38 protein-coding genes and 1 pseudogene (2 of these 39 running past the window's edge) are annotated in these 57,671 nt (G+C 53.4%); 7 read left to right on the forward strand and 32 right to left on the reverse strand.

Features of this window, described 5'->3' with window-relative positions; translation table 11 throughout:
• From J4772_RS23735 to J4772_RS23750, 4 genes are all read right to left on the reverse strand, one after another.
• A protein-coding gene (locus J4772_RS23735) for an S-layer homology domain-containing protein (protein WP_209071671.1) crosses the window boundary here: on the reverse strand, positions 1-879 show its 5' end (the start). It extends 8,661 nt beyond the left edge of the window; the window shows 879 of its 9,540 coding nt (coding positions 1-879); it begins with the start codon at positions 877-879; its stop codon lies off the left edge, out of view.
• Positions 880-1,230: 351 nt separating this feature from the next.
• On the reverse strand, positions 1,231-3,645 hold the full coding sequence (locus J4772_RS23740; RefSeq protein ID WP_209071672.1) for a glycoside hydrolase family 3 N-terminal domain-containing protein: 2,415 nt from the start codon (positions 3,643-3,645) through the stop codon (positions 1,231-1,233).
• Between the two features lie 38 nt (positions 3,646-3,683).
• A complete protein-coding gene (locus tag J4772_RS23745) occupies positions 3,684-5,219 on the reverse strand; it encodes an extracellular solute-binding protein (RefSeq protein ID WP_247740828.1) in 1,536 nt (511 codons plus the stop codon).
• 166 nt (positions 5,220-5,385) lie between these two features.
• Complete coding sequence (locus tag J4772_RS23750) at positions 5,386-7,689, reverse strand: AraC family transcriptional regulator (RefSeq protein WP_247741217.1); 2,304 nt, start codon at positions 7,687-7,689, stop codon at positions 5,386-5,388.
• A 300-nt stretch (positions 7,690-7,989) separates the two neighbouring features.
• Between J4772_RS23750 and J4772_RS23755 the strand changes: the two genes are divergently transcribed.
• Both J4772_RS23755 and J4772_RS23760 read left to right on the forward strand, forming a co-directional pair.
• Positions 7,990-8,850 (forward strand): ABC transporter permease, encoded by an 861-nt coding sequence (locus tag J4772_RS23755; protein WP_371822913.1) that lies wholly within the window; start codon positions 7,990-7,992, stop codon positions 8,848-8,850.
• A 20-nt stretch (positions 8,851-8,870) separates the two neighbouring features.
• Entirely contained in the window at positions 8,871-9,746 is an 876-nt protein-coding gene (locus J4772_RS23760) for a carbohydrate ABC transporter permease (RefSeq protein WP_116062986.1), read from the forward strand.
• Between the two features lie 121 nt (positions 9,747-9,867).
• Here the strand turns inward: J4772_RS23760 and J4772_RS23765 are convergent, their stop codons facing one another.
• Positions 9,868-10,698 (reverse strand): helix-turn-helix transcriptional regulator, encoded by an 831-nt coding sequence (locus J4772_RS23765; RefSeq protein ID WP_209071675.1) that lies wholly within the window; start codon positions 10,696-10,698, stop codon positions 9,868-9,870.
• A gap of 120 nt (positions 10,699-10,818) precedes the next feature.
• Here J4772_RS23765 and J4772_RS23770 point away from each other — a divergent pair, with 120 nt between their 5' ends.
• Positions 10,819-11,949 carry a Gfo/Idh/MocA family protein gene (locus tag J4772_RS23770; RefSeq protein ID WP_209071676.1) on the forward strand — a complete coding sequence of 377 codons (1,131 nt, stop codon included), beginning with the start codon at positions 10,819-10,821 and terminating at the stop codon, positions 11,947-11,949.
• Between the two features lie 90 nt (positions 11,950-12,039).
• Here the strand turns inward: J4772_RS23770 and hisD are convergent, their stop codons facing one another.
• The 15 genes from hisD to J4772_RS23845 form a co-directional block, all read right to left on the reverse strand.
• On the reverse strand, positions 12,040-13,317 hold the full coding sequence (gene hisD, locus J4772_RS23775; RefSeq protein WP_209071677.1) for a histidinol dehydrogenase: 1,278 nt from the start codon (positions 13,315-13,317) through the stop codon (positions 12,040-12,042).
• 130 nt (positions 13,318-13,447) lie between these two features.
• Positions 13,448-15,118: a hypothetical protein gene (locus J4772_RS23780; RefSeq protein ID WP_209071678.1), complete on the reverse strand. Its 1,671-nt coding sequence runs from the start codon at positions 15,116-15,118 to the stop codon at positions 13,448-13,450.
• Between the two features lie 34 nt (positions 15,119-15,152).
• Entirely contained in the window at positions 15,153-15,971 is an 819-nt protein-coding gene (locus J4772_RS23785) for a carbohydrate ABC transporter permease (protein WP_116062981.1), read from the reverse strand.
• Positions 15,972-15,980: 9 nt separating this feature from the next.
• Complete coding sequence (locus tag J4772_RS23790) at positions 15,981-16,877, reverse strand: carbohydrate ABC transporter permease (RefSeq protein WP_116062980.1); 897 nt, start codon at positions 16,875-16,877, stop codon at positions 15,981-15,983.
• 78 nt (positions 16,878-16,955) lie between these two features.
• Complete coding sequence (locus tag J4772_RS23795; protein WP_209071679.1) at positions 16,956-18,509, reverse strand: ABC transporter substrate-binding protein; 1,554 nt, start codon at positions 18,507-18,509, stop codon at positions 16,956-16,958.
• A 111-nt stretch (positions 18,510-18,620) separates the two neighbouring features.
• A complete protein-coding gene (locus J4772_RS23800) occupies positions 18,621-19,556 on the reverse strand; it encodes a helix-turn-helix transcriptional regulator (RefSeq protein WP_209071680.1) in 936 nt (311 codons plus the stop codon).
• A 109-nt stretch (positions 19,557-19,665) separates the two neighbouring features.
• Complete coding sequence (locus J4772_RS23805) at positions 19,666-23,691, reverse strand: discoidin domain-containing protein (RefSeq protein WP_209071681.1); 4,026 nt, start codon at positions 23,689-23,691, stop codon at positions 19,666-19,668.
• Between the two features lie 146 nt (positions 23,692-23,837).
• Entirely contained in the window at positions 23,838-24,812 is a 975-nt protein-coding gene (locus J4772_RS23810) for an AraC family transcriptional regulator (RefSeq protein ID WP_209071682.1), read from the reverse strand.
• A 285-nt stretch (positions 24,813-25,097) separates the two neighbouring features.
• A complete protein-coding gene (locus J4772_RS23815; RefSeq protein WP_116062975.1) occupies positions 25,098-26,915 on the reverse strand; it encodes a cache domain-containing sensor histidine kinase in 1,818 nt (605 codons plus the stop codon).
• Entirely contained in the window at positions 26,912-28,516 is a 1,605-nt protein-coding gene (locus J4772_RS23820; protein WP_209071683.1) for a response regulator transcription factor, read from the reverse strand. The genes J4772_RS23815 and J4772_RS23820 overlap by 4 nt, the downstream gene beginning before the upstream one ends.
• A 339-nt stretch (positions 28,517-28,855) precedes the next feature.
• Positions 28,856-30,427, reverse strand: a complete 1,572-nt coding sequence (locus tag J4772_RS23825) for an extracellular solute-binding protein (protein ID WP_209071684.1) — start codon at positions 30,425-30,427, stop codon at positions 28,856-28,858.
• A 52-nt stretch (positions 30,428-30,479) separates the two neighbouring features.
• Positions 30,480-31,379: a carbohydrate ABC transporter permease gene (locus J4772_RS23830; protein ID WP_116062972.1), complete on the reverse strand. Its 900-nt coding sequence runs from the start codon at positions 31,377-31,379 to the stop codon at positions 30,480-30,482.
• Between the two features lie 55 nt (positions 31,380-31,434).
• Positions 31,435-32,361: an ABC transporter permease gene (locus J4772_RS23835; RefSeq protein ID WP_116062971.1), complete on the reverse strand. Its 927-nt coding sequence runs from the start codon at positions 32,359-32,361 to the stop codon at positions 31,435-31,437.
• Positions 32,362-32,442: 81 nt separating this feature from the next.
• Positions 32,443-32,973 carry a hypothetical protein gene (locus J4772_RS23840; protein WP_209071685.1) on the reverse strand — a complete coding sequence of 177 codons (531 nt, stop codon included), beginning with the start codon at positions 32,971-32,973 and terminating at the stop codon, positions 32,443-32,445.
• A gap of 80 nt (positions 32,974-33,053) precedes the next feature.
• A complete protein-coding gene (locus J4772_RS23845; protein ID WP_209071686.1) occupies positions 33,054-37,247 on the reverse strand; it encodes a GDSL-type esterase/lipase family protein in 4,194 nt (1,397 codons plus the stop codon).
• 259 nt (positions 37,248-37,506) lie between these two features.
• Here J4772_RS23845 and J4772_RS23850 point away from each other — a divergent pair, with 259 nt between their 5' ends.
• Complete coding sequence (locus tag J4772_RS23850; RefSeq protein WP_209071687.1) at positions 37,507-38,400, forward strand: helix-turn-helix transcriptional regulator; 894 nt, start codon at positions 37,507-37,509, stop codon at positions 38,398-38,400.
• 105 nt (positions 38,401-38,505) lie between these two features.
• A complete protein-coding gene (locus J4772_RS23855) occupies positions 38,506-39,339 on the forward strand; it encodes a phytanoyl-CoA dioxygenase family protein (protein WP_209071688.1) in 834 nt (277 codons plus the stop codon).
• A 111-nt stretch (positions 39,340-39,450) separates the two neighbouring features.
• Here the strand turns inward: J4772_RS23855 and J4772_RS23860 are convergent, their stop codons facing one another.
• The 4 genes from J4772_RS23860 to J4772_RS23875 all read right to left on the reverse strand — a co-directional run bounded on the left by J4772_RS23860 (position 39,451) and on the right by J4772_RS23875 (position 45,185).
• Positions 39,451-41,181 (reverse strand): type 2 periplasmic-binding domain-containing protein, encoded by a 1,731-nt coding sequence (locus J4772_RS23860; protein WP_209071689.1) that lies wholly within the window; start codon positions 41,179-41,181, stop codon positions 39,451-39,453.
• An 82-nt stretch (positions 41,182-41,263) separates the two neighbouring features.
• On the reverse strand, positions 41,264-42,133 hold the full coding sequence (locus J4772_RS23865) for a carbohydrate ABC transporter permease (protein ID WP_116062966.1): 870 nt from the start codon (positions 42,131-42,133) through the stop codon (positions 41,264-41,266).
• Between the two features lie 12 nt (positions 42,134-42,145).
• Complete coding sequence (locus tag J4772_RS23870) at positions 42,146-43,075, reverse strand: ABC transporter permease (RefSeq protein WP_247740830.1); 930 nt, start codon at positions 43,073-43,075, stop codon at positions 42,146-42,148.
• Between the two features lie 52 nt (positions 43,076-43,127).
• On the reverse strand, positions 43,128-45,185 hold the full coding sequence (locus tag J4772_RS23875) for an alpha-glucuronidase family glycosyl hydrolase (RefSeq protein ID WP_209077391.1): 2,058 nt from the start codon (positions 45,183-45,185) through the stop codon (positions 43,128-43,130).
• Between the two features lie 398 nt (positions 45,186-45,583).
• Here J4772_RS23875 and J4772_RS23880 point away from each other — a divergent pair, with 398 nt between their 5' ends.
• Positions 45,584-46,324, forward strand: coding sequence for an AraC family transcriptional regulator (locus J4772_RS23880; RefSeq protein ID WP_247741218.1), 741 nt, complete (start codon positions 45,584-45,586; stop codon positions 46,322-46,324).
• Positions 46,325-46,516: 192 nt separating this feature from the next.
• On the opposite strand, the gene J4772_RS37415 is transcribed toward J4772_RS23880, so the two are convergent.
• On the reverse strand, positions 46,517-48,022 hold the full coding sequence (locus J4772_RS37415; protein WP_305827748.1) for a methyl-accepting chemotaxis protein: 1,506 nt from the start codon (positions 48,020-48,022) through the stop codon (positions 46,517-46,519).
• A 509-nt stretch (positions 48,023-48,531) separates the two neighbouring features.
• Positions 48,532-48,828, reverse strand: coding sequence for a hypothetical protein (locus tag J4772_RS23890; RefSeq protein ID WP_209077397.1), 297 nt, complete (start codon positions 48,826-48,828; stop codon positions 48,532-48,534).
• A 679-nt stretch (positions 48,829-49,507) separates the two neighbouring features.
• On the opposite strand from J4772_RS23890, the pseudogene J4772_RS37615 reads away from it, so the two are divergent.
• A pseudogene (locus J4772_RS37615) lies at positions 49,508-49,603 on the forward strand (hypothetical protein); the annotation flags it as partial.
• Positions 49,604-49,873: 270 nt separating this feature from the next.
• Here J4772_RS37615 and J4772_RS23900 read toward each other — a convergent pair.
• The 6 genes in view from J4772_RS23900 to J4772_RS23925 are tightly spaced (at most 55 nt apart) and all read right to left on the reverse strand, a layout consistent with a single transcriptional unit that may run on beyond the window.
• Positions 49,874-51,151 carry an alpha/beta hydrolase family protein gene (locus J4772_RS23900; RefSeq protein ID WP_209071690.1) on the reverse strand — a complete coding sequence of 426 codons (1,278 nt, stop codon included), beginning with the start codon at positions 51,149-51,151 and terminating at the stop codon, positions 49,874-49,876.
• A gap of 12 nt (positions 51,152-51,163) precedes the next feature.
• The gene (locus J4772_RS23905) at positions 51,164-53,512 is read right to left on the reverse strand and encodes an alpha-L-rhamnosidase-related protein (protein ID WP_209071691.1); all 2,349 of its coding nucleotides are present in this window, start codon (positions 53,510-53,512) and stop codon (positions 51,164-51,166) included.
• Between the two features lie 33 nt (positions 53,513-53,545).
• Positions 53,546-54,502 (reverse strand): zinc-dependent alcohol dehydrogenase, encoded by a 957-nt coding sequence (locus tag J4772_RS23910; RefSeq protein WP_209071692.1) that lies wholly within the window; start codon positions 54,500-54,502, stop codon positions 53,546-53,548.
• A gap of 55 nt (positions 54,503-54,557) precedes the next feature.
• Complete coding sequence (locus J4772_RS23915) at positions 54,558-55,565, reverse strand: zinc-binding dehydrogenase (RefSeq protein ID WP_209071693.1); 1,008 nt, start codon at positions 55,563-55,565, stop codon at positions 54,558-54,560.
• Between the two features lie 21 nt (positions 55,566-55,586).
• Positions 55,587-57,272, reverse strand: coding sequence for an ABC transporter substrate-binding protein (locus tag J4772_RS23920; protein ID WP_247740833.1), 1,686 nt, complete (start codon positions 57,270-57,272; stop codon positions 55,587-55,589).
• A gap of 41 nt (positions 57,273-57,313) precedes the next feature.
• A protein-coding gene (locus J4772_RS23925; RefSeq protein ID WP_116062954.1) for a carbohydrate ABC transporter permease crosses the window boundary here: on the reverse strand, positions 57,314-57,671 show its 3' portion. The gene runs 548 nt beyond the window's last position; only the last 358 of its 906 coding nucleotides appear in the window; its start codon lies beyond the right edge, outside the window; the stop codon is at positions 57,314-57,316.

Here is a 57,671-nt window from a genome sequence, read left to right on the forward strand (position 1 = left end):
AGGTCGCGCAGGGTTTCCAACCATTCTCCGGCAAGAAAAGTTCCAGATCGCCGAGTCGTTAACGGTACGAGTTGCAAATGTGACTTCCTTCGTCGTCTCCCCCGGACTAAACGTCACCGTCCCCGTTGGGTTGGTCGAGCCCGGAACGGAGCCTTGCGTGCCTGCAATCTGCTCGTAGTCGAAGGACACTGCGACATTTTGCGCCTTGTTGAGCTGGAAGGTGATTTTCGGGTCTTTATCCACGATTACATACTTCGTTATGGTGACATAGACCGTATCTTCATAATTCGCCGCCGGGTTCGCCGGGTTGGCAAACGGCATCATCCGCTGTGAGCTCGTTGTCGGCTCGCTGAGCGAATTGCCGTTCTCGTCGATAAAAATCAGCCCGCCGTCTTCCTCAATCTGCGCCAGAAAAGAATCGAGGCTGTCCAGATGCTCGGGAGATATGCCCGCTCCGCCCTCTTCTCCCGCAGGCAGCAGGCTCGACAGCCGCTCCTCGATAGCGATCATTTCCTTAAGCGCCGCAAGCGTTATCGGCTCGCCATCGACTTCGGCGGTTTGCGTCAAGTCGACGCTCACATCCGCCAATAGCTGTTTCATTTCCTCTAATGTATAGACTTGGCCATTTAATAGAATAGAGTAATTCAGCAGTTGGCCGTTCGTATCCGCCAGGCCCAGCTTCTGAAGCGTCTCCAGCATCGCGGGCGCTTGATCCGCTCCGTACTCCTCGGTTAACAGACGAAGCAGCTCCGCATTGTAGTCGGCGTCGCGTCCTTCCCCTTGCGTCGTCGCGAATGCCGCTGTTGTAAAGCTTGTCGCCACCATCGCGAACACTAACAAACAAGCGACGAATCTTTGAAATGGAATGAATAGCTTCATTTCCTTCTTCCTCTCCATGCGCAATCAGCCGATCTTCCATGAAGATTCGGCATCTGCTTCATTCTATCGCCCGGCTAATCGAGCGCACAGAGAAGGAAGTCATGTTTTTTGTCATATGACAAACTGGAATTAAATCCTAAATGTTAACGAGCGAGCGGCAGGCCGACGTCAGTTGAACCAGCTACGAAAGCTTGTTCATTCTTGAGACTTTTCAGGCTAAAGCGGGCTTCCCGCTTTAAATCGACGATTTCCTCCTTATATTCCGAATTAGCGCGGATTAACCGCTTTAAAAATTTCCCCAGACATCAACAACCAAAAGAGACCGGCTCGCGCCGGCCCCCCTCATCTCTATTAATCCGCCACACGAAGCATCAGACTACAGCTCGGCTCGGAATCGCCGCCGATCATCGCTTTGATTCGGCCGGCTTCTACGACGTTGGCCATGTCGACGTTCCAGACGCCAAGCTCCTTGGCCGTCAGGCTAAAGCTCAGCGTTCGCTTCTCGCCCGGCTCAAGCCAGATCTTCCGGAAGCCCTTCAGCTCCTTCACGCGCCGTGTCACAGTCGCTTCCATATCCTTGATGTACAGCTGCGCAACCTCCGCTCCGGCCATCGTTCCCGTGTTTTCCACATCGATCTCGATTTCGAAGCTCTCTCCGGCATCCAGCTGCTGAAGCGTCCGTTCCGATGCAACGGCTCTCATATTGGAATAAGCAAATTCCGCATAGCTTAGCCCGTACCCGAACGGATACAAGACAGGCCGCGGACAATCCGCGTATCTCGGTTCGTAGCCCTGGTCCTTGCGGTTGTAGTACGCCGGCAGAGACATGGACGAATACGGAATCGTAACGGCCAGCTTTCCGCTTGGGTTCACGGCGCCGAACAAAATTTCGCCAAGCGCCCTGCCGCCCTCCGGTCCGGGATACCAGCCCGACAGGATGGCCTGGCAATCCGGGGCCACGTCTGCAATGGCGTGCGGTCTGCCTTGAATCAGCACAAGCGCGATCGGCGTTCCGGTTGCGGCAATTGTGCGGATCAGCTCCGACTGCACGCCTCCCAGTCGCAAATCGGCCAGATCGACGCCTTCGCCGCAGTCCATGTCGGACGGCTGTCCATCCTCCACGATCGCCGCGCCGTTAATATCGAACTTCAGCTCGAAATTACGCGCGCTGCTGCCGCCCATCACCAAGACGGCAACCTCGGACTGCCGCGCCAGTTCCACCGCTTCGGCGAAGCCGTCGCGCGAATCGCCGCGAACGGAGCAGCCCTTGGCATAGACCACCTTCGCATCTCCCGCCAACTCCCGGATTCCTTCCAACACCGTCGTGCCGGAGTTCGGACGCTGAATGGCGGTATAGTCGCCTAGCTGATGATACAGGGCATCCGCATTCGGGCCGATCACGGCGATTTGCCGCAGTCCGGCGTCAAGGGGCAGCAGTTGGTTTTCGTTTTTCAGCAGCACAACGCTTTCTCTGGCCAACTGCAAATTCACTTGACGCGCCGTCTCGTTGCCCACGATCTCCGCAGCCGATTCTTCCGCCGTGTACGGATTCTCGAACAAGCCCAACTGGAATTTCAGCTGCAGCACGCGCCTGACAGCCCGGTCGATGAAGGACACTTGTACTTTCCCTTGCAGCACGGCCTGCTCCAACGTGCTGAACGCCTTGTCCCACAGACTGATATCGACGCCCGCAGTTAAGGCCAAAGCTGCCGCGGACTCATAGTCGCCCGTCAAAGCTAGCAAACGATCGACCGCCGTACCGTCGGCCATGACAATCCCGTCAAAGCCCCATTCCTCGCGCAAAATGCCAGACAGCAGCTTGCGGTTCGCATGACAAGGAATGCCGTCAATTTCGTTGTAGGCCGCCATACAGCCGAGCGCTCCGGCCTCCACGCCGGCTTCCATGCCCGGCAAATGAATCTCGCGCAGCTCGCGCTCGCCGATTGAAGCCGGAAAAGCGTTCATCCCGCCTTCGCCCGCACCTTGCCCGCAAAAATGCTTCAGCACCGCCGCCACCTTGTTCGGCGCAAGCTGAGTTTGCCCCTGCTTCCCCGCCTGCTCCGAGTGCCCGGTCTGCTGCCGCACATCCGGTTGTTCCCCAACCTGCGGTTGCCCCTCTTGCTTCTGCCCAACCGTCTCCACTTCAGACCGCCGATAGCCCTGCAGCCCATGAACGGCCGCTTTCGTAAACTGCGTCGTCAAGTGCGGGTCCTCGCTGAAGCATTCCTCGGAACGGCCCCAACGCGGATCTCGCAGCAGATCAAGCGTGGACACCAAGCCCAGATGAGCGCCTCTCGCCCGAATTTCAGCGGCAACCTGTGCATAGGCTTGCTCGGCGAGCTGCGGATTCCAGGTTGCCCCGATGCCGATATTGGTCGGCGTCAGCGTTCCGTCCAAAGCTTGATGCCCATGGGGACATTCCTCCGAGAGCATTACCGGGATGCCTAACCTCGTATGCTCGATGAGATAGCGCTGAATCTGATTGGCGACCTTCGCACTGTCCGCCGCCGTAATTCCGTTCTCGTACGTCACCTTGGACCACGGGTCGGCGCGAAAGAGGCCGTAAAGCGCCCCCATCCCGCCGCCCGCGGCGACTTCCTCCATGAACGCTTCGGTCAGCTCGAAGCCGTTCTCCGTTTTGCGATAGGCATTCCAGCCGTACATCCGCTGATTCAGCTGGCCGACCTTCTCCTTGAGCGTCATTCTGCCCAGCAAATCCTCTATCCGCGCTTCAATGGGGGCCGTTTGATCCCGATAAAGTTCCATCGCTTTGCTCCTTAAACCTTTGAATTAGCCGATTCCGTTTACTGCTTAGCCTGCAAAAAAGCCTGTAACTGCTCGTTATACTTCTCCACCACTTTATCCAGTCCGGCAGCCTTCATTTTCTTCAGAGCGGCAGGGAAAGCCGTCTCGTAATCCAGCAGACCCAACTTAATCGGCAAAATGCTGGTATTAAACTCCGCCAGCGTATTCGTATATTCCACGCTTACCTCGGTCGCATCGAAGTTAAACCCAAGCGTAACGCTGTTGACCGCGTCCGTGCTCTGACTCGCCCGATATTTCAGAATCGTCGGATGCGTATTGGCCGCCCAGCGGATCATCTCCACATGTCCGAGCATCCAAGAGGCGACCTGATAAGCCGGAGCGCCGTTGCTGTCGAGCTTCAAATCCTCTTTTAGCCCGTCGCCGATATTTTTCCAATACTCACCCTCAGGTCCGTACAATACAAGATCAAAGTTATCCTGGCTGCTGAACACCCAATTCAGAAATTGCACGGCCGCTTCCGGATGCGGCGATGTTGCGCTAACACCGTTGGAATTGCGCACGCCGTACGATCTGAATTTGATCGACTCGTTCAAGAAATAGCCTTCCAGCTTCGCTCCCGGAACCTTCTCGCCCACCTTGTCCGTTACGCCGTCGCCTTCGCGGAACAGAAAACGTCCCATCTGCTCCTCATTGTTCACAACCTCGGTCGGCGCCGTCAGAACGTCCGGATTGACCAGCCCCTTCTGGTAAGCTTCGCGGAAGAAGGCAACGTCTTTCTTAAACTCCTCGCTTTCGATCCAGGAAGAAACCTGGCCCTGCTGATCGATTCGAATCAGATTTTGAAATACGGTAAAAGGATATGTCTCGTACGTAGGATGCAAGTAATAAGCCGGCTCGGTATTCAGCGTCCGAATGAACACATTTTTGTTCGCATCCGGCCAGCTGCTCTTCAGCGTCTCCGCCAGCTTCAACAAATCATCGGCCGATTTCGGCGCCTGCAGCCCGTTTTTCTCCAATAAATCCTGACGAACCGTAACCATGCCGTCCGCATAAGCGCTGTCCAGCCAGTAGTTCGGCACAGAATAGATTTTACCCGAAATTTTGACCGTATCCCATACCCAATCCGGCAAGCTCTTCTTGAGTTCAGGACCGTACTCGTCCAAATATTCGTCGATCGGAATGATGCCGCCGTTGCTGGCCAGAACGTTCGGGCCTTTGTTGTCATGCATAATGTGGATAAGCTCGAACTCTTCGCCTGTCGACATCATCAGGTTCGTCTTCTGATCCCACACATCCCAAGGAATGTAGATCGCCTCATACTGAAGATTCAGCCCGTCTTCCTCCAGCTTCTTGTTGATCGCCGCTTCGCCCGCCTTCTGATCCTGCGGCACCGTTCCCGGCATCACATATCGGACCAGCTTCTTCTCGCCGTTGTTCTCTTGGGCGACTTCCTTGCTTTCCGTGCTTCCCGTATTCCCGCCGGCGGCATTGCCGCCCTCCGACGAGCTGCAAGCGGATGTTACAGCGGATAACGCGACCAGCAAGCCAACCATCGGTAACCAGACTCTTTTCATTCGGATACGCTCCCTTTTTTGTAATGATGGTCCTTCCGATGAAACCGTCCCCATCATAATCAAGGCGGCAAGCGCAGGTAAACTTCAAAAATTGCGAATCCCTTTAATTCGGCTGCAACCGCCGCTAGATTTAATTCGATTTCATTCACTTTATGAGAATGGCCCGCTATTCTCCGGGTTCCGCCTCCTGATTGCGGTGGAGGATGGCATCGTTGCGATACTGCACGGGCGACATGCCGTACTTCTTCCGGAACAGCGTAAAAAAGTAAGTCGTATTATGAACGCCGACCTTCTCGCTGATCGCCTGGACCGATTCCGTCGATTCCAGCAGCATTCGCTTCGCCAGCTCCAGCCGAACGTCCTTCAAATAATCGTTAACCGATTGCTGATACTGCGCTTTGAACAGCTTGCCCAAGTAGCCTGGCGTTAGACCGACATAATCGGCCAAAAAGTCGACGGAAATGTCCGGCTTCCAATAATTTTGCTCGATATACGCTTTGATCGTGCTCATCTGCTCCGTGCTGCGGTTTTTGGCCTTGGCTTCCATCTGTTCGCAGATGCAGCGGCACAAGGCCGCCAAATCCGCCGCAAACGCCTCCAGCGTTTCATAGGAAACGGCGTGAAACGCCATACGCGCGAACAATTCCCGCTGCTCGCCGACGGCCGAGCCCATCAGATTATATGGCTTGTTTAACTCCGTCAGCAGCTGCTGCAGCATATAGAGCGCATGATGATAGTCGGCTCCGTGCAGCGAGGCGATGAACTGATCTATGATGCGGACTGCCGCTTGCGCCTGATTCATTCGGATCGCTTCGATCAGCTTCTTCTCCAGCCCCTCCGGATATTCCGTCTCGGACGCTGCGGAATCGTCTGCGGGCTCGTCCTTGTAGAGCAGTCCCGGTCCTTGGAAAAAGCGCTTATACGTCATTTCCCTCGCCTTAAGATAAATATTTCTGATCTGCTCCGGCTCTTGATGAGTGCGGCCGACTCCGACCGTCAGCGATACTTTAAAATAGCTCTGCACCGTTCGCTGGATTTCCAACAGCCGCAGCGTCAATTCGGGCGGCTCGCCGGCATCCTTTAACTGCAGCAAAATCCCGATCTCATGCTCGTTAATTATGACGACCTCGCACTCGCTGCACGCCTCGTCTCCGGCCAGCCATTCCTGGGCAATGTTGCAAATCCCGAAGCGGATCAGCGACTGCATATGCTCGGAATGCTCCTGCTTAAACTGCTGCAGACGATCGATCACCAGCACGACAACGTTAAAATACGGACCCGCCGGCGGCTCGGAAAACCGGTCGGTCAGATCGGTCTGACTGCCGGTCAAATACTTGAACAGACCGCTTTTGCGGGCGACGGCCACGGCCGGCTCCATTTCGGTCACCTTACGGGCGATGCTGGAGTATGTCTCGTCGATCATATAAAACTCGTTAATCCGCTTGCTGGCCTCCGCCGCCGATCTGCCGCCCGCAGCGGCTCCGGTGATTTTCTGATACAGTCGCTGAATCGGGTTGTACATCTGGTTGGTCAGCCATATGGACAGGAAGATGCCGATCCCGAAAATAATAAAAGCCACCGTTAAGGTAAGCACTTTAACGTTATTCAAATTAAAAAAAAGATCCTTTACCGGACTCACGCTGACAAAATACCAATGAAGCTCCTCCGATTTGACGAAGCTGACCAGGCTCTTCTGCCCGTCGACCGCAGCGCTGAAGCTGCCGGAATCGGCATTGTCTCGAAGGATTCGCTGCACATAATCCTGTTCGCTGAAGTTTTCCAGAAAATACGCCTCATTAGAATGGCTGAGAACGACGCCTTCCGTATTCATCGCGATCAAATACCTGGAGCTTTTATTTTGCAGCCCGCCGATCAACTGCCGCATGTAGTCCGCGTTGACGTTAATGACAATCGCGCCCTTCTTCGGCAAATACGAATTAAAGCCCGGCTGCAGCACGAACGTCAGCAATCGTTTCTCCCCGCCAAGACCGGGACTGCTTAAGGTGCGCGGGAAAAAAATCCCGTACTTTTTGTCCGCGGTATCGAGCTGCTCTAGCAGCTCCCGCTCATACTCAGCCGTAATGCCCTTCGAATTGATATAACGATCCGTATAGCCGTTGTATAAGCCAATGAATTCGATAAACGGGTACGTCGCTTCAATGTTTTTTAGCGCATTTACCGTATAAAACTCTTCAATATAATCGACTTTCTTCGAATAGATCGAGGTCACCATCGACCGATTGCTGAGCAGATGATTTCCGATCTCGTAAACCTGCTCTTCGATAATGTTGGCGGCATAGCTTGTCTGGCTGAGCATCGACTCCGAAATTTTCCCGACATCTCGCGACGAACTGTGGGCAAATAGCGTAAACAGCGTCGCACAGATCAAGGCTACCAGGACAGAGGCCAGAAAAATAAAGCTTAAGAGCATGCTGCGATACGCCTGGTACTGTAGCAGCTTTGATTTCATCTTCAATGTCATCATCACCCGCCTACAGAATGCTTGGTTCACCCGCTTAGCCCCTTCATTATATATAAATTGTCTCCTATTTCATCCTCTTTCAATAAAATTGTAGGGATTTCAGAAATTCAAAGCCCGTTTCTCTCGGAAAGTAGCGGCTTTGCATGGAATCAAAGTTTACTCCCCCCCGCCCGTTCCTTACAGTGTAAACAAACACCCCGACAGGAGATGATCCATTTGAGAATAGGGCGCAGCTTGTTGGCCGTTGTCCGGGAACTCGGCCGCAACCGTTCGGCTTACCTCCTTGCGATGCCCGCGGCTTTGTACACCTTTATTTTTGGCTACCTAACGCTCCCTTATATGCTGATTGCCTTTCAGAAATTTAATTACAAGCTGGGGATATGGCGTTCGCAGTGGGTAGGGTGGGAAAACTTTCATTTCTTCTTTGCTTCCGACCGAGCTTGGCAGGTTACCTTTAACACGGTGCGGCTTAACGTATTGTTTATCGTTTTCAGTACGCTGTGCGCTCTGGCGCTGGCCATTCTGTTTAACGAGCTGAAGAACAAATGGTTTTCGAAAATGACGCAATCGACGATTCTTTTTCCAAACTTCCTGTCCTGGGTCATTATCGGCTATGTCATCTACAGCTTGTTTGCCACCAACTTCGGATTAGTGAACAAAGCGCTCGTCGTACTCGGGATGGAGCCGGTGAATTGGTACTCTTCTCCGCAATATTGGGTGGCGATTCTGGTCGGAGCGAACATATGGAAGGATGTCGGGATCTCGCTCGTCATTTACTTGGCGGCCATAACGGGTATCGACGGAACGCTATACGAAGCTGCGCAAATAGACGGCGCCAACCGCTGGCAGCAAATCCGGCGCATTACGCTCCCTCTGCTCATGCCTACGGTATCGATTCTGTCCCTGCTGGCGCTGGGGAAAGTCATGTACGGAAGCTTCGATATGATCTATGCCATCATTAAAGACAACGGGCTGCTGTATCCGACCGTCGACGTTATCGATACTTATGTGTTCAGAGCTCTGCGCACGATCGGCAATCCGTCTCAAGCGATGGCTGTCGGCGTCTATCAATCCGTAGTCGGCTTCATTCTCGTCTTTGGCGTCAACTGGATCGTCCGTAAGAAAAACCCCGACAATTCCTTATTTTAAATAGGAAGGAATACATCCGCATGCCAAAAAAAACCTGGTTTGATTATGTGAACGTAATCGTCATTTCAGGCGTTGCCATCCTGTGCACGCTGCCGCTGCTGCTTGTGCTCATCGTGTCCTTCTCGGATGAAAGCTCCATTAGCGCCAACGGCTACAGCTTCTTTCCGGAGAAGTTGTCTACCGCAGCCTATAAGCTGCTATTCTCCGGAAATTCGCCGCTGCTCCAGAGCTACACCGTATCAATTGCCGTAACTGTCATCGGTACGCTGCTAGCCGTTCTGATGACTTCACTGGCAGGCTATACGCTGGCCGCCAAGCATGTCAAATATCGCAATCATCTGGCAATGTTCTTCTTTATTACGATGGTGTTCAATACGGGGCTTGTGCCGTGGTATATGATGAGTACGGGGCTAGGCTTGAAAAATACGCTGTGGGCGCTTATTATTCCATCGCTCGTCTTCTCGCCCTTTAATCTGTTTCTGGTGCGCAACTATATGAAGCAAATTCCGGACGGGCTGATCGAGGCGGCCAAAATCGACGGGGCGGGCGACCTGTTCATCGCTTTCCGCATCTTCCTGCCGTTAAGCATGCCGGTGCTGGCGACCATCACCTTGTTTTACGGCATCGGCTACTGGAACAACTGGTTTAACGCCATCATGCTGGTCGACAAAACCGAGCTGTATCCTTTGCAGTATTTGCTCTTCAAGCTGAACTCCGAGATCAGCATGATCCAGCAAATGCAGGCTACCGTATCCGGCATGGGAGCGGCCCAACTGCCCAGCGAATCGGTCAAAATGGCGACGGCCATTATGACGATCGGTCCGATCGTACTGTTCTATCCTTTCCTTCAGCGCTATTTTATTCGGGGGCTGTTGATTGGGTCGATTAAGGAGTAGAAAGGAAAGCATCAGCAACCTGCAAGCTTGGCCAGCACTCTTGCAGCCGCCCAACAATTGCGTTTGGGCGCTCTAGGCTTGGTCAGCACGCTTGCAGCCTGCGTAACATCACAGTTGGAATCTATTCATTTGTTTGATCCGCGATTTGCAAACGGTATTGGCTCGGAGAAACATTGAATTTCTTCTTAAACGTCTTGCTCAAATGAAATTCATCGTAAAATCCGAAATTCAGCGCGACTTCATGCAGCTTAATATCGGGATGGTTCAATAAGAACAGGCGCACCGCTTCCATCTTCTGATCGAGCTGATAGACGTATATGCTTTTGCCGTATTGCGCCTTGAAATGCTTCATTATTGTGCGTTCATTCAAATAAAATTCCTCCGACAGCTGCTTGGCCGTAAAAAAACGCTGCGGATACTGATGAATAAACTCAACAATCCGTTCGGCTATATTCGGTTTATTCGTTGCGACAGCGGCATGCTCGTATAACTCCAACAGCAGCAAGTTAAAGAGGACGGACAGCTTCTCGTTCTTATACCGGTTATCGGATAGATGTGTATACACGATTTGCTGAAAAGTCTCTTTGACTTTCGAGCTGCCCTGACAATGGATCACCGTATCCAACTCGACATGCTTAGCGGCTCCCTCTGCTCCTTCACTCATGGCCGTATGATCCTGCTCATCATAATTTACATGCAAATACATTGTCTTAGTATTGGGGCTGCAAGGCGTTAATCCGTAATGATGCTCCCCGGCGCGAAGCAGAATGACGTCGTTCGGATACAGCTTATAGCACTGATCGTTCTGATAAATCTCCCAATATCCCTCTTCGATATAGACAAAGTCATGCTCCTTCATCACCCTGTTCGGGTGCAGGGCTTCATTTACGTAAACATTGCGATTGGCGCTGCCAATGATTCTGTTCTCATTGATCCGATATATTTGCTTCAATCGCTGCCCCTCCATAAATATCTCTTTAGTACATTTTATACATGCTTCAACTCGATTTATCAATGTGTTTTTCCGCTCAAACGCTCTACTATTGAGATAAATTCGCTGGGAGGGACAACAATGAAAAAGATTAACGTGGCACTGGTAGGATTAGGGTTCGGAGGGGCTTTCGGCGAGATCTATCAGCATCATCCCAACGTAGGAACGATCGGCATCTATGACGCAAGCAGCGAGCTGACGAGAAAAACGGCTAGCTACTATGGCATCGCCAAAACCTATGACAGCTTCGACGAAATTCTCCGCGACGATTCGATAGACGCCGTTCACCTTGTCACGCCGATTCCTCAGCACGAGGAACAAACCGTACAGGTGTTGGAAAGCGGCAAGCACTGCGCTTGTACGGTACCTATGGCGATCTCCCTTGACGGCATTCGCCGCATCACGGAAGCAACGCGCAAATCGGGCAAAAATTATATGATGATGGAGACCACCCTCTACACCTATCAGTTCTTTTACGCCCAACAGATGATAACGAGCGGCGAACTTGGCAGAATTCAATTCCTGCGCGGCACCCATTATCAGGATATGGCCAACTGGCCGGACTATTGGCTCGGCCTTCCGCCGATGTATTACGGCACTCACGCCATCGGGCCGATGGTCGCCCTCTCCGGCTCGAGAATTAAACGGGTCAGCTGCGTAGGCTCGGGAACGATGGAAGAACAATTAACGAAGCGGTACGGCAACCCGTTTCCTGTTCAAAGCGCCCATTTCGAGTTCGAAAACGGGTTAAAGGGCGAAGCAACTCGTTCTCTGTTTGAAACTGCGCGGGAATATCAGGAGGGCATGTTCGTATACGGAAGCAGCAAGAGCTTCGAATGGGGCTTCAAGGACAGCGACAAACCTTACGTTACAACGGCGCTTCCGGCGGTCGACGGCAGACGCGGACGCAACATGACCGTCGAAATCGCGGAAATGCCTAACTATCATCAATCGCTTCCGCCGGAGATTCAACGTTTTACGGTCGGCGGCAACTACGATCCGCTTAACCCTCACGAGTCTCTTCAGAAAGGCGCGGGCGCAGGCCATCACGGCTCGCACCCTCATCTTGTGCACGAATTCGTCTCCAGCATTATAGAAAACCGCAAGCCGTGGATCGACGAGGTGCTTGGAGGCAACATTACGGCCGCCGGCATTTGCGCTCATGAATCGGCCATGAACAATGGCGAGTCGGTCATCGTTCCTTTATTTTAGAACCTCGCCCGCCTTGGGGCTGTCCCTACTTTAGGACAGCCCCAAGTTCATGCGAGCCTCCGATTGCATAATCTGATAGTCGGCGGACAACTAGGAACGACCATATCGGCGGACACGCAGAAGCGCCTGCTCCCTATGCCCCATAAAGCGTTCGATCTCGCACAACCTGGCCGCGTACTCGCCGACCAGTGCGCTTGCCTCCGATGTACACGATTGATAAGTACACGTTTTGAGGAACTTGCCCACCCACAGCCCTCCGGTATACCTTGCCGCTCCTCTGGTCGGCAGCGTATGATTGGTGCCAATCACTTTGTCCCCGTAAGCCACATTCGTTTCCGGCCCCAAGAACAATGCGCCGTAGTTCGTCAGTCGCTCCAGAAAATATCGGGGATTCTCGGTCAGCACCTCCACATGCTCGTAGGCCAGCTTATCAGCTTCGATTACAGCCTCTTCCAGACTTTCTACCACGATGATCATCCCGTTATCGTTCCAGGCCGCGCTTGCGATGTCCGCAGTCGGCAAAGTCTTAAGTTGTCTCTCGATCTCAAGTATCGTTTCATGCGCCAACTTCTCCGAAGTTGTAATCAGTACCCCGGGCGAAGTCGGCCCGTGCTCGGATTGGCCGAGAATGTCGCAGGCTACCATTTCCGCGTCCGCCGTGTGATCGGCAATGATCATGACCTCCGTCGGACCCGCGAACAGATCGATGCCGACTTGGCCGTACAGCTGCCGCTTGGCCTCGGCTACGTAGGCGTTCCCCGGACCGACAACCATATCCACCGGCTCGATCGTTTCCGTGCCCTGCGCCATAGCCGCCATCGCTTGAACTCCGCCGACAATATAAATCTCATCCGCCCCCGCAAAATCCATTGCGCAAACCGTGGCTTCCGGAATTTCGCCATTTATCGGCGGCGTACAGCCAATGACCCGATTTACGCCGGCTACTTTGGCGGTAAGAATACTCATATGCGCCGACGCCACCATCGGATATCGTCCGCCCGGAATGTAACAACCTACGCTATTAACCGGAATATTGCGATGTCCCAGAACGACTCCGGGCAACGTCTCTATCTCCAGATCGCGAATCGTAGCTCGTTGCTTTTCCGCAAAATTGCGTACTTGTTCCTGGGCGAAGCGAATGTCCGTCTTGGTTTGCTCGGGTACTCTGGCGATAATTTCGTCAATTTGCCGTCGGCTCAGTCTGAACTGCTCCGGAGACCAATTGTCGTATTGCCGGGATAGCTCGCGTACCGCTTGATCTCCGTTCTTCTTCACCTGTTTCAGAATGCCTCGTACCGTTTCGTAAACCTTAAGCTCCTGCTCTTCCGCTTCCGTTTGGCTTTTCCCCATCTTAAGAACCTTTGCCACTGAAATGATCCCCTTCTTTCTGAGCTGTATCAACCCGCGCTTCCCGATGCGACCCTTCTGTGTCCGCCGACCACCGCTAACCGAATTTTTTGGCCCGTCTCGATACATCCATTCCATGCCATAAAGCTAATCAGCGAGAGGTTAAACTGTGCGGTCCCTTCACCCAGTCATTCCGATCGGGCGTAAGAAAGTAACGATCAAGAAATTCGTCCAAATCTTCCTCGAGCACCCCGAGAACGGTTTGAATCGGTTCTGTCGATCGTTGGTTTTGTTGATCCTCTTTCAATAACGCCGTCAGTTCGGCAAGAAGCCGCTCCGGCACATCCCGATGGTCTTCGCGATAAGAGCGGATGATGCGAACCAGATTCGTTTCCCGCAAATGATACGCATAGGACATAGCCCGCCTCTGGAAACCGTCCAACTCGTCCAAGTTTTTCTCGAATATGTCTCGAAGCGACGCAGAAACCCGTTCAAGAGCATTCCGTCCTGTTTGAATGGCCGCTGCCGCCCGCTCCGCGCTCAATTCGCATCGAAGCTGAATATCCTCGATCATCCAAGGGTCCGGCTCAAGATCGTCGGTTTTCATGAAGATTGCCCGGCGCGTGGAATCCCATGAGGGAGTGTGGCATTGCTGCCCCCGGATGAACGCGGCAGTCATGGAATGCGACACGTCGCAAAGACCGATCTTGCGGGCAAACCAGGAGACATCCCACGGAAACAGCTCGAACGATTCCGAGCTCAACCGCCAGAATGCCTTCATTTCTTCGGCTGCCGTCCCATAAGGTTCGGCGAGCTCCCCCAGCGCTTCGTCGTCCCCAATGCCGGGATTCCGAAAGAACAGCTCCGTAACCCGTAAATTCGGGTCGGGCTTGGTCATATCTATACCGAAGTATTCCTTGACACCCGCAGCGCCGGGAATACCGGCTATCGCCCTGAGCTGGCGCAAGGTGACGAGCGGGTAAGCGATATGTTCGTAAGGCTCGACTTCCTCCGTTGCGGAAGTAAAGAAACCTTCAACCACAAACGGGATATTCCGTTTGACCGCAAGATTGGCGGCATTTTTCAAGAAACGATCTACCGGAAGCGTAGCGGTAACTTCGGCAATATTCGAATGCAGCGCCAGACTGACGCAATCCGCGTCAAGCTTCTCGATCGCTTTCAACACCTGACCCGCGGACAATTCCCATGGCTCCCACCAAAGACGTCCGCCGGTCAGCCGCTTCCACGTTCGGGCGAGCAGATTAACGAAAGGGACGACGCGCTCGTCCAGAGGAATTCCCCGGCACGACTCGCAGGTTCCAAACTCGTTGCACAGCCAGGCATCCTGATCGTAGGTATAGAGCAACAGATCGTCAACCCCGGGAAACTCCTCGTTAAACCGTTCGAGCAGTGCTACGTATCGGTCGGGCGTTACTCCGTCCAGCAAGCAATTATCGAGGGGCAGATCTCGATAACCATCCTTTCCGTTGTAAGGAGCGCCGAAATGGAAAATGGAGCGCAGGCCCGCCTGCTTGCACAACCGTATACGCTCTTTGAGATCGTTTCTTCGCCGCTCCCATGCGCCCGAAGAGGAATCGCCGCCTATCGGGATCTCCTGCTCGTATTTAAGCGAAGCTTCGCCGGATAACGCTACGACGTCCTCCAAATTTAACGGTTCGTCGTGAGGACGCCCGCCCCAGGCGATATTCAGCTGCAGGGCGTTAAATCCGATTTGTTTCATGGATCTTACCGTCTCCTCCGTCCATGAGACAAACTTGACGGGACTTCCGATCAATCCGATTTTGTATTTCAAATTGGCCATTGAGCAGCGTTCTCCTCTCTTCTCTGTAGCGGGTTCAAGATTTAAGCGCTCCCGACGTAATGCCTTGCACGAAATATTTCATACCGAACATAATGACCAGAATCATCGGCAAGCTGCCGATGATATAGGCGGCGAAGGATAATCCGAGATCCGGCCTGCCGTTGGTCGTCATATTAACCGCCTGGATCGTAAAAGTAAGATGAGGCTCTTTCAATATAATCAGCGGCCATAGGTAATCGCTGTAAACACTAATAAAGGTAATGATCCCCAAGGTCGCAATAACTGGCATACTTAAGGGAAGCGCGATGCGCAAGTACAAATAAGCTTCTCCGGCGCCGTCCATTCGCGCAGCTTCGAACAGCTCTTCCGGAATTCCTTGAAAGAAGGTCCGGCAAAGAATGATTCCGACCAATTGCGTTCCCGATATATAGGGTAAAATCAAGCCCCAGAAAGAGTCCGTCAAATTCAACTGGGAAATAATTGCGTATAGCGGAACGATATTCAACATGGACGGAATGAGCATTACGCTGATAATAAGCATAAAGAGGATTTCTTTGCCCGGGAAACGGTTGCGGGCGAAAGAGTAACCGGCCATCGAACTAATGAGGACTGCCCCGGCTACCGTAACGCAGCAAACGAACAGAGAGTTGCCGATGCTCCCGGACACGGCGCTCCAAGCCGTAGAATAGTTCTCCCATTTGAGCCCTTCCGGAATTCCCCAGAAGTCGACCACAATATCGAGATGATCCTTGAACGAAAGGAACAATAGCATGGCAAACGGAACAAGGGTAAGGAGCAGTAGAACCGACAGGCTGAGAACGACACCGACTTCTGCAACTCTGTAATTTCTCATAGCCCGGATTCACTCTCTTTCAGACTTGAAAATTTTTGAGACCAACAGCGTCAGGAGGAGAATGCTCACAAACAGAAAAATGCCGACCGCGCTGCCGTATCCGTAATTGGAGTTTTTGAAGGCCGAGTTGTACATGATGAGCGACGGCACCGTGGTCGATACTCCCGGTCCTCCTCCGGTCAGCACGATAATTCGCACAAAGTCCTGCAAGCTGCCGATGATCGTCAGCAGAAGCACGACTTTGAACTGCGGCGCGAGCAGCGGCAGATGAATTTTAAGAAAAATATTCCGGAACTTGGCGCCGTCCATTCTGGCCGATTCGATAATTTCCTTGTTGAAGCCCGCGATCGCGGCGAGAAAGATAAGAAACGGCAAACCCGTGATATAAGGAAATCCCATGAGGATAACTGCCCATATCGCGGTATCGCTCTCTCCGAGCCAAGGCCTTGCCAGAGAATTCAGACCTGCAAAAGACAAGAAATGATTCAGCAATCCGTTGGAAGGGTTGTAAACGGACAGCCAAATCAGAACGAAAACAATTCCGGGGATAAGCATCGGAATCACAAAGCCCGTACGAAACAAGTATTGAAGCTTCGTTCCTCGCAAGGACAAAATCAACTCCGCCGCCAATAAGGGGAATACGATGCTTTTGACAATATCCGTGACGGTAAATAGAAGTTGATTGGATAGCGCGATTCGAAACGTATTGTCGTTAAACATGCGAATATAGTTGTCCAAACCGATCCATTTCGCTTGAGCCAAGTTCCAGTCCGTAAAGGAATGATAGATGGAAGTCAGCATCGGATAATAGAGAAAGATCAAGACGAACAGGAGCGAAGGAACGATAAAAATATAAGCTTTTAACCAATATCGGATTCTGTCGGGACGAAGAGGCTTGTCGCTCATAATCTCACTCCATGTAAGCAAGCCGTCGAGGGAGAACCGCGCTCTCCCTCGGCCTGTATGATGAATTCCGTGTGCAGCTTATGGATTGGTCTTCGGATCCAGATCGTATTGTTGAGCCTTGATATAGATATCCATATCCCGGTTCAAAATGTTGTCCTGCTCGGCCAAAAATTCATCCAGCGACAGTTTGCCTTCATAGTATTTCAATTGCGCGGATTGCTTGGCTTGATTCGTGTCCGAGGAAGGAACCGCATTGGCGATCGCGTATCCCATGCTGCCATCGACTTTGAAACCTGTAAGATAGGCGTTGACTTCGTCGGGCAGCTTCACCCCAAGCACTAGGCTCGGACCTTGAACGAACTGTCCTGCCGCAAGCGTCGTCTCGAACACTTTCTGAGCGACTTCCGGCGAATAAAGGTACATCATGAAATCCTTCGTACGGCTCTCTTGCTCCGGGTCCTTCTTATCCGCGATTCCGAGCAGATGGCCCGGCACGAGAATGCCTCGCGGTTTTCCCGGAAATAGCGGGTCGGCCTCGGCGAACTCGGGGAATTTGAACGTTCCCCATGCGAAGGCTTTATCGCCCAGCTTCTTCATATCGTCGAGCAGCGTTCCCACCTGCCAACTGCCGTTCCAATAAATCGCCGCTTTCTGCGCAATGAACAGTTGGTAGACGTCCGGATCCTGCATCGTTGCGTAGCCGGGCTGGTAATACGCGGACAATTCCTTCATGACCGTCCAGATTTTGCGTTGGGCAGCTCCTTGCATATCGTATTGCTTGTTTTTGAGAGCAAGCAATTGCTTTTCCGGATCGTAACTTGCGCCGAAATCGAAGTTTCCGTTGTCAGGAGAGTAGGCAATACTCGTATTCAATTTATGGATCTTCTCGTCGTAGCGGGCATCCCCCGGCTGAATTAACAACTCCGGGTAAAGACTTTTGGCGCTCCAGTCGAGAAACGCCTGCGTGATCGTCGATTCGAAGCCGAAAGGCATCGTAATCGGAATATATCCGGCATCTTGCAGCTGCTTGCATGCAGCGAGCAATTCCTCCCACGTTTGCGGCTCGGAAATTCCCAGCTTCGCGAAAATATCCTTGTTGTAGTAGAATCCTGTGCCCACCAGATCGAATGGAAGATAGGCAACGTCCCCGTCCCGGCTATACGTGTTCTGGTGGTATTCGGGATCGATTCCCTCGAATACGGTTTTGTCGCCGTTGTAGGGATTCGGTTGGTTCACGTAATCGTTCAGCTTCAGCAGCCAGCCTTTGTCGATCGCATCTGCCGAGCTCGTTTCCCCGATCAAATTAATGTGAACGATATCGGGAGCATCCTTCCCTCCCGCCGCCATCTTGGCTTTGAAGTTCGCTTGATACGTATCGTTATCCTTAATGACATCGATGACGACTTCGGTTTCCGGATTCAGCTTCGTGTACTCTTGGGCTGCCTCCTTCAATCCATCCGTGTAATATCCGGCGATCGTGGAGAATGTGACCGTACGCTTTTCTTTGCTTTCGGCGGAGCTTTGCGGTTCATTCGATTGCGACGCATTCGTGCCGGAATTCGAACCTGAACAGCCTGCCGCCATCACCAGGACGAGCGAGAGTAGAATGGACCCGATCAGCTTCTTTCTCATTTCTGTATTGCCCCCTATATTCGTATTGAGTTAACCTACTACAATCGTAATTTTGAATCGCTTTCATTTATATACAGAAAATCATCGTTTTCTTTAACAGAATCACTTTCCTTATACTTCGGTATGTTTGAACTCGCCTGGCGTAAGACCTTCTATTTTTTTGAACACCCTGCTGAAATACGACACGCTTTCGAATCCGGCCATATCGGAAATTTCGGAGACGGTTTTAATGCCCTCCCGAATTAATTTTTTCGCATATTGAATACGAACTCTGGCGACATATTCTCCGGGCGTAAAACCCGTGCATTTCTTGAAATTGGAGATAAAATAATTCAAGCTCAGGTTGGCTTTCGCGGCAAGTCCCTCCACTGTCAGCTTGGAGGCAAACGAGCTATGAATATGTTCAATAATGACCGCGATATGGGGGTCGGCAATTCCGGTACCTTTCCGTTCTTCCTCTACCGTCACTTCTCTGTACAGGTGCATGATCATCGATTGAAAATAAGACCGCGAAGCCAGCAGCCATCCGGTTTTCTCGGCCCACACCTCCTCCAAGATCGACTTCATCAGACTTTTGATCGTGTAGTAATTGCGGGGCTTCATCAGGATCGGCAGCTCGGGAAGCGCCTCTTTGAACGATGCCGCGCCTTTGAAAACGGAGATTTCGTCTCCGGGCGACAGAGGCATGATCGGGATCGACTGCTCCGGCACCAGCAGTTGATAATGAATCCAAATATATCTAAGCGGCACGCCGGTCGCGGAGATATGATGGGGCGTATGCGCAGGAATATGAATCACCCTATTTTCTTCCGCGAGATAAGAGTCGCCGCCGATATGATACGTTACGCTGCCCTTGAGGACCATCACGATAAGATGAAAGGGAAGCGAACGCACATAGTGATTGCGGGAAAAGTCGTATTGCACGTTAAGTACCTTCCCTTGGTGAACGGCCTCCGGGTACTCCCACTCCTCCTCCCGATCCTCGTAACCGACGTGATAGATGATAGGCAACATTAAACTATGATGTTGAACATGCAGCTTCTCCAACTTCGTTCATCTCCCGCCCTAACAAAAGCGGCGGTGCAGACGATCATCTGCACCACCATTTTGTTTTCGTTCTTCACGGATTGTCGCCGACTTTCGGTTTATGGCCGAATCACGACGGGGAACCGGAAATCTTCTTGTCCTCCGCCCAAAGCTCGCTCAGTTGAAACACGTAATTGTTATTGTCGTCTTGGCCGAGCTGTGTTGCGTAAATACGCACATGCTTAGCCGTCACGGGCGAGCTGAACGCGAACGTCTCCAAGCTGCCGCCCGGGTTCGAATAACCGGTATAGACTTGACCCGGAACGTCCGTCCAGGTTGCGCCGTCCATGCTCGTTTGAATTTTGAAATCCACCGGAAATCCGCTGCCGCCCGGCCGCGGCTTCAACCGCACTCGCTCGATCGTATGGGCTTTGCCCAGATCAAGCTGAATCCACTCGGTCGCATTCACGGTATGCGCAGTACTGGACCATACCGTTGCTATATCGTCGTCGATCGCTTGACTGGCTTCCCATCCGCTGCTGTACGTGGAAGACGCCGAGATTCCGGCGCGATCGGCCACGTCGAAGTCGCCGTCCAGCGCCTTCAGTTCGATCCAATCGATGCTGGTCGTCCCCGTCGCGTTCGTCGCCGGGTCGAACCGTAAAGCCGTAATCGTGCCGCTCCATTCGGGATGGCCGGTCAGATCGACCTCGTACGTCGTATAATTCGGATCATTGGCAACGATCGTAAAATCGACGCGCTTGCTCTCGTCCATGCCGGATAGTGCGGTCGCCCAATACAGTTGCGCGGTCGTACTGGCCGTACCGTTCTTCATGCGCACGACGAACCGCTTCTTTTTGGCCGCATCGACGTTGATCGATTGGGTCATGCTCGGATCGTTGCCGCTAATCTCCGCGTTAAACGTACCTCCGGCCACCTCCCGGTCAAGGAGGTGCGTGAATCCCCCCCATTCCTGTTCGTCGCCGTCATAGTTAAAGCTCCAGTACTCATCCCAGTTGAACGTCTTGCGAAGCAGCAGCCACGGAACTTGTCCGGTGCTATCCCATATCCAATGAGCATCCGATCCGCCCGGGAAGTTGACGACGGGTCCGCGTGTCGACGAACTATACGCCCCTTGGCTGGTCGCTTGCGTCCAATTGCCGTCCGCCAAGGCCAGACCTTCGTAACGATCCTCTCGTTCACTCCTGATTTTCCAGCTTGCGTCGGATACAATCTTGCGTCCGTCCGGCAACGTGAAGTCGGCAAGGAATCCGCCGGTCGATCCGGGAGCGTTCACCGCTTTGACGGTAATGACGTTCTTGCCCTTCAGAAGAGGCCATTTATACCGGACGGAATCGTCGTCACCGTTGTGCCCCCCGATACCGCGTCCATTAATACTTACCGGGTAATAATCCCCCGAAGCCCAGCCCACCATCGTGTCATACTCGATGGTATCGAGATTAACGCCCAATCCCGCTTCGCGAGTCAACGTCACGCTGCCTCCGGGACTGAGGCTAACGGTGATGTCGAACAACCCGCTTACCGCCGTTCCGTTAACTTCCCAGTCCGTATACGGGCTTACGTTCTCTAACGCCTGAAGACGCACCGACGAATTGGAAACCGTAAGCTTCAGGTTTATATCCCAATAACGGAAATTCGTTACGCCGGCTTGCGTTAATCCGGTCGACGGCATATTGGGCTTAATCTGCAAGCCGTCCTTGTCCATCTTGATACCCATGAATCCGCGAAGAAGCGCAACGGGGACTAGGGCGCTTTCCGGGAATTCTCCCCAAGTGCCCACGCTGCCGGCATAAGTGTGCTGCACCGTTTCGCCGTTATACAGCGTTTTGCCGCCACTGAGATGATCCAGCGCATAACGGTCGATGATATCGGAGAAACGGCCGTAGGCGTTGTTGGCGCCCAAATATTGCGCACGGCTGGCGATTTCGTAGAACGTGGTGTACATCGCCGCGCCGCCGTCCTGAATTTGGTCGCCGTAGGCTCCGTAATTATCCCACGCCGATACCCACCACCCGCCTTGCGCTTTGCTCGGATTGGACGTAACGGTCGCGCGGGGAGCGAATACGAACTTAGTGAACACGTCCGCCTCTCCGGAGGAGGTCGTCACCGTCTCCGCCCAATTGAAGAAGGTCGTTGCTTTGGCGCTGTCTCCCAACCCGTAATAGAACGCGGCTATGTTCAGATAGATTGGGCCGTAATCATGTTCGACTCCGTTCACGTCGATCGTCTGAATGTAGTGGTTCGTCCTCCAGAAGGTGGTGTCGTACGCCGCCTTCAAGTCGTTCGCATAGCCGTTCAGCTCTGCAGCCCTTGCGGTATTTCCGACCAGTTGTTCCAGTTCGGCCATAGCCGTCAAGGCCGCATAGCCATGCATGTTGCTGTAAGCGTCGATATGTCCGTGCGGCAGGATATCCCAATAATCGCTCCCGTTCTCCGTTACGCTAATGCCTTCATGATCGGACTGGGTAATGATGAAAAGTTTTTTCGTAGGGTTGTAATAGTCCAACATGTAAGTCAGAGCCGCGCGCATCCGGTCGATCTGGGTGGATAGCAGCTCCCGATCCCCTGTCGCGACATAGTAACGGTAACCGCCTAGAATAAAGTTGGCGGGCGTATCGATATGATGCAGCGTGTCGCTGCCGTCGCCCGGAAACGGCCACCCCTTGGAGTTGTCCCAAGTCCAGGGATAACCGTCCGGGTCTTGCCGCTGGACGAGCATCGAGTACTTCTCGCCCGTTCGCCATGCTTCGTCTTGCAGCCAACCGCGAATCGTGCCCATCCACTCCCGCCAGGTAGGGCCGCTGCCGATATGCCGCTCGTAATTGCGTTCGTAGAACATCTCGGTGAGCGCGCTCGTCATTGTGGCGTCCGTGCCTTCGAACACAGGAAAGCCTTCGGGAAGCCAATCGCTGCTTGGCTCGACCGTGAAGTTCAACTCGCGAACCAAGGTTTCGCCCGTATTCAGCACGTACGGTTTGAAATACGGAGAGCCTGTCCCTTCCGCCGCAAAAAACGGGAAAGTCATCGAATCGATGCCGACGGCCACTTCCACGGTCGGCTGATTGTATTCGATACGCAAATCGTAATCATGGCCGTTCGCGCCGTGAATATAAAGCGGACTTTGCCGCAGCTCGAATGCAGGGCTGTACGTTCTCTCCGCGCCGCGCTTGTAGACATAGCTGGAATGGTACTGGTTGTCGCCCCCGATCATGTACTCGAACGGCACGCGGTTGCGCACCGACACGTCAAAACCCGGATCGTACCATTGCATCGGCATAATATATCCGATATTGTGAAGCGGAATATTGTTCGCATTGGACGTAATCGTGAACGTATTGCTCCACTTGTTGCCGTCCAATTCGATCACCCAGTTGCCGGTTACGTTCAATGTGCCGTATGCTCCGAACGTAATATTGCTCAGCGTCAGCGTGTTTCCGGATAACGTGGAGGTAACCGCGGTCCCCAACCCCGGCAGGGTGTTCGTCCCGCTGCTCGCCGTCAAATACAAGTTGCCCGCAAGCAGGTTCTCGCCGTAGCTCCCCGAACCGGTCGGGTCGAACTGAACGAGATCGATTACTCCATAAATTCCGGAAAGCTTTACATAACCGTTGGCCAGATCGTACCGGTCCTCCGTCGTATTTAGAATTCGCATATAATCGATTTCGAACGTGCCGCTGCTTCCCTGGCTCGGATCGAAGCGGAGTTCGGTAACCGTTCCCGTCCACGACGCAGGAAGCTGCACGCGAAGCTCATGCCACTCGTTGTCCGTCTGCACGGCGATCGGCAGGCTATAGGCTTCCGAATACCCGTGCCCGGTCGTTTTCCAATACAGCTGCGCCGTTCCGTTTCCCGTGCCATTTCGGTATTGCAGCACAAACAGCTTGTTATCGGCCGCGTTTATGGACACCGCAGGACTTGTTAGCTGCGAATCCCCACCGCCGAGCGTTACCTGCAGCATCCCGTCGGTGACGGAAGAGCTCGCGATATCGTTGCCGGGCGTCCACCCTTCGTAATTGCCGTTCGTCTGCCAGTTCCACTCCGCGGTCGCCTGCGCCGCTCCATACTCGGGACGGACGAGAGCGGCGACCGCAAAAATCGCGGCCGACAGAATGAATGTTCGAATCGCCTGTTTCATTATACCCCTCCTAAATGAGTTGCATCGAAATATAAAACGCTTTCATCTCTCATTATAGGAGGTCGTTATCGTCCAATCTTCTCGTATTCTCGTTATTGTTTGCACAATTCTACGCTATTCGGCCAGGTATCGACCAACCGATTTCGTCACTCCGAATGATGAACATGGGTCCGCAATTTATACGACTTATACTCGCTGGGAGGAATGCCCTCCAGTTGGCGAAACATTCGGCTGAAGTAAGAGAGGCTCTCAAAACCGACGCGCGCGGCGATTTCGGTCAGCCTCATGTCCGTGTCGCGCAGCAGCATCTTCGCATGCCGGATACGGAAGCGGAGGATATATTCGTTCGGACTGATCCCGACGATTTTGCCGAATCGCGAGATGAAGTAATTCTGGCTTAGGTTCACGAGGGCCGCGAGACTCGATATGGCCAACTTGGTATCGTAATGCTGATGAATGTGATCCAGGGCTCTTTGGATCGCAGGGTCGGACACGATCGCAGGACTGCTCCGGTCCGTCGCTTCGCGGAACAGCGCGGTCAGCAGGCATTGGAAGTTGGCTTTGGAGGACAGCATAAATCCGGGAGGCTCGAGCATGAATTCCTCGACTGTTGTCGTGAACAGTTTACGAACCAAATTAGGATTTTTGGGTACGATTACGGTCGGAAGATCGACTACGGCCTCCTGAAAAACCGTTTCTCTGCCGTATCGCGCTTCTTGCTCGGCTGGATACAACGGCAGCAACGGCTCCTCCTGCGAGGGGAGCAGCATTTTGTAATGAATCCAAATGTAGTTGGCGGGCAGATTAGCGCTAATATGATGCGGCTGATGGGGCTGGAAGTGAACGACCTCATTCTCTCCGATCGTCGTTCGAAATTCGCGGCAGGTGACGACGACTTCGCCTTGAAGGACCATCATCAGCCAATGATAAGGAAGCGTACGGACGTAGCATCCGAGCTCGGAGGCGTACCGGGCCTGGACTAATCCGCCTCTCATTTCACGTTGCGGATAACTCCAATGCCCGTCCCGAATCTCCCAACCCGCGTGATAGAGCATCGGGAGAAGTAAGTTGGCGGTGAGAAAGCGTTCCTTCGTAAAGATTAACCGATTGTTGGCGCTCATGTTCTGACTGCTCCCCGTGTTAAGATGATGTGGTCGATGCTAATTTTCGATAGACAACAAACGAGGGGTTCCATTTAAATATAACATGCCGCCTGCAAATGCTTCAGCATAAAATGATCGATAATCAAAGAAGGTGTATATACCTCCCGGAGACTGCCTCATACGCTCCTGAAATTACCTTATCACGGGTTTCTCAATTCCCATTTCAGGAGCGTATAGCATCGGAGGGAGGTATATACACCTTCATCTTGTTCATCGATTATCTTTCAGAGCAACTTGGTTGGCTTATAGGACAGCCCCATGTGCAGGCAATCGAATCCGAACCGTCGTACCTTCGCCATAGACGCTGCGATATTCCAGCCCATACTCGCTTCCGTAGTACAGCTTGATTCTTTCGTTCACGTTTTTGATGCCGTACCCGCTGTTTCTGGACCTTTTATCCGAGTTCAGGATGTTCTTCAGCACCTCCTCCTCGATACCCGGCCCGTCATCGGTTACGGACAGTTCAAGCTCCTCCCCCTGGCATTCCGCCTTCACTTGAATGCGGCCCGTTCCGTTCTCCTTTTCCAGAATCCCGTGTAAAATCGAATTTTCGACGATCGGCTGCAGCACCAGTTTAATCAGATTGAGCTCCAGCAGTTCTTCCGGAACGTCAATTTCAAGCTGTATGGAGTCGTCGAAGCGGATATTTTGAATTTCGACGTAGGCTTTAATATGTTCAAGCTCATCCCTCAGCGAGATAACCTCCTCGCCTTTGCTCAGGCTAAGCCTGTAGAATTTGGCCAGCAAATACAGCAGCCGGTTGATCTCCTCGCTCTTGTTCTCCTTCGTCATCCAGCGTATGCATTCCAGCGTATTGTACAGAAAATGCGGATTGATCTGCGCCTGAAGCGCTTTGAGCTCCGCACCTTTGACGGATTTCCCCAGATTGTACTTTTCCTCGATCAGATCGGAAATTTTACCTAGCATATGGTTGAACTTCATGCCGAGCTGCCCGATCTCGTCATGACCGCCCCGAAAAACGACAGGCTGCTTAAAGTCCCCTCGCTCCGTCTGCTTCAACTGCACGACAAGCTTCTTGATGCGGCTTGTGATTGTGCTCGATATAAAAATGGCAAAGCCATACGCAAGCACGCACAAAACAAGCACGAACACGGCCGTCTCCTTCTTGACCGACTCCGTCGTTCTAAGCATGTCTTCATCGGGAATGAACGACAGCAGCTTCCAATCCGTCCCTTTAACGTCCTTGTACAGCAGCACGCCATGCCGATTTTCGATTTTAATTTTGGCGCTTACCTGCGCCTCTCCCGGCTCCTGTAAAATATCGCTGATTTCCTGCTGCTCCAAGCCGGCCGCCAATAGCTGAGGATCGCCGACGCTGGTAATGGTTTGCCCGTTTTCGTTAACGAGCGCCACAAGCGACGAGGGAGTCGCTCTCGCTCTTGCGATAATATCGTGAACATCGCTTTCCAATAGATCGATCCGACAAGCGCCCAATGTCTGATGATAGTTTCCGAGATTGCGAATGCGACATAGCGCGGAGATCAAGTTGGTCTGCCCGCCGTGTCCCGGGTCCAAAATCCCGCTTGGCAGCCAGATGAGCTTCCCTCCATTCTCCTCCATCCGCTCGACGATTCCGCTCTCCGCCAGGCTGCTCCAATTAAAGAAGTGATCCCGCTCGTTCGCGAACACCAGCTCGCTCGGAACGTATAAGCCGATTCGGTAGATGTCCTTGCTTCTCTCCAAGCTATATAGGAAATTAAGATTATCCCGATAATATTCGTCCTGGATAATGCTTTCATTGTATTTGTCGGAAGGCGTATACTTGAACAGCTCCTGAATTTTGCTCTCCATCATTACGATGTTGGCAATGCTGTTCACATTAAAAATTTTATACTCCAAATACCCCGCGGTCTGCTCGAACGCTTGGCCGGCCGTATATTCGAACTGGTCGATCAGCCTGGCGGAAAATTTATCGTAGAGGTAATAGCCGAATACGAGCAATGGGATAAAAATAAAAACCAACAGAGAAGTATAGAGCTTTTTCCGCAGCCCAATGTTATTTACCGCTCCCACAATCCCCTTGATCACCGCGTTTCTCATAGGAAAAACCTTTCTCTGAACTCGGACGGGGAAGCGTTTTCATATTTCCTAAACACTTTCGCGAAATAGTTCTCGTTATCGTAGCCCACTTTTTTGGCGATTTCATAGATTTTAAGATTTCTATCCTTCAGCAATTCCTTCGACTTTTCGATCCGCACTTCCGTAATATAGTCGTTCAGGGTCTTTCCCGTTATTTTCTTGAAAAAGGTGCACAAATAGCTCTCCGAGAAATTCTGACTTTCGGCGATCAATCTAACCGACAGCTTCTGATTAGGATACTGGTGTTGGATAAACTTCATAATCTCGTAGACGTTTCTCCCGTAAGCCTCCTTATCCTCTACAAGCTTAAAGAAGACCTCCACTTGGTCAACCAGATACAGATGAATCTTCTCTAGCGTATCCATACCGGATATGGACCTCCACAAATACCCGTACAAGTCCTCCTCGTCGGTTAATCTGATCCCTCTCTTCTTGGCCATAGAATGCAGATCGAACAGGAGCTTTAAATATCGATTGCGGATCATACCGTTATCGGAAACCTTCGAGGCCGCGAGCCCGGAATAGTAATCGTTAAGCAGCAGCAGTGCTTCTTTTCTCTTGTCGCCTCCCAGATACTCGCCAAAAGCCGCCAGAAACGCATCGTCCGGAAGCGGATTTCCGCTCTCCCGAGCGCTCAAGCCGTTGGAGAAGATAATCGTATTTACGCCCTCGTAAAATTGCATATCAATCGCCTTCATGGCCCGGTTAAAAGAGTTCTTCAGCCCAGCCAGCCCGTATACGGGCAAACCTACGCCAATCGTCGCCGCATAGTTCCCTTCGCTTTCCGCCATAATTTTCTCCCGCAGGACATTAAGCTTGCCCTCCCAATGCTGAACGGCTTGGATTCTTTCTTTGAAATGAACGAGGTACAGCTCGCTATCCAAAAAGCCGGCTACGAACCAATCCGCCAGCTCGCCGAGGAGGCTGTAAATTTTCGAAGAGAGGAGGCTTCGGCAGCTTTCCTTTTCATTGTGCGTCAGCGCTCTGTTCCAGTTGAATTTCACGACCGCCGTCGTATAATAGCGATCCGCTCGATACTCGACTCCGGCGTCCTCGAACGTCCCTCTTAGCTCGGCAGGATCGACATCCGATTTAATCAATTCCACGGCCAGCTTTTGCCGAACGAGGTCCGTATTTCTTCTAACCTGGTCTTGCATCCTTTCGTCCTTGGCCTTCTGATCGCGCTCGGACTTGTATTGGACGACCGCCTTGGAGAGCGTGACGATCAGTTCGTCCTCGTCAATCGGTTTCTCGATGTAGTTGAGCGCGTTCAGCTTAATCGCCGACTTCAAATACTCCTTATCGCTATAACCGCTCAAGAAAATGATTTTGCACTGCGGGTACTTCTCGCGCAGACGGGTGGCCAACTGGATGCCGTCCATTCTTGGCATGGACACGTCGGTCAAGATAATGTCCGGCTCCAGCCATTCGGCCTTCTCCAGCGCTTCGACTCCGTTTCTGGCGTCTTCTACGCGATCTATTCCAATCTGATTCCAGGGGGTATGCTTCAGTAACCCTTCTCTTGTAGCTCTCTCGTCCTCGACCAGGATCAGCTTGATCACGAAACTTCCTTCCTCCCTGCTTGGAGTGGCGCTCAGAAGCTGGATATCGATGATAAAGGCTAAGAGGCTGTCCCATAAGCCAACCAAGTTGCTCTGAAAGATAATCGATGAACAAGGTGAAGGTGTATATACCTCCCTCCGATGCTATACGCTCCTAAAATTTGAATGAGTAAACCCGTTACGCGGTGATTTCAGGAGCGTATGAGGCAGTCTCCAGGAGGTATATACACCTTCTTTGATTATCGCTCATCATGCAACTCTGCTTATGGGACAGCCTCTACTTGTCTATCGATTATTTCCAGCAGCTCTGCTAATGAGATAGCCCCAACTATGCAACGCCTAGTTCTTCGCCAACCATTCCTGCATCTGCTTTTTATATTCTGCCATTACCTTATCGGCACCTGCCGCCTTCATTTCCTTGTCGTAATCGGCCAATACCTTGTCCACGTCGGATACAAGCCCCAGGCTTAAGGAAGGGTTATACTTCTCTTTAACGGCGCTGATTGCCGCATATTCGTTTTTCACCGGCTCGGAATTGAAAACGAAGGAACCGAGTTTAGGGAAATGCGCGATTTTCGCATATTCTTCCTTTAATGCAGCGTTTGGACTCGAAGGATCGTCCTTGAACGGATTTACCAGCTTATACCTCATGCCGCTGAAATACGTGCCCTCGTAATCCGTACTCTTGGCGCCTTCGGGCAGCGTTTTTGCGCCATTAGCGTCAATATCGTAATTTCTGCCCTGGATCCCGTACATACAGAGCGTCCATAATTCCGGATCGGAATAGATCGCGTCGATCGTCATTAACGCTCTTTCGGCGTTTTTGGACGAATTCAGAATAGCGACGCCGTTTTTGATGCTTGGCGGCTTCGGGAAGTATTTGCCGCCGACTTTGGCGGCGTACGATCCGATCTCCCAATCCGGATGCGCTTTCATAATTTCCTTGTAGTTCAGCTCGATTGCCCAGTAGCCGCCCTGGCAGGCCGCAGCCTTGCCTTCCTTAAAGGCGCTGCAGGATTCCGTCTTGTTGGCCAGCGAGTCCTTGGGCCAGTAGCCTTTGTCCGCCCATGACTTTATCGTTTTGAAGGCTTCGGCATAGATCGGGCTTTGGCTCAAAAAGGCTAACGTAGAGCCGTCCTGATCGTCTACCTGCATCGATAGAATGCCCGGCGGCGTAACATCGGGTTGGTCCCCCTTCTCTTGGACATAAGGAGCAAGCACGGTCCAGGATTCGTCCGTTGCCGGCTTATAGGGAACCATCTCTTTTTCGTTCTGCTTGATCGCCTCGAAGTACGCCCCCATATCCGCCATCGTCTTGATCTCCGGAACGTTGTACTTCTTTCTCAAGTCTTCCCGATATAAGAAGCCGTTCCAGTTATACTCGTCCGAAAAAGAAGGAATCATAAAGACTCTGCCATCGATTTTGCTCTCGTTCCACGTATCCTCGGTCCAGTTTTGGGAGATGGTCGGAGCATTCTGTTCCAGCATTCCCGTAAGATCCTTGAATGCGCCTTTGCGGGTTTGCACCGCGACGTCCGTCCATGAAGCCGCATAGATGACGTCGTAATCCTCGCCCGAGGAAAGCACCAGGTTGTATTTATTATACCAGTCGGCCCAATCGATGGAATCCAGCTCCAGCGTTACGTTAACTTTTTCTTTCAGCCTCTTGTTGATTTCGGTCAGAACCGCATCCTTGTCCTTTTGGTTGCCGCCGACCCCTAGCCATTTGATTTTGACCTCTTTGGAAACATCCACGCCATTATAAGTTTTCTCCGCGGATACGGCGCTGCCGCCGCTCGAACCTGCGCTTGCCGCGCCGGGCTCCTCCGACTTCGCGCATCCGCTGACGATCACGGACGCCGTTAACCCCAACGCCATCGTTACACTGATCCATTTGACGCCTTTCTTCATCTGTGTGTCCTCCCTTGAAACCCATTATATGATAAACCGAGTGGTATCGGCGTTATCCTTTGACCGCGCCTATCGTCAGTCCGGTTACGAAGTACTTCTGCACGAACGGATAGACAAAAACGATCGGACCGATGGAAATGATCGTCATCGCCAGCTTCAGGCTTTCGCTCGGCAGACTTTCGCGCGCCCCGGCAACCGTCGCGGAGCTTATGCTCGACTTGGCCAGAAAATCCGCTTTGTTAATGACCGAGGTTAACAAATACTGCAAGGAATACTTTTTAATATCCGTGATGTACAGCATCGCATTATACCAATCGTTCCAGTAGCCGATCGCATAGAACAAACCGATACAGGCCAGCGCCGGCTTCACAAGCGGGAGCACGATTCCCATGAAAATGCGGAATTCCCCCGCCCCGTCGATTTTGGCTGCTTCGATCAGCGAAGCCGGGATCATGCTTCTAATGAAGCTGCGCATGATCAGAATGTAAAACACGGGAAGCAGCCCCGGCAGAATCAACGAAAGCAGATTGTTCTTGAGCTTTAAATATTGGATGAACAAAATGTAGGTCGACACCAGTCCGCCGTTAAAAAGCGTCGTGAAGTAAAAGAAGAAGGAGAACCGGTTGCGATATTTGAAGTCTTGTCTGGATAGCACGAACGCCGTCATCGCGCAGAAGTACAGGCCGGCCGCCGTTCCGGCCAGAGTGACGACGATGCTGACTCCGTAGGAGCGCAAGATTTGGCCGTAGTCGCTTAGAATGTACGAGTAGGCGTCTAAGCTGAACGGAACCGGCAGGAAGCCGTAGCCTTTGGAGACGATCGCACCTTCATCGGTGAGGGAACCGGACAGCACCAACAGAAAAGGGATTACGCTTAAAATCGTAAAGATCGACACGATGAAGTAAGAGCCTATCGAAAACAACAATTCGTCGGTTTTGGCCGCTGGTTTCATGGAGCTTTCAATCCTTTTGCATGGAATGGGTCAAGCAAAAACGCCTTGCGAATCGTTAAAACAACGCATAATCCTTGTCCGCTTTCTTCACGATGAAGTTGGTGACGTAGATGATCACGAAGCACATGACCGATTGGTAAAAGGTAGCCGCCGACGTCAGCCCCAGATCGGCTCCCCCGGTAAGCGATCTGAACACATAGGTATCGATAACGTCCGTGCCGCTGAACAGCATCCCGTTGTTGCCGATCAGCTGGTAGAACATATCCATGTTTCCTCTTAGAATCTGTCCGACCGAAAGCAAAACCAGCACGATAACAGTCGGCTTAAGAAACGGCAGCGTAATATTCCATATGCGCTGGAACGTATTCGCCCCGTCCACCCTCGCGGCTTCGTAATACTCCGTATTGATCCCGGCAATGGAAGCAAAGTAGATCGCGCTGGAATAACCGACATTTTTCCAAATGTGAAGCGCCGGCAGCAGAACGTACCAGTAGGAGGTTTTGCTGTAGATGTTAATGGGCTCAAGCCCCAGCGACCTCAAAATTTCGTTGAATACGCCGTAGTCGTAGCTGAATACGTTATACACAAAGGCGGCAACGACGACCCAGGAAATAAAGTAAGGAAAAATCAGAAACGATTGGGACACTTTCTTGAAATATTTGTTTTTCATTTCGGAGAGAAACACGGCGATGGCCACGCTGGCAATGACGCTGGTGACAATAAAAATGAGGTTAAAAACGATCGTGTTCCGGGTCACTTGGAAGGCTACGCCGGAATTAAAGAAATAGCCGAAGTTGTCGAACCCGCTCCACGGGCTGAAGAAAATGCCTTGCGAATAGTTGTAGCTCTTGAAGGCTACGATCAGGCCGGCCATCGGAAGATAAGCAAAGACGATGAAATAGAGGACGGTTGGCGCGAGCATCAAAAACAGGACTTTGTTTTTACCGAATTCTTTCATGAAACCGCTTTTCGTTGTGAGCATGAGCCGACATCCCTTTACATGAATTCCAACGCCTTGAACTTGGATTCAGTATAGCAAGCCGATTTCCACGGTTTAATAGACCTAAATTTCGATAATAGGTAATTTCTTTTTCCCTTGTTGGGGGAGGAACGCTGATCTCTGCCTCATGTAACGGTCTGCCAGACCGTTCGGAGCGGTCATCCGCTCGGTTTTGCTCGCGTAACGGTCTGTCAGACCGTTCGGGGCGGTCATCCGCTCGGTTTTGCTCGCGTAACGGTCTGCCAGACCGTTCGGGGCGGTCATCCGCTCGGTTTTGCTCGCGTAACGGTCTGCCAGACCGTTCGGAGCGGTCATCCGCTCGGTTTTGCTCGCGTAACGGTCTGTCAGACCGTTCGGGGCGGTCATCCGCTCGGTTTTGCTCGCGTAACGGTCTGTCAGACCGTTCGGGGCGGTCATCCGCTCGGTTTTGCTCGCGTAACGGTCTGCCAGACCGTTCGGGGCGGTCATCCGCTCGGTTTTGCTCGCGTAACGGTCTGCCAGACCGTACGGAGAGGTCATCCGCTCGGTTTTGCTCGCGTAACGGTCTGTCAGACCGTTCGGGGCGGACAAGCGCTCCATTGGGTCTGTGCTCATGAAAGCGAATTGTCCAGTCCTAGCAAAAAGGTGCATCTATCTCCTGTAGACGAAAGAGATAGATGCACCTAGCATTCGTTTTACTGCATACCGGCAGGAAGCACGTTAACCACTTCGAAGAGATGGCCTGAACTGTTCGGGTTCGTTTCCGGCTTGATTTTGATATGAAGCTTGTGCGGCCCTTTCGTAAGGCCGGACTGTACGACGGCGTATTTTATCGTCTCCCACGGCTCGGGGGTATACGAATCGAATACGGTGCGAGGGCCGTCGTCGACCCAAGCTTCGACCATGCCGGCGTCCGGTCCGTTGCGGGTGTAAAATCCAAAAGCGATCGTAGAGCCGCTAACGTCGAACACCAGCTCGTTGCCGACCGTGCTCGATTGCCACCCATAGCCCGTGCCTATGTTATGCGATCCCTGCGTCCAGCTTCCCACCGTTTCCGACGACGGAGTCAGATTGCCGCGGTGATACAGGGCGGCGAATTCGTACGTATCGTCGGTCATGGCCGATGGGATTACAGGAACTCCCGGAATTTGCACGTCGGGCTTCAGCGTGTTGTATACGTTCTCCAGCTTCTCGATGATATAAAGGCCTGCTCTAGCCTGAGCCGTATCATTCGGGTGCGTCCCGTCGCCGGCCGGGTAAGATCCGGATTTATATTGCGGAACATAGGTCGTTCCGTAGAAATCCAGCCAAGTGTTCGTCCCGTTGGCGACTAAATTCTGAATGCGATCCTTGTAGTGAACCTGCGGCAGCCGGTAATAATCGGCTACGGGGATATGCGCCTCCTGCCTGTTCGCTCCGGCTTGATCGCCGATGTACAGACTCATCACGGCAGGATGGTTAGGCGACTTAAGAATTTGGCGGATAAGCCCCTCATATGCCCGCGTGTACAAGCTATCCGCGCCGTCGTTGACGGCAAATTCGACCACAACGAAATCCGGATTGCTTTGCAGCAAATTCATATAGGCTCTGTGCGCTCCCAGCACGGAAGGCGTCCCGCCGATCCCTGCGTTGACATAGGTGATTTTGCCGGGGTATTTGCTCTCCCACCATTGCTTAACCTTAGCCGTCCAACTGGTCGAATCCCAATTGCTGGAGTTAAAGCCTTGGGTGATCGAGCCGCCGATAAAGCCTATCGTAATGTTTTGTCCGCTTCGCGCTTTGGCCATCACTCTCTCCAGTCTGGAGTAATCCGCAAAATCGGCCAACGGCGCCGGTCCACCGCCGTAATCCAGCGTTACCCGACCGATCTGCGGATTCCAGGCGTTCGTCGATGAGGCTCCGAATTCGATCTTCAAATATCTCGTACCTGCCGGGAGCGCGGTTGCCCTATAGAGAACCCTGTCCCAGTTGCCCGGCTGTACGATTTTTTCCATAAGACTGCTATTGTACAACGTATACGTGGAGCCGTTCGGCGAAGTATAGAATTTGAAATCCTCCACCGTTTCGCCGCCCAAGGCGTAAGTGTCTACGTCAAAGCTATCCAGATCGGCCGGCACCTCGTAGACCAGATTGGCGGCGATCTGTTTGTTCCGATACACTCGGCCGATTTCTCCGCCAATATTCTCTGACGGATTCAGAGCAATCGCCAAGTCGGCGGCACTGTACGAATGCACCTTCGCAAAGTTGGTCAATTCGTCGACGATTCGGCCTCCTGCGTCAGGCAAATCGCCGAATAGCTGCACGCGGCCGATCTGCGGCGTAAAGATCAGCGGATCGTTCCGCAGCTCGATTTTCAAATACTGTGTCCCCGAAGGAATAGCGGCCGATGGCTTAAAATAAGTTCTGTACCAGCCGCCGCCCGTTCCGACCAGCGCGTCGTGCGCGGTCGCTACTTCCGAGTAGGCGCGATTGTCCGGGGAGGCGTAAAACTTCACCTTGCCCGCAAGATCCGAGCCAAAGCTGTTGATCCTGACCGAAAAGTCGTAAATGTTGTTCAGCTTGTAGACGATGTTCAGACTATCGTCTCCGATCCTGCCTACCCTGGACGTATCGCCCTCCATAAATTCGGAGTGAGTGCTATCGAACTCCCAGCCGTTCGTATGGGAATAGACCTTGCTGAAGTCGACCATCTCGTCTACCAACGAAATTTTGTCGGCCGGCTTACCGTAAACCTCCAATTCATAGATTCTGGCCATATCGTCTCCCGACACGCTGGTAGACTTGGTGATATACATGGAAACGTACCGAACGTTCTCGGTTCCCGCCATCCCTTGTATCGTGCGATTTGAAATATTGCCGGTGTTATTCCAGACATATTCCACATAGTTCCAATTCACGCCGTCCGAGCTCGTCTTAATATGCCAGTCTCTCGTATTGTAATCGGAGGTCTGCGTATCCTTGTTCGGCCAGCCTTCCTTCCCCGCTCCGGCATGCTTGACCCTGTACCCGGTAAGATCGTAATAGCCGCCTAAATCAACCTGCATCCAATGCTCGGACCCCGGCTTTGAATTCCATTTCGTGCTCGAATTTCCGTCCAGCGCATGGCTAGGGTCGGAATTAGGCGCATCTAAATAGGAATCTACGAAATAAGGCTTTCCTCTTGAGAGAATATTGACGCTGTTGGCTTTAATATAGGCATAGCCTACGGAGGTCGGATCGGCTGTGCTGATCGCCTTCACCGCTACAATATCGCTGACATCGTAGGGAGGCGCGGTATAAAGCCCTGTCGGCGATACGGTTCCGTTGGCGCTTCCCCCATATACGCTCCATGTGACGCTGTCGGCGGCTCCGGCCACATTGGCCGCAAGCTGAATCGACTGCCCCGGAGTGACCCAGTAATAATCCTTATAGGTAGAATCGCCGACTTTCCTGACCGTAACTTGCCCCATGTCGGTCAGAGTAACGATCCCTTGGGCGGGAACTTTAACCGTGATTTGGCCATTGACGACCGGCTGGTCTCCCAAATCCTTATTCAGTGCGTTTTTGGAGGTGGAAATGACCGTCATACCGGAAGAAGTTAAGTTCGAAAGCTGAACGGTAACGGTTCTGTCCGCGGAGCCGTTCTTGTTCAACAAAACGACGGTCGACTTCCCTTCATTCTTGTAAGCGCTGCCAATGATATCGTTATGATTGCTGCTGGCGCTTATCCTAATTGAACCCGGTTTAATGTACTTATAAAAGTTGTACATCGTATTATAGAACGGTCTTGCCTCGTAATTTTCAGTTGGGCTCTTTCTCGAGCCGAAATTCGAGGTTTTCCCCATCAACGCGCCGCCGCTGATATAGGAGTAGGAGTCCCATATGAACATGGACTGCAGAGGCGCATTCGCCGTCAGCCACTCATGCGTGGCCAGTGCCGTATAGAACCCGTAATCGTAGCTGTCGGTATTTCCCGCAACTCCCGGCTCGACCCACACATTTTCGCCGCCGTATACCGAGGTGCCCATCTCCGTCACGTAAAATGGAATATGACCGTATCCCTTGCTGCTCGCCGTCTGGGCGGCTGTCTCCAGATAAGGAATCATCTGATGAGGATCGAAAGGTGGATTGGCTGTCCGATTGTCCCAGCCATGGGTATCGAACGCCGCCATGTAAGACATCGCGACGGCATCGCTCGTCAATGCGTCCACATAAGTGTTCAAGTTTACGGAGTTATACGTGCCGGGACCGATAATCTTGATTCCGCTTAAGCCTACGGAATCCAGCTTCTGGCCGGCCGTCTTCACCGTTCTCACATATTGAGCGGGCGTCATATAGGTGTCCCAGTCTCCGTCGGGTTCGTTAAAGAAAATAATTTTGCCGACGTCGACGCCTTTGATCTGAATAGCGACATAGCAAAGCGCAGCATAGAAGTCTGCCAGTTCGTCGTAGTTGTCATCCGTTTCAAGGAAGTGCTTGTAGCTGTCCAGCATTCTTCGAGGTGCGGAAAACCTGGAAAAGATAGGCTCCGCGTTATGCCTTTCCAGATCCTGAAGAAACGACCATAGATGGTCGAATTCCGGCTGCTGGAAGGCTTGGACGTACCAGGCGTAGTCTCTCGGCGTATTGACCGAGTCCGCCGGCGTTCTAATATTCGTACGGAAAAACTTCATCCCCGTCTCGGCGGTGACGGCGCTGCCCAAATACTCCCGATGCACATGGTTCTCCGGCGGAATATCGTCGGCAGTCCAAGGCAGCCATTGCCCTCCAAAACCGTCGATTGTCTGATACTCTACGCTGCCGTCCACCGTGACGGTCGCATCGGCCGCGTAGGCTCGGGGAGAATCGGAAAACGAAAAAAAGGAGATTGCAAAAGCAAAGACCAGTAAAACGGATAGCCCTCGTTTCATTACAGATCCCATCCTCTCATCATTAAGCGAGTAGAAGCACGTTCATTATAGCGAGGCTTGTCGGAATAAGGAATACAACAGAATTTCGATTTCGGGTAATTTGTTTAGGCCTGGGAGGATTCTGGGAGGATTCCATCTTGCTCGTCCAACTGGTCGAGGCCTATAATTGAAGCGACTTGCAACGAGATTGGCCGGACAGGCTTCGGAATCGCCCGTTGCGCATAACCGCTGAACCTCACTAGGCAAGGAGAAGATCGGGATGACCACACGCAAAACTCCGCTTCCCGCCTCGCGCAGCCGCTACAAGGGCTCTTCGGAGCTGCGGGAGGAGCTTCCTTTTCAACACGATTTCGACAATCTCTCGTACATCGGCATCCAGATGCTAAGCACCTGGCAGGTGGACAGGCATACGCACGAGCATTTCGAGCTGTGCTATGTCGATGAAGGACAGGGCTGGTTCTCGATCGATGGGGATTTATATCGCGTGCGTCAAGGGGATCTGTTCCTGACGAAGCCGGGAGAGGGTCATCAGGGGGCATCCTTGGGAGAATCTTACCGCCTGTATTATACCGGTTTTCAACTGACGAACCGGCAGAAGCTTGAAGCGGATTTTTACCGGCTTGGGCGCGCTCGCACGGTACGAGATACGAGCGGCGATGTGAAGCGGCTGTTCGATGCCGTCTTCGCCGAGATCGAGGACCCCGGCCCGCATTCGGCCCTGATGGCCGAAAGCCTGTTCCAGCAATTGCTGGTTCGCGTCATCCGCCTCTATCGCGATGCCGCCCTGCCGGACGGCGGTCCGGAAGAAGGTCCGCTCGCGCCGGCGATGAAGGAGCTGCTGCAATACCTTCACGAGCATGCGAGCATCGGCATCAACGCCTTGGATTTGGCGAAGAGGCAGCATCTCAGCCGGACGCATCTGGAGCGGGAATTTAAGCGCTCGTTCGGCATTCCGCTCGGAAAATACATCCGCATGCTGTGCACCGATCGCGCCAAATATTGGTTGGCGGAAACGGGCGAGACGATCACGTCGGTCGCGGAGAGACTAGGCTTCTCGTCGCTTCATGCCTTCAGCGTGTTCTTCAAGCGACAGACGGGAATCTCGCCTTACGCCTATCGACGACCGTTCTCGCCAAATGACGAAAAACGTTAACTTCCGGTTGAAGCCGAACAAAGCCGACAACCGACAGCTCGCGTTATGATGAAGCCAACGCATGAGGAAATCGTGCGGCCATCATCGAACCGGGAGGAATCGGAAATGTCGGATCGGAACAACTTGCTGCCAACGGAGGCAGATATCGCTTTTTTCAAACAGAATGGGTACTGGGTAGCGCCGCAGCTCCTTGACGAGGCTCGGTTGGAACGACTTTGCGAACATATGGAACGGGTTTATGCCGGTCAATTCGAAACGGGTCGCGCGCCTTACAACGGATATTGGACGCCTGAGCAAGGCAACGGGCTGCGCAAAACCGACAATTCCCACTGGGCCGATCTGGAGCTTCGCTCGCTGGCTACCGATCCCGTCATCGGCGAGATCGCTTCCCTGCTGATGGGGGCCGACTCCATTCGCCTGTGGCACGACCAGCTGCTGTTCAAGCCGGGCAATCCCGATCGAAGATCGGGCGGCAACGTCGGCTGGCATCAGGATTACGCCTATTGGCAGTGCGCGGCCGAGCCGACGCTCGTCACCGCCTGGGTCGCCTTCGACGACGTCAATCTGGACAACGGCTGCATGCAGGTCGTTCCCCGAAGCCACCAATGGGGCTTACTTAACGTGAATGATTTCTTCGAGCAGGATATGGAGAAGCAGCGCAAGGGCATGGACCTCCCCGAGGATGCTTCGTTCGAGCCCGTGCCGATGATCATGAAGGCCGGCCAGGTGAGCTTCCATCACGCGCTCGCCATTCACGGCAGCGGTCCGAATACGACCTCGCGGCCGCGTCGCTCGCTGGCCGTCCATCTGATGACGGGAGATACGCGCTACAAGGCCGGTACGCGCGGCGACGGCCACATGAACGTGGGATTGCTGAATGGCCGCGACGGCGATCTGTTCGCGGGAGAGGCTTTTCCGGAGCTGTTCCGGAAGAACTAAGCGGCTTAACATCAAAAACACCTTATTCCGGCGGCTTGGCGCTGCGCGGAATAAGGTGTTTTGATGTTCTAACTTTTCTCAACGAACCACTCGAAGGCAGCGGCGCAATGGTTATTTCAACATCGTTTCGCTGCCATAAAGTTTTTCCCATGCCGCTTTACGCTCGTCGATGATGGCCTGACCGCCCGAGCTGAGGTAATCCTTCATACCCGCGTCATATGCAGCGTCAAACTTGTCAACCGATGCTACGACAGCCTGATCCAAGAAGGCATCGCGTTTCTTGCTAAGCGCTTCGCCTTGACCTTCTTCGGACTTAATTTCACCCGCTTTGGCATTTTTGCCTACGCGTCCGTCATTCGTCGTAATCTTGTTTGCAATTTCAATGAGTCTTGCGTCAACCCCTGCATACCCGTTGGCAAGTGACTTGGCAGTCAAATCCGGATCCCCGGTGTCAAGACCGTTGCTTGTGATCGTATAGTCGATATTGGCCGGCGAGTTCATGATATATTCGTCCGTAGCGGCAATCGTCTTGAAGGAACCGTCCGGCATCTTTTCATGCGTCTTGCCTTCTTCGCCGAATTGCAGGTATACCCGATTCTCAAGCTTGGAGATCCAATCCAGATAGAACATTGAAGCCAAAGGTTCTTTGTTGGTAGACGGGAAGAATAGCTTGCGGTCAACGGGCGCCGACAAGAACTTCCGATAAACCCCGGCATCGTTCGGGAAGGGCTCAACAGCAATATAATTTGCGTCCGGACCGACAAGCTTATGAAGGTTTGCGGTAATGCCGTCTTCACCGTCGCGATAGGGATAATCCCAGTTGTGGATAAACGCGCCGACAAAGCCTGTTTTCATGAGATTATCTTCTGTTTTATCTCCGGCGGGATAGAGCGGGAAGTCTTTCCAGACCAGACCTTCGTTATACCATTTGTTCAACGTTCTGATGCCTTCTTTGTAATTCGGGTAAAGAAGCTTGCGATCGTCAAATCCGTTAACGTAGATGTCCTTGTCCGTAATATTGTCCGGCACAAAGGACGTTGTCAAATGGTCCGTACGCCACCCTACGTCGAAGCTCGTGGAGAAAGGAATGATCTTGTCCGCATCTTTGCCCAAGAGCGTGGAAGCGTTGTCCTTAAATGCTTTGAGCATGCTTTCGAACTCTTGCAGACTCGTCGGCGCCTGGAGATCGAGCTTCTTTAACCAATCCTCGCGCACGAAAGTATTGATGCGGTTCAGGACATTCAGGCGAGCTTCCAATGCCCACAGCTTTCCTGTGCTCGGATCTCTGTCCCAATTGATGTTCGAGTCGGTGAGATATCCCCACAAGTTCGGCAGCAGATCTTTGTATTCGTCGACAAACGGCGCCAGATCCGTGATACCGCCCATGTTGGCATAGGTCTGGATAGTCGGATACGAGTAGGTCACGCTGATATCCGGAGCTTGCCCCGCGGCCAGAAGATTGTTAAGAACTTCGCCTTCCGTCCAGCGCGGAACCGGTACGAAAGTCACTTCTACGTTATGATCGCGCAGCATTCCGTCTTTGATGTACTTCGTATAGACATTGTCTTCAGGCTTGGATCCTCCAGTATTGCCCCGATCGTAAATCTCTACCGTGATTTTGCGAGTCTCCTTGAATTTGAAATTGGAATCAAGGCCCAGCTTTTCGAGCTTTGCAGCGGCTTCGTCGGCGGAAGGAGATGCGGACGATTGTTCGGATGCCGGTGGAGCCGATGAGCTGGACGGGCTTGCCGAATCCTTGTTGTTGCTCTTGGTACATCCCGCAAACGCCAAAGCGAAGACGGAACCAAGCGCCAAGATGGTCAAAAACCTGGTTAAACGCATGTAAGATCCTCCTTTTTTTTGCTTGTGCCTGTTGCTCGATTTATAAAAATCGACTTTGTCGACTTTTACCGCAGGTAAGCCGTTAACCTTTTACGGCTCCGATCGTAACGCCGGAAATAAAGTATCGCTGCAGCCAAGGGTAAATGAGCAAAATCGGCAGGGTTGCAAACACGACGGTTGCAGACTTAATGGATTCGGACAAGCCCGGGCTGGTAAAGCCCTCCTGCGTGGCCACCTCAACGCTGGTAATGCTATTGAGAATGTTAAAGAGCAGCAATTGGATGGGATAGTAGGTTCTGTCGCTCATGAACATCAACGCATCCGAGAACCCGTTCCAGCGGCCAACCGCATAGAAGAGCGACAGCGTTGCCAGCACAGGCATGGAAAGCGGCAAATAGACATTAACCAGGACTTTGAAGGGTCCCGCTCCGTCCAGCTCGGCGGATTCTTTGAGGCTCTCGGGAATGCCGAAGAAGAAGCTGCGCATGATGATGACGTTGAATACGCTGATGCTGCCCGGCAAAATCAGAACCAAAGGATTATTCAGCAAGTGCAGCCCTTTCAAAAGCAAATAGGTTGGGATGATGCCTGCATTGAAATACATCGTAAAAAGAATGAGCGCCAGAATAAATTTCTTGCCCTTCAGGTTGTCATAGATAAGCGGGTATGCGCACAGAATCGTCATGAACATACACCAAATCGTCGTGACAACCGTCAGGATCGCTGTCCATACTAACGCCCATGTGACTTTGGAATCTCCGAGTACGGCCGTGTAAGCTTTAAAATTCAGATCCACCGGCAAAAGCAAAACTTGATTCTTCACCATAGCTTCCGCAGAGCTTAAGGATCGCGCCACAATGTTCAAAAACGGCAGGAGACAGGCCAGAATCACCAACACGCAAATGAAAACGATGATCCAATCCCCTAATTTGGTGCTTTTTGATTTAATCATAGATTCCCCTCCCTACCAGATGCCGCGTTCGCCGAATTTTTTGGCCAAGGCGTTTGCTCCGAACAGGAAAATGACGCCAACGACGGATTGGAACAAACCGACAGCAGTCGATAGTGAGAATTGCAAACCGCGAATCCCATAGTTGTAAACGAATATGGAGATCACGTTCGAAACATCCGTCACCAGCTTGTTGGCAAGCGCAAACGGTCTGTCGAATTCGCTGCCGAGAATATGACCAAGGTTTAGAATGAGCAATACGATGATGGTAGAACGCAATCCCGGCAGCGTAATATGCCAAATATTTCGCATGCGTCCCGCCCCGTCCACGGAAGCAGCCTCGTAAAGCTCCGGGTTAATCCCTGCAATCGCTGCCAAATAGAGAATGGTGCCCCAACCGACGCTCTTCCATATGCCCAGCGCAACGTAGGTGATCACCCAATTCATGGAGTCGTTCAGGAACGGAATGGATTCAACCCCCAGCTTGTTCAGCATGATATTGACGAGACCCGAGCTAGGCGCAAAAAGTTGAAGCGCCATGCCTGCAACGATGATCCATGACAAAAAGTGCGGCATATAGGCAACCGTCTGGGTAAACTTCTTAAACCGCTTGAAGGCCAGTTCATTAAAGATGATGGCCAATATAATCGGCGCTGGGAAGCCGAATACCAAGTCCAGAAAGTTAAGAAGAAGAGTGTTTCTCAGAGCGAAAAGGAAATCGCGATTGGAAAAAGCCTTGATAAAATATTCGAACCCGTGATTTGCCGCCCATTCCATTTCCATCGGACTCTTGACAATGCTGTAATCCTTGAAAGCGATTTGAATGTAATTCATCGGGATGTAACGGAAAATGATAAAAAAGGATACCGGCAGGAGCAACATCGCATAGAGAACCCAGTATCGTTTCAAATATCCGAGCGATTTGCTTCTCACTGCAGCAGTCAAATCCTCACCGCCCTACACGCATTCTTTTCCATATCCTTTGTTCTCCCCCCGTCTAGTAGATTGTTCTGCCTTGCTCGTCGTCAATACCCGACTTGCGCAAGAAATAGCTGTTTACAACGTCCCGCCATTCCTTGGCATGCTTCGATTGCTCTTGCAAACGACTCAGCGCGCTCTCATAACGAGCTTCATCTATTTTGCCTTGTAAGCCGCGCCAGGCGTCCACCAGTTTGTCCGCCTGCTCGGCGCCTTCAAAATGCGTGTCGTATATGTGCTGTATGACGGTCTTGCCGGATTTCAACACATGCGTATAGGGCACGTGGTGGAAGAAAAGCAGCAGTTCGTCCGGACAGCTCTCGATCGCTTCGAAGCGCGCGGCAACCTCGTCGTGATACTGTCCCGTATAACCGGTGCCCGTCTTAACGGTCCGATCTACTCCTACCCCGCGACAGTCGGCATAATGGTAAGTCCCCCACTTCGAATATTCATATCCGTCGACATTCGGGCCGTAATGATGGCCGGGATTGACCATCCAGCCGACTCCGAGCGGCGACGTGTATTTCTCGTAGATGATCCAGGAATCGAGCAGCATGCGGCATATCGTCGCGACGACGACCGGATCGAGTCCGAACGTGATCCGCACCCATTCATCGGCAATCTGCTCCGCCGTCAGCTCCGGGCGCCATATCAACCGGCCGTATCCATAGTAATTGGCTTGCGCCAGCAGATGACCGGTCCAATTGGAGTCGTCCCCGATATTGGATACGCCGGCGATTCCGCCAAGCGGCCGATCGAACAATTCGCCCGTCGCCGCTTTCGCTACTGTCGAACCTTCGCCTGACGCATAAATGTCGAAATCAAGGACCTCCTTCCATTGCGGGACCAGGAAGCAAAGATGCTTCTGCTGCCCTGTATACTCTTGAGTGATTTGCAGCTCCAATATCTGGTTCGTCTGCCGTAGTCCCCCGAAAAGCGGAGAAGCGGGCTCCCTTACCTGGAAGTCCATCGGACCGTTCTTGATTTGCAGCACGACGTTGTCGGCGAACTTGCCGTCCAGCGGACGGAAATGATCGTAGGCGGCCCGGGCGCGGTCGGTCTTCCGGTCTCGCCAGTCTTGCAGGCAGTCGTACACGAAGCAGCGCCAGATTACGATACCGCCGTAGAGACGCAGCGCCTCGGCGAGCATATTCGCCCCGTCCGCATGGTCGCGTCCGTAAGTAAACGGTCCCGGCTGAAATTCCGAATCGGCTTTGACCAGGAAGCCGCCGAAATCGGGAATGTGGCGGTACACGTCGGCAGCCCGTTCCGCCCAGAATCGCCTCACCCCCGAATCGAGCGGATCGGCCGTCGTCAGCCCGCCGCACGGGATCGGACTGGCGAAGTTCACGCTTAGGAAAAGCCTGACTCCATACTCCCTGAATATATCGGCCGCGGCCGCCACCGAAGGCAGCAGCTCGGGGTTAATGAGGTTTGTCTCCGTCTCGTGCACGTTCACGTTATTGATGGAGATCGCGTTCAATCCGACGGCCGCCATCATGCGAGCATAATCACGAATGCGCTTACGATCCATGATGAACTTCCCATTGCGGTAAAAAATCGATTGGCCCGCGTACCCCCGCTCGATGCTGCCGTCCATGTTGTCCCAATGATCGATCATCCGGAGTTTGGCGGCCGGCTTCTCAATCACGCTGAGATCATTCACGCTTTGGCCGGTCTGCATCAGGCGAAGGAAATGGAACGCCCCGTACAGCGCGCCCCGATCCGTCCGCCCGGCAATCGCGATGTATTCCCGTTCAGGTTCCCGAACGGTCTTCAGCACGTAACCTTCTTCTCCCAACTCCTCAAGTTCAGCCGTCTCCATCGCTCCCTGCAATTCAGCGAGATCGCCCGTCGTAATTCGGAGAAAGCGCGGGAGCTTCCCGCTTCCGCCGATCCGGGGCGCTGTGCCCAGCATCGATCCGATGCCGTTCACGAGCTCCTCGCAGGCATTCTTCAGCACAGCCGACGGCTCCGAAGCGGCAATGACGATTTCGCCGCACCATGAAGCATACTCTTTCGCTTGATTCAGATTCAGCGGCGGATAGCGCAGCCATGCTTTGTACCCTTCCCCCACGCCCTTCCCGTTTCGGCTTGTCGACTCCAGAACGATCTTGTTGTCATTTTCCAATTCATTTTCCTCCAAATCAAACTTGCAACAATTCAATCACTAAACAAAAAGACATTCACGGAAAATTCTTGGATTCCCAAGTGGAATAAGGTATCTTGGTCGAGGGAAAAATCATTCATTTGCTCAAATTATAGATTTAAGCGTTTTCACTATCCATAGAGCAACTAGATATTTTTTGTAATTATTAAACATCCTGATTCAATTCTTGGGACTCCGGTGGTAAGATGAATCCAGTTGCACCCCCGTAGTGCCTTCGGGACTTCAAGGACAAGGAAGGTGATCCCCCCCCCTTGGAAACGGAATTCGAACGGTTGCAGGATATGATCCCGGACGTCGTGTTTTTCGTGGACAGGCGATGCTTTCCCAACTGGGAAATCATCAAGCAAACGATCGACTTTCACGATCTGACCTTCGTCGTGGAAGGCAAGTCCAATTATTACGTCAATGGCGTCAAGCACACCGTCGAAGCCGGAGACGTCGTTTACATTCCCGTAGGGAGCGTGCGCGAAGCGCATACGTTCAAGGAAAATCCGGCGCACTCCTACGCCTTCAATTTCAAATGGCTCCCGAACGAGAACACGGAACCGCTCCCGCTCCAGACCGTGACGAAAAACGTCATCACGAACGAACTGGTCGGTTACTTCAAGCAATTCACTCACGTCTGGATGAGTAGACAGCCCGGATACCTCATGCAGGCCCGTGCGTTGTTCATGCTGATTCTCCATCGGTTGCTGTCGAACATCAGCCGCGATTCCGCGAGAGCCGACCAACGGGTGAATCAAGTACTCGTGTACGTCGCCGAACACTATGCGGAAGAGTTGGATTTGGCCGGAATGGCCGAGATTGTGGGCCTCCATCCGGTATACCTGGGGAAATTATTCAAAAAAAACATGGGCTATTCCTTCAAGGAGCATTTGAATATGATCCGGATCAACCATGGGGAAATGCTGTTGTCCACCGGCGGGTTCTCCGTCACGCAGGTTGCCGAACGATGCGGATTTCGCGACATTTCGTATTTCAGCAATGTGTTCAAATCGGTCAAAGGCTACCCCCCTTCGACCGTGTTCAAGTGCCAGAGCGGCTGAGTTCTCCCGCCCAACGAGATAGAGTTCGGATCTTCCTGAATCATTGGCTTTTGCTTTCTCAAGCGCTGATCTGTATCGCGCTTCTGAAAACGCCTGGAACCTCCACCCGATATAGATGGCCTCCAGACCGAGATAGAAATGTAAAAATCCCCCTACTCGAGTAGGAGGAAGGTAATCACTGTGTTATAAGCTCTAAATAGATTTAACGATATCCACTAAGCTTTGTGACATGACGCTTATTTCTTCCATAGATGCATTCAATTGCTCAGTTACCGCTGCCTGCGATTGCGTCATCGTCGTCATATTGCTAATATGCTGCTGAATTTGGCCAATAAGTACGGTCATCTCACCCAAGCTATTTTCAATATTTTCTGTGGCTTCTGCGCTGTTGAAGGCCAGCTTTCTAACTTCGTCAGCAACGACGCCAAAACCGCGCCCGAACTCCCCGGCACGGGCTGCCTCAATTGCGGCGTTTAGCCCCAGTAAACTGGTTTGTGCTGCAATTTCGCGTATGAATAACGAAATGTTCTTCGTTTCTTCCGTACCGGCCTTGGCTTGATTAGCCGCTTGCATGGATTGTTCCTGTGCTGTGGCCATTTCTTGAGCTTGAATCGTTACCGCTTCTATTGCTTTTACCATTTCATTAATGGAATCGGAAAGCTGTATCATGCTATGATTCATGTCTTTAATGGCGCGTTCCTTATTTTTTTCCAGCGTAATATCGCGTATGGTTCCGGCGAATCGAAGGGGAACTCCGTTGCTGCTGCGAAGCGTTGTGCCTGTCGCTTGAAACCAACGATATTCGCCGGTCTTCAGACATAATCGATACTGTGTATCAAAGGGCGTATTGCCTGAATAATCGTTTAAGCTCTCGGCAAACAAGTGGAGCACACGATCCAAATCCTCCGGATGCAGTCGGCTGCTAAAGCTCTCAAATTTATCAGGAAAATCATGTTCGTCCTTAAAGCCGAGCGCTTTTCTGAATTGAGACGACATCCACATTTGATTATTGTGAACGTCACCATCAATAATTGTGATGTCCCAAGGCGCTTCTACCAAAGCCTGATGAATCAAATCGTACTTTGTTAGGATCGCGACTATTTCTTGTTCCTTCATTTTCTTCTCTTGATTATCAAAAAGCGCACCCACTACCCGAAGGGGAACCCCATTATTATCTCTAAGAGTCGTCCCCGTAGCTCGGAACCAACGGGTTTCGCCGTTTTTCTTATGTAAGCGGTATTCAATATCATAGGGAGTTTTACCGGAATGGTCATTTAAATGATCGGCGAAAGCCTTCATCACCCACGCCTGATCCTCCGAATGGATTCTCGATGCCCAACTGTTCAAAATGTTAGGGAAATCGTTCTCGTCGTTATAGCCAAGCAAGCTTCGAATCTCGTCAGACCAGATGAACTCGTTATTAGGATTAACAGGATCTCCAGCAATAACCTTCATATCCCATAAACCTACCTGGATAGCTTTCGTCACTAACTCCAAGCGAACTTCCGTGTCCCGGGCCGATTCCCTTAGCTTATTTAAAGCGAAGTTTACATGTTCACCGATTTCCTTCGCTATCGATGAATCCAGAGACGATAATTGTAGATCGGCAGAAAGATCATTATTCCCCATTTTCTCAAATAAATTCCGACTCTCTTTCACTAACACTTGATCAGAACTGGTCGTTTTAAAGAAATTCATTCCCTTATGCTCCCTCATTGATGTTTTTGTGTAAATAAAACGCTCAAGCTGCTGCCTTACTGTCCCATTGTCTTCTTCATTCTCTTGAGAGTGTGCTGCTGGGAAGGGAGGATGAATCAAATTTTCAAGTATGAGTGGAAAAAGCTTCCTCTCTCAAAGATCAATTTTACAAAAAAATCTTCTCCATGTACAGCAGAGAAAGGATCACGCTCCCTTACTTTTACAGAGAAGAATAGCGGGTTGATCCTATTTATTTTGAGTACACATCGCCAGTTCGAGTGCATGCCGATGGTTAGGTGAGCTTCCATCACGCGCTCGCCATCCACGGCAACGGTCCAAATACGATCTCGCGGCCGCGACGGCGATCTGTTCGCGGGAGAGGCTTTTCCGGAGCTGTTCCGGAAGAACTAAGCGGCTTAACGCCAAAAACACCTTATTCCGGCGGCTTGGCTCAGCGCGGAATAAGGTGTTTTTACTGCTCTGTTTCTAGGGCGTGTCAGCAAACCCGCTCAGGGGCAGCTTTTCTCGTTATATTCCCTGGTCGCCGTATCCAGCATCGCTTTCCAATTCGCAAAATCCGTTTCCCTTGCGATATGGCGATCCAACAGCTCCTCAAGAATATTGTCTATGTCTTCCCAAGTCTTTGCTTGGAAGTTGCCCTTCTCCAGAAGCTCGTCAAAGGTTGCAGAGTTGGAATGCCTGCTTATAAACGCTTCATTAAACAGCTTGCCCAACGAGATATGGTTCGGATCTTCCTGAATCGTCTTCTGGCCTTGCAAATCCTTCAACAGTTCATCGAACGACATTGGCTTTTGCTTTCTCAAATCCCCACTCCTTGAATGTAGTATCACCCCTTAATTCTGCACGAAGATTTTTATTTTACAAGCTTTTTATTATGAGTTACTCAAAATAGGGCCATATCCCGGATCTGCATCTCGCTTCTGAAGACGCCGGGAACTTCCCAGCCGATATAGATCGCTTCCAATCCGAGATCGGAATAGGAGACCCCGTCGAAATAACCGTTTTGCTTGGCGATCTCCAGCGCCTGCTCGATGTGCGGCTGCAGTTCGACGTCGACGCGATGCCATTGTCCGTCTCCGGTCGGCGAATCGTACAGGCCGCCGCCGTCAAGCGTATAGATGAGCTTGTGCGTGTCTCCCGCCGGGTTGAAGCCGCTATCGATGTGCCATTCTCCCGGCGGAACGTCGTGGCGGTTGTCATAGATCGGCACGCAGAAATTGAGGAAGTCCCCGCTGCCGGACAGATCCCCGACGATAAGATAAAATACGGCAATCGAGGCGTGAAGACCCGGATCGTACTGTTCCGGCGACATCAGGGATTCGGACTCCGTAATCCGCGCTTCGAAACGCAGACGCAGATCGTCCCGGTCCGCGAGCCGATACGGGCTGCCGTACCGCTGCTCAAGGTACAGATGCACCCAGGGGTCGGTCGGCCTGACGCGAGGCGTGTCGTACTCCTCTCCCGTATCGACGCGGAGCGTCACGGTTCCGTCGTCCGCTACGGCCAGCGTTTTGGACGCGTTCTCGTACGTATACATTTTGCTGTCGCGCTTTCCAGTAATTTTGGAGATATCGCTCTTGGAATTCCATTGCGACACGATCCATTCCGACTTCAGCCCTTCCAGATCGCGGCCGAAATCCAGCTTTCCGCTTACACGGGCCGCGCCGGGAATCGGATGGAACACCATCGCTCCGCGCTCGAAGCCCGTATCGAGAATCCAATTGCCCGCCGATTCGTTGTCCGCTCCGGACGGCGAACGCGTGCAACCGGTCTGAGCGAGCGGGATAGAGATAGCCAGCAGCCAGCAACCCAAAGATCGAAGAATGCGGTTCATTCATTCGCCCTCCCAGCTATATCCGTCAGCCCGACGCTGACGATATAACCTCTCGCGTCTATGGCGTTCGCGTAGTAGGCTTTCGTCTTGGCGGGCAACGCGGCTTCGATCCGCGGCTTCAGACCTTCGTCCGTAGGCACATTCACGACCCGCTTGCTCCATACCGGACTGAGTCGATCGGATACGTTCAGCGTATAGTAGAACTCCGCGCGGACAATCGGCTCGGGACTATCCAGCTCGATCGAGACGCCGACGCCGTCGGCCCCGTCCCGCCATTCGTGCCGGACGATGCGCGCCAGCGGCGCTGCCCCGGATACGACGCTGTCCGCAAAGGCGTAAATTTCCGGCGGACGGATGGCTTCCTCCTGATTGTGCGGCATGCCGGGATGAATGCTCAGAACGGCGTTATCCTTCACGACCTCGTAGGACTTGGTAAATACGGTCAGCGGAAAATGCGCGTCGTTATCCCCGTTCACCCACAGCATTGGCAGCTTGGCGCGCTGCAAATAGATGGAAGGCTCCCATAGACGCTCGAACCTCGCCCGGGTTTCCTCCGGCCAGCTCCGATAAGCGTCGCCGAAATAGCTTTCCGACTCCGCTACGAATCCGCTGCCGTAGACCGGAATCGCGAAGCGGTATCGCTCGTCGGTGCCGACCGCAATTTCCGTCAATACTGCGCCCCACGACACCCCGACGATTCCAGTACGCTGCGGATCGACTCCCGGCAGCGAACGCAGAAGCGAATGCGCGAGGGCGATGTCCGCAACGGCATGGTAAGTCCATTGCTCCCGCTCCGGCCTGTCGATGTCCTTCCATACCGGCTGATTGGCCGGTCCTCCCCATTCGTGAGGCTTGTATCCGCCTGCCTGCTCATCCCACTCTGGCAGATGACCTTCCAGATCCATCGCGATGGCGGCATAGCCGCGGCGGTTCCATTCCCTTACCCAATCGACATAGGCGGTACCGGCGCCGCCGTGCACAAGCACGACGGCCGGAGCCCCATCGCGACCGACGGCTGTTCCCGATTCCGGCATGCCGACGTAAGCGAATACTTTCGTCGGTTTATCTTCATACGGCAGACCTTCATAGAATAGCGCCCTGACGCCGTCTGCGGCATCATGCTCCGGCGCATAGGCGAAAGCGGGGATTTCCATCAGCCTCTTCCTTTCCCATGGTCCCGAATCCGGCGCTGTCCCGCATCCCGGAAGTCCGAGGATCAGGAGCGCAGCGGCGATAAGTGCGGCGACCGCGCTGACGGCGACCTTGGAGAACATCGCATTTCCCCCTTAACCGGAGCTGCCCGGCATGCGGCAGGCGAACTCGGCGCCATCCTTCCCTTCGACGCGCCGAACCGTTCCGTCCGGCAGCCGAACGTCCGCCGACCTCCCGCGCAGCCCGGCTACCTCTAGCCGGAACTCTCCTTCGGAAATGCGCCAAGCGACCTCCACCGGTCCGTGCGGGGTTACGGCTTGGCCTTGCGCCCATTGCAGCGGACCCGGCCTCGGCTCGATCCGGATGCGTTCGTATCCGATGCCGTCCGGCTTTACGCCGAGAATTTCGGACGTGAACTCGTACAAAGTCACGGCTCCCCAGGCGTGGCAATCGCTGCGTTGGGATACCGGGTCCTCCAGCCATGTCGTCAAATGAAGACCAATCTGATCCCGCCACCGATCCCACAGCGCGAAGCTAAGGTCGTATCGCCCGGCCGAGGACAAAGCGCGGAACAGAAAGAAAGCCATCGAGTAAGACACCTGTGGCAGCGAGGAATCCTCCATCAGCCGTTTCGCCAGCTCAGACGCTTCCTGCCCGTGTACCGCTCCCGAGAGAATCGCCCAGATTTGCGCATGCTGACTGTACGACTCCAGCTCGGGTCCGTCCCGGTACAAGCCCCGCTCGGCCGAGCGGCAGCGGGCGTTGACCGCCGCGAGAATTTCCTTCGCGCGGCCCCTGTACTCGCGGGCTATCTCCGGCCTGCCGGTTGCCTCGTTGATGAAGGCGGCCTTCTCCAACGCGTCCGCATACATCAGGTTATACACGGTCAACGGACCTTCCGAAGACGGAACGCCGCGCGTCCGTTCCCACTCCTTCACCCAATCGACATAGGACCAATACCCTCGCGGTGCGGCTCCGACGAGACCGTCGCCGCCGATCCGGCGCGCGAACCAGTCCAGCACGGCGTCCACGGTCGGACGATAGCGCGCCGCATGCTCAGCGTCTCCGTAATACAGCAGATGGTCGTATAACATCATGATCCAATACAACGCGAAGCCGGGAATGACCTGCGGCTGAATCGACGGATAGCGGCTCAGCAGCATGCCGCCGGGCAGCAGCGAGCTATGGAATTCATAGATCGCCTTGCGCGCCAATCGGTCGTCCCCGCTAATCGCATACGTGAACATCGCCTGCAGACGGGTATCCATGCTGTACTGCAGCTGCTCGTAGAACGGGCAGTCATAGTAGCCCTCGTGCATGCAGCGTTGCAGCGTGCGCACGCTAACGTCCCACAACGGCCCCAGACTGGAATCGGAGGCTTCGAAGGAAGCTCGAACTTCAAGCGGGTAGCCGGTTTCGCGGTAGTACGCGCGATGAATGACGAGCGGCTCGCCGCCCGCCTCGATTTCGAACCGGACAAAGCGGAACGTGCGGAACAGAAACGTTTCATACGACTCGTCTCCTGCCGCCGTTTGCCCCGATACCGCATAACGTTCGAGATACCCGCGCAGGACGTTGCCTTCCGCCTTATCGCGGACGCCTTTGACGCCATCTTCCGATTCATAGCCCTCCGAGCACAGAAAGCGGATCTCGCTTCCCCGTCCGCCGGCCATCTCCATTCGCAAATACCCCGTCGTCAGCTCCCCGGCGTCCAGCTCTACGACCGCCTTGCCGTGCGCGGGCAGCCGAAGCCACTCCCGCTCGAACGAAGCCTCCCGCATTACTGCTCCCGGAGACATCTCCGCGCGGGTGACGCTCACGAAAGCTCTGTCCCGCTCGAACATCGGCGGAATCGTCCGCGCCGTGAGCTGCCAGGGCGTCAGGAAACCGTCGTGCTCCAGGTGGGTCTGTGCTATGACAACGGCCCGCTTCCAGTCCCGATCGTCGAACTCCGTTTCCTGCCAGCCGTGCGGAAGCCGGTCTCCCTCGACCGACTCCCCGCCGCCGACGCAGGTATAGCTTTCCGGAAGGAACGCGATCGCATCGTCCACCCGGCACAGCCACGACTCGTCCGTGTCAAGACGCAGCAGCTCCTGACCATGCGGATCCGTTACCCTGCCTTGAAAAAGCAAAGCTCCGGTATGCGCGCTCGGAATCGCGGAAGGACGAGGCTCCCCTTCCTTATAATGCAGCACCTTCACGGCCAGCGTGTTAAGACCGTCTCTTAAAAACGCGGACAAATCTATCGTTTCGTAATAGTGGGTCCGCAGATCGCCCCGGGCCGGCCCCGTAGACGCCGAAACGCCGTTCACGTATAGACGATAGCGGCTGTCGGCCGACACTTCCGCGACCAAGCGGACCGCAGAGGCGTCCGCGAGCTGAAACGTTTTGCGGAAATAGACCAGCTCGTTGCCGTCCGCCCGCTCCCCGCGATTGCGCTCCGTCCAGATCCACGAGGCTTCCCACGCTTTATTTTCCTCCATTGCCGCTTCTTCGCCTCCTTTTCCATTCCCCGCTCACGGCACGAAGCAAATCTTGATCGCCTCTTGATCGCGCAGCAGCCGAACGGCCTCCCCGTAAGCCTCCAACGGAAGCTCCTTGGAAATCAAGGGCCGCATCTCCAGCTTGCCTGCCACGATAAGCTCCAGCGCATACTCTGCGGATTCCCGAAAATGACCCGGGTAGCCGATGACGCTCAGCCCCGAATGGTTCAGGACATAATCCTCTCGCTGGACGGCGAACAGCGCGACCGCTTCCTTCGTATGGTCCATCATGTAACTAACCGCAGCCGGGTATCCGACACAATCGACGGCGATATCCGGCGCCCCCGCCTCCGTCCGAGCGGCAAGCTCGTCCGATCCGGCTTCGTACGTCCGGTCTGCGCCTAACGACTTCGCCAGCTCCCGTCGCGATGCGAGAGGATCGATGCCGACGACCTCCGAGGCCCCTTCGGCCTTCAGCATCTGCAAGGCGATCAGGCCGGCCGGACCTAGCCCGTTGACCGCACACCGTTTGCCTTCTATGCCCAGAGTGCGCTTGAGCCGAATAATCGTTCCGGCAATGCACATCGCCAGCTCCAGCGATACGACCTGCGTGTAATGCAGCTCCTGCGGCACCTCGATCACGTCGGCCTCGTCCATGACCACGTATTCGGCGTAGCATCCGGGACGAAGCTGTCCCGGATCGCGCCATGCGCATACGGTTTGACCGACCGCGAGCCTCGCTCCTTCGCCCGCGGACGCGATCGTCCCGGTCATTTCATGTCCGGGCTGCCCCGGAATATAGGGAAAGGGGACTGGCCCCTGATGGGCAAACATGGGTTTTCCATGATAAATGTGCAGATCCCATTGCGGACACGTCGTCACCGCCTTCACCTGGACCAGCACCTGTCCCGGACCCGGCTCGGGAATCGGCACGCGGACGACCTCCGCCTGTTCCTTCCCGCAAATCACAAGCGTTCTCATTGTTTCCATGCCATATGGCTCCTCTCAATCTCTCTCTCAAGCTGCCGCTCGTTCCGGCAATTCGTTACGCTTCCGATACGCCCTCCCAATCCAGCAGGACGCCCAGACAAGCTTCGCTGCCTCCGCGGATCAGCTCCCACGCCTTCTCCGCCTCGTCCGCCGGATAACGGTGCGTGATGAGCGGCACCGTCTTCAGCCAGCCTTCGCGAATCGCCTGTATCGTCGCCTCCATCCTCGGTCCCGTCCAGCCCGAGGGAGTATGCAGCGTAATCTCCTGCTCCCTCAGCTTCTGAATATCGACGACGCCTTCCGTGCCGAGATAACCCGCGGACACGAGATGGCTGTCGCGCTTCATCAGCGGCTGCAGCTCGCGCACCGTATCCATCGCGCCGACCGTATCAACGACGATCGCCACGGCCTCGCCTCGCAGCGCCAAGCCTGCCGACTCCCGCCGCAGATTCACCTTGCGAACCGACGCCTCCACCAGCCCAAGCCTGCCGTCATGCCGGCCGAGCATCGCAACCTCCGCGCCGCGATGGGCCAGCGTCTGGGCGGCCCAATGCCCGACAAGCCCGTCGCCGATCACGACGGCCAGCTCGCCCGGCGCAACCGCGGGACGCATCCCGCAGTTGTAGCCGACTTGCGCCAGCACCAGTCCGGCATAGGCGGACATGGATTTATCGTCCGTCTCGTCGGGCAGCTTCCACACCTGATCGGCGCCGGAGACGGAGGGCTGAATGTGGCCGGCTTCGGCAAAATACAGCCCGGAAACGCGGCTCATCGCCACGAACACCCGGTCTCCCTCCCTTAGCCCTTGCACGGCACGCCCAACCGAGCGCACGATGCCGACCTTCTGATACCCGGCCGCATGCGGGAAGGGCCAAGGATCGCCCTCCGCATACGGCCGTTCTCCGGCAATCCGCTCGCCGCGCAGGAACGAGCCTTCCGTTCCCGCGCTGATCCACGAATGCCGCACCTCTACGACGATGTCGTCGTCTCCCGACTCCGGAATATCGACCGTTTGGAACGATACGCGATTCCGATCCGGGAAGACGACCGCTTTCCCTTTCAATGCGCATTCCCCTCATCCGGTTTATTTTTTGGCGTCGTACGCCTTCTGATAAAGCTCCAAATAGCGGGCCAAGTTCATATCGTTCAGACTACTGACGTAGGCATCCCATTCCTTGTCGATGTCGACATCGCCTGTAATGGAGCGGACAAGCATCTCATTCGCCCGGTTGTGCAGCGTCAGCTGCAAATCTGCGATTTCCGAAGAATCCTCGTCGGACAGATAGAGCGGCGGCACGATTTGATCCAAGCCTGCTTTATAGGGATCGTATTTCTCTTTGGTTTCGGTATACAGCATTTTCTCCAGCGGATTGGTCGGATCGTCGACTTGGCTCAGACGAAGCGTCGACGGATTAAAGATCGGACCGGACAAGCTCCAGTGTACGTTCTGCACGTTGCCCCAAGATTTCAGCGCCTTCCACACCGCTTGTTCGCCGCTGATGCCAATCTCCCCGTCCTTCGCCCACTCCCACTCCGAGCCCGGCTCGCCGTAGGAACTGCGCAGCGTCGTTTCGGTGTTGTACATAAAGTCGAGCAAGCGGAATGCGGCTTCCGGATTTTTCGCATCCTTCGTTATGACATAGGCCCCCGTATTCAGAACTCCGTATGGGTCGTATGGGGTTACCTGTACGCCAGCCGGTCCTTTCAATGGAGGCACCGCCACGTATTCCAGCCAACGTCCGCTCTCTCCGAAAAATTGGGTAAACTCGCCCATGTGCAAAGTCGAGACGGCGCCTAGAATCGGCACGTCCGGATTTTCGCCCAGCTGCTTCAGTTGGTTTCCGTCCTGCGTCAATGCCTGGGCATCCATCAGCCCATCCGCGTACAGGCGACGCAAATATTTGAGTCCTTCCTTCCACTCCGGCTTGTTGTAAGGAACCTCGATCTTGCCGTTATTGGCCGTCAGCCAGGACATCGGGGAATAGGTAAATGAATTGAGCAGGAAGTTATGGACCTGTGTCAAATAACCAGTCGGCGAGCCGGAAAACGGAATTTCGTCGGCTTTGCCGTTGCCGTTCGGATCCTTTGTCTTGAATGCCTGCAGCACATTGTAGAACTCCTCGGTCGTCGTTGGCATGGCCAAACCCAGCTTGTCGAGCCATGGCTTGTAAATCCACATTTTCTGCATGAACATCGCATGGAAGCCTTCATTCGGAGCCGGCATCGCATAGATATTGCCGTCCGGAGCAGTAATCGTATCCTTCACGTAAGGCATCGCCTCGAACATCTTGTTCGTTTCCGTGCCGTATTGCTCGATCAGATCGTTAAGCGGCCGGAACAGGCCCTGGCCGCCGAAGATCATCTGCTGCGCCGGAGAAATCCCCATCGTCATAATGACGTCGGGGAGATCCTCCCCGCTGGCCAGAACCAGATTCAACTTCTCCGAAGCCGATTTCTCCGGCAGGATGTCCCATTCGATATGGATATTGGTCTTCTCCTCCAAATACTTCGTGAACGCATTGGTGGCGAAATCCTCGACGAGCGAGTTGGCGTGAGTCATAATCTTGATCGTTGTTTTCTCTTTCGTGATCGGAAGCTCCCCCGGCCCCGTAACGGAATCCGCATTGCCGGACGAAGAGGACTCCGGACTGGCGGCGCTTCCGCTCGGAGGCAGCGAGCTGCCGTTATTGCCGTTATTCCCGGTGCAAGCGCTCAAAACCAACGTCATTACAAGCATTAAAACGACCGTAATGCCTAAACCTTTCCTCAAAATAAAACACCCCTTATTTGAATTGTTTTGTGATACCGTCTTCAGCCTTTCAAGGAACCGATCATAACGCCTTTAACGAAATGCTTTTGTACGAAAGGATAGATGATCATCAGCGGCAAAGTCGCCACCACGATCAACGAGTATTTAAGCAGATTGCTGAGGCCCTCCCGCTTCGCCGCGCTCTGCACGTCCACGACTGCGGAAAGCATGTTCATATTGATGTTGTTCTGGATCAGAATTTCCCTGAGCACGATCTGCAGCGGGTACAGCCCCTGACTCTTCAGGAAAATAAACGCGCTGAAATACTGGTTCCAATGACCAACTGCATAAAACAGCGTAATAACGGCGATGATCGGCATGGATAGCGGCAGCACGATCTTGCGAACGAAGGTGAAGTCG

The organism is Cohnella sp. LGH, assembly GCF_017671885.1.
Taxonomy (GTDB): domain Bacteria; phylum Bacillota; class Bacilli; order Paenibacillales; family Paenibacillaceae; genus Cohnella; species Cohnella phaseoli.

What these genes read in the sequence shown, in the direction of transcription:
- J4772_RS23805 (WP_209071681.1), bottom strand. Translation starts at nt 23,691, where the DNA reads ATGAAACAGGCGATTCGAACATTCATTCTGTCGGCCGCGATTTTTGCG.
- J4772_RS23770 (WP_209071676.1), top strand. Translation starts at nt 10,819, where the DNA reads ATGAAAAAGATTAACGTGGCACTGGTAGGATTAGGGTTCGGAGGGGCT.
- J4772_RS23910 (WP_209071692.1), bottom strand. Translation starts at nt 54,502, where the DNA reads ATGGAAACAATGAGAACGCTTGTGATTTGCGGGAAGGAACAGGCGGAG.
- J4772_RS23745 (WP_247740828.1), bottom strand. Translation starts at nt 5,219, where the DNA reads ATGAAAAGAGTCTGGTTACCGATGGTTGGCTTGCTGGTCGCGTTATCC.
- J4772_RS23905 (WP_209071691.1), bottom strand. Translation starts at nt 53,512, where the DNA reads ATGGAGGAAAATAAAGCGTGGGAAGCCTCGTGGATCTGGACGGAGCGC.
- J4772_RS23840 (WP_209071685.1), bottom strand. Translation starts at nt 32,973, where the DNA reads ATGAGCACAGACCCAATGGAGCGCTTGTCCGCCCCGAACGGTCTGACA.
- J4772_RS23755 (WP_371822913.1), top strand. Translation starts at nt 7,990, where the DNA reads ATGCCCGCGGCTTTGTACACCTTTATTTTTGGCTACCTAACGCTCCCT.
- J4772_RS23860 (WP_209071689.1), bottom strand. Translation starts at nt 41,181, where the DNA reads ATGCGTTTAACCAGGTTTTTGACCATCTTGGCGCTTGGTTCCGTCTTC.
- J4772_RS23795 (WP_209071679.1), bottom strand. Translation starts at nt 18,509, where the DNA reads ATGAGAAAGAAGCTGATCGGGTCCATTCTACTCTCGCTCGTCCTGGTG.
- J4772_RS23810 (WP_209071682.1), bottom strand. Translation starts at nt 24,812, where the DNA reads ATGAGCGCCAACAATCGGTTAATCTTTACGAAGGAACGCTTTCTCACC.
- J4772_RS23760 (WP_116062986.1), top strand. Translation starts at nt 8,871, where the DNA reads ATGCCAAAAAAAACCTGGTTTGATTATGTGAACGTAATCGTCATTTCA.
- J4772_RS23845 (WP_209071686.1), bottom strand. Translation starts at nt 37,247, where the DNA reads ATGAAACGAGGGCTATCCGTTTTACTGGTCTTTGCTTTTGCAATCTCC.
- J4772_RS23815 (WP_116062975.1), bottom strand. Translation starts at nt 26,915, where the DNA reads ATGAGAAACGCGGTGATCAAGGGGATTGTGGGAGCGGTAAATAACATT.
- J4772_RS23825 (WP_209071684.1), bottom strand. Translation starts at nt 30,427, where the DNA reads ATGAAGAAAGGCGTCAAATGGATCAGTGTAACGATGGCGTTGGGGTTA.
- J4772_RS23780 (WP_209071678.1), bottom strand. Translation starts at nt 15,118, where the DNA reads ATGGCCAATTTGAAATACAAAATCGGATTGATCGGAAGTCCCGTCAAG.
- J4772_RS23790 (WP_116062980.1), bottom strand. Translation starts at nt 16,877, where the DNA reads ATGAGCGACAAGCCTCTTCGTCCCGACAGAATCCGATATTGGTTAAAA.
- J4772_RS23835 (WP_116062971.1), bottom strand. Translation starts at nt 32,361, where the DNA reads ATGCTCACAACGAAAAGCGGTTTCATGAAAGAATTCGGTAAAAACAAA.
- J4772_RS23855 (WP_209071688.1), top strand. Translation starts at nt 38,506, where the DNA reads ATGTCGGATCGGAACAACTTGCTGCCAACGGAGGCAGATATCGCTTTT.
- J4772_RS23750 (WP_247741217.1), bottom strand. Translation starts at nt 7,689, where the DNA reads ATGAAATCAAAGCTGCTACAGTACCAGGCGTATCGCAGCATGCTCTTA.
- J4772_RS23830 (WP_116062972.1), bottom strand. Translation starts at nt 31,379, where the DNA reads ATGAAACCAGCGGCCAAAACCGACGAATTGTTGTTTTCGATAGGCTCT.
- J4772_RS23740 (WP_209071672.1), bottom strand. Translation starts at nt 3,645, where the DNA reads ATGGAACTTTATCGGGATCAAACGGCCCCCATTGAAGCGCGGATAGAG.
- J4772_RS23785 (WP_116062981.1), bottom strand. Translation starts at nt 15,971, where the DNA reads ATGAGAAATTACAGAGTTGCAGAAGTCGGTGTCGTTCTCAGCCTGTCG.
- J4772_RS23850 (WP_209071687.1), top strand. Translation starts at nt 37,507, where the DNA reads ATGACCACACGCAAAACTCCGCTTCCCGCCTCGCGCAGCCGCTACAAG.
- J4772_RS37415 (WP_305827748.1), bottom strand. Translation starts at nt 48,022, where the DNA reads ATGAATTTCTTTAAAACGACCAGTTCTGATCAAGTGTTAGTGAAAGAG.
- J4772_RS23890 (WP_209077397.1), bottom strand. Translation starts at nt 48,828, where the DNA reads ATGTCGTTCGATGAACTGTTGAAGGATTTGCAAGGCCAGAAGACGATT.
- J4772_RS23900 (WP_209071690.1), bottom strand. Translation starts at nt 51,151, where the DNA reads ATGTTCTCCAAGGTCGCCGTCAGCGCGGTCGCCGCACTTATCGCCGCT.
- J4772_RS23865 (WP_116062966.1), bottom strand. Translation starts at nt 42,133, where the DNA reads ATGATTAAATCAAAAAGCACCAAATTAGGGGATTGGATCATCGTTTTC.